We start from the raw sequence: 57,173 nt of genomic DNA on the forward strand, positions 1-57,173 counted from the left end.
TAACATCATTGCCTGTCCTGGATTGGGTACAGGAATAGGACGAGTGCCATATACCGAAGCTGCTAGACAGATGGCATTAGCTTACGATCATTTTCTCTATCCACCCAAGCATCTTAATTGCATAGTTGCAGCAGAAAGACAACTTCAGATATGGGAAGGAGGAAATTTTAGGTAAAGTTTAAAAAACGCCCTAGCGTATTATATTGCTGGGGCGATCGCTACTCCAACTAGATGACAGGTAAACACTTCTAGAGAAATCTTAAATCATTCGTAAAAAGCTAGTAAATAACTTAATTATCGAAGCTATTATTGTATCGCTGATGTCACTCTATATTTAAATCTTTGTAACTTGCGCTCCCATCGGAAAAACAAACTTTCCTCATCCACCTCATCTGTCTCTTCACTTTCATTAATGAGGTCTTGGTTTTTCTCCTCTAATTCGCGCATATACTTCCTGAGCATACCCCCAACAGCGATCGCTCTACTTTTATGTAGCTGACGGGTTAACTCTAAAAACCATTCTCTATCACTTACCAAATCTGACTCTTTCACCTGATACTTGAGAATTTCTGGAATAAGTCGTGATGGGTTATGATGTTTAGCGATCACACTAGTATGAATAATTGGCTGGTAATCAATTCGTAAGCACTGCTGCCACAATGCTACCCATTTGGCATGAGAAAGATAGCCATGACTGAAATACGAAGGCGGCACCATTGCCAAAATATGTAAATGCGGATGTGCTGAGACTCCATCTCTACCTTTAGTGACTTCTGTGGACTTCACCCAACCTTTCGCAGGCCATGCTTTCAATTCAGTGAATCGCTTAAAAGCTTTATTCATCGAATCTAAGTTTTCCCTGAGTTCCTCAATCTGGCAATTCCTTATAGTCAAAGTAACAAATAGCCAACGGTACTTGGGGTAATCAGTGACAACCTGTGGGAGAATTTTATAAGCTCTTGCTTTCCACATGAGCGATCGCCGCCACTGACAAACAGGACAGTGACGAACCCTACAGAATCGGGCATCTGATAGCTTTAACTTGAGAATACCTTCCGCTTCGTCTGGCACTAATTGAAACTTCAGCAACTCGGAACACATTCTTACTCGCCAAGCATACTGCTGAAAGCAATGTTCGTCTGCTTTAGCGTAATAATGGAAAACTTTATCAGTATTAGCTCTATGCTTGTCCCAGATTTTACCTATAGGCGAAACTTCGGATAAGCTTTGTACATTTTGATTTTGTTGGGACTTTAAGGCTTTAGCGAACACAGAATCACTGAGTCAGTTTGGTATCAACGTCCCAAATTAACGTAATTTATACGGTAAAACCTCAGTAAAAGTATTTAGGTAAATATGTAGGGCGATCGCAACTCTCAACTCTATGACTGGTAAACACTTTTATCACATTGGCTTTGGGCAAGATGATTTAGGTTCATCGCCTCCCAGCATTGCTCTATTATCTGGCGATCCAGAGCGATCGCGTCTCATTGCCCAAACTTATTTACAAGATGTACGCTTGTTGTCAGAAAATCGTGGACTCAATAGCTATGTGGGATACTTACTGAATGGTCGCAGCATCTTATCAGCTACAAGTGGTATGGGTGCGCCTTCATTAAGTATTGTAGTTAATGAGTTGGTACAAGTAGGAATCCGGCAAATTATTCGCATTGGAACTTGTGGATCAATTCAATCTTATATACCAGTCGGTAGCGTTGTTATTAGCAGTGCAGCATTATGTCGCCAAGGTGCAGCAAATGATATTGCACCTGTGGAATATCCAGCCGCAGCCGATCCTTTTCTGACAGTCGCTTTAGTTAAAGCTGCACGAGAATTAAAGGTTGAACATTACATGGGAATTACGGCATCAGTTGATACTTTTTACGAAGGACAAGAACGCACTGATTCAGCCAATCCAAATTTAATGCGATCGCTGCATGGCATTACAGAAGAATATCGGCGCTTGAATATCTTAAATTACGAGATGGAATGCGGCACACTGTTCAAAATGGCAGGAGTGTATAATTTTGCTGCTGCTGCTATTTGCGGTGTAGTTGCTTCGCGTACTGATAGTGAAAATATCATTATAGAACAAAGAGATGTCGCTGTTAAAAATGCGATCGCAACTGCTGTAAATGCAGCAGCAAGCTTTGAGTAAACTAACAAATCTCTCTTATCAACTTCTTAGTATGTCAGATTGAATTTGCTCTAAGTATTTTTATCGTGTCTTTACCTAATCTTTAATTTATTAATCAGTAATTATCGGTAAGATGTATTGAGTAAAATGCAATTTCATCTTGACTGAGATATATTATATAAAACTTTATTAGCTAACTTAAAACTACAAAAATTGGTTAAAAGTATCTTGTTTTCAACAGAGAGAATTTGAATTTTTATTTGTTAATTAAGAAAAACTCAGTTTTTATAGGTATTTTCAATCAGGTGAGGTACAAGTATGCGAATAGACCTAACCCCCTTCCCGAAGCGGGAAGGGGGAACAATTCAAAGCCTCTCTCCTTTTAGGAGAGAGGTTTGGAGAGAGGTCAAAATTGTACCTCACTGGGTTGAGAACCGCTATATATTAGAAAACTGTGCTTTTAATGTTTTACAGCCACCATGATGAGTTTAGCTATTAAGAGTAATCACAAAAATTGGAGAGCAGTATAACATGAAGAATGCTTGGAGGCGTTGGATTACGACCGTTAAACTAGCTGCAATTGCACTAATGCCGACGCTGATATTTTTAGCATTCTCTGATCGGGCAACAGCAGACGATCCAGGAGCGTGTTACATGATAACTTCCTCTGGTAAAACCGTTGGATTGGGAAGGATTTGTGGCAATATTATAGCCGCACCTTCAGACAACAGAGTTTTTCGAGTCTCAATCAAACGCCGTTTTGGTGGAACTCCTGTGATTGATGTCACCTTCAACGACGAAAAAACCTTTGAAATGATTGTAGATACAGGTGCTAGTGGAACCATTATCACTCAAGATATGGCGAATACACTTAAAGTACAGGCTACAGGTACAATGCAAGCCCAAATTGCTGATGGTAGCGAAGTAAAATTCTCAACCAGTAAGGTAAAATCTATTGCAGTAGGTGGAGTTATAGCCAATAATCTTCAAGTAGCGATCGCACCAAAAGCCAGCATCGGCTTATTAGGGCACGATTTCTTTGGTAACTATGATATTAAGATTCTGGAAACAGAAGTTGAATTTCATCACCGCTAAGTTATAATACCATCGAGACAAGTGTTTGCGATTTGTAAAGATTTTACTTGCAGTATAAAAGATTTACGCAAACAGCCGATATGACATTGTAGTTGGCCAAGTATTTTTACATACAAGGACAGACAACCTATGTCAGTTGAAGGTATTGACGTTTCTGATTACAGTGAAGATATCAATTGGGAAAAAGTGAAAAGTCAGGGTATTCACTTTGCTTATGCCAAAGTGAACTACGGAACCTATAAGCAAGATACTCGGTTTGTTTCTTACTGGCCTGCAATAAAGAAAGCTGGTATTATTCGTGGAGCTTATCTCTTCTTTCGTCCTTCTGAGGAGGTTGACCCACAGGTAAAAATGTTTGCTCAAGCCTTAGAGATAGAACCAGGCGATCTCCCGCCAGTCGTAGACATTGAACAAGACTATTACAATCATGGACAGAACGATCATTGGGATGACTTGAGTTCCACAGAAAAGCTTAACCTAATTACCAAGGTCTTAACTGCAGTGGAAGTTACTACAGGTTACAAACCGATCATCTACACTGGGCCTAGCTTTTGGGACGATAAGATCAAAACCTCACGCTTTGCTGACTATGACCTGTGGATTGCACATTTTGATACAGACACTCCTACTATTCCAGGTGGGTGGAAATTTCAGACTTTCCACCAATACAAAGGCGACCTGACTGGTTTTCCTGGTATATCAGGTGATGTAGATCGGAATAGATTCAACGGTGTTTTGAATCGTCTCCAGGCTTTAACCGTTCCTGCTGTTTCACTTCAGGAAGGTCGCATCGGTCCGAAGGTGAAGAAGTTGCAGCAGGCTTTAAAAAAAGTTGCTCAAGACTCAACTCACCCAGAATTCGATCCAGGAGCGCCAGATGGTATTTTTGGCCCAGCTACTAAAAAGGCTGTTATCGCTTATCAGCAAGCTAACAGTTTCACAGCTAATGGCATTGTTGCCCCTGGAGACAAATTAGCGATCGCTTAAGTTAAGCTTGATTGTCAAAAAAATCTTGATGGTTTGCACTAACGCGATTAATCATGTATCTAAGTTACGTTTAATGTGAATTAAGCTTTGAAACCCTTGTAATTTCATAGGTAATCCCAAAACTATGATTTTGAGCGAATCTAGAAACCTTTATAGAATAAGCGGCGTTTCTAATTCACATCAGACGTAAGTTATACGAACCCAAAAAAGGCATTTTTGACAACTAAATATTACTATTAAGTAACCGTCAATTAAATTATGGGAGTGGTTTGTGGTTACATTTCTACAAACCCTCCTCCAAATCAATCTTGACAGTCTACTATTCTCGGTTCACATACCCTAATTATCAGTAAGAGATTTCTTTGGCAACGATGACATCAAGATTCTGGAGAAAGAGGTCACATCGCTTCTCTACGAGACGCTGCGCGTAGCTTGCTTTCCCAAAGGGGTACGCTCCGAATTCAAAATTCTTGCATTATTGATCCCCATAAATAAATTTAGGGGCTTGTAAATGGACTTCGTATTTCTTGCGCTATGCCACTCGAAATACATTTTTTTGCTTCTCTATAAATAAATTTAGGGGCTTGTATCCTTTTCGTTTTCGGTCAAATTTGATTATCTTAATGCTTGCAGTTTGTAAATTCTTTAGGTTTTTATATTGAAATTATTTCAACCCGCCTATTTCTCTCTTAGTTACTCAGCACTCCTGAAGCAGCATAAGAGCGTTATAGAATAGAAATAAAACTTACATACATTACGCTGATTCAGCAGAATTGCCCATGACCACTTCTAAACGCCAATATCACATCACTACTTTCGGTTGTCAGATGAATAAAGCTGACTCAGAGCGCATGGCTGGCGTTTTGGAAGACATGGGCTTTGAGTGGTGCGAAGACCCGAATCATGCAGATGTGATTCTTTACAATACCTGTACAATTCGGGATAATGCTGAACAAAAGGTATATTCCTATCTTGGCAGACAAGCAAAGCGTAAACATGAGCAGCCTGATTTAACGCTCATTGTTGCTGGTTGTGTTGCCCAACAAGAAGGAGAAGCGCTGTTGCGGCGAGTGCCAGAATTAGATTTGGTAATGGGGCCACAACACGCCAACCGTCTGAAAGATTTGTTGGAGTCAGTATTTGAGGGTAATCAAGTCGTAGCAACCGAAGCAGTTCACATTATTGAAGATATCACCCAGCCGCGACGGGATAGTACAGTGACAGCTTGGGTGAATGTAATTTACGGCTGTAACGAACGCTGCACCTATTGCGTGGTTCCCAATGTGCGCGGTGTCGAACAATCTCGCACGCCGTCAGCTATCCAGGCGGAAATGGAAGAATTAGGACGGCAAGGTTACAAAGAAATTACTCTACTCGGTCAAAATATTGATGCTTACGGCAGAGATTTACCTGGAGTGACACCAGAAGGTCGGCATCTGCACAACTTTACAGATTTGCTTTATTACGTCCATGATGTGTCAGGGATTGAAAGGTTAAGATTTGCTACTAGTCACCCCCGTTATTTTACCGAGAGATTAATTCAAGCTTGTGCTGAGTTGCCTAAAGTGTGCGAACACTTCCACATTCCCTTTCAATCTGGGGATAATGAACTTTTAAAGGCGATGGCGCGGGGTTATACTCATGAGAAATATCGCCGGATTATCGATACCATTCGGCGGTATATGCCAGATGCCTCGATTAGTGCCGATGTAATTGTCGGTTTTCCTGGAGAGACAGAAGCGCAGTTTGAAAATACCTTGAAACTGGTGGAAGATATTGGCTTTGATATGTTGAATACAGCAGCATATTCGCCGCGTCCAGGGACACCAGCCGCTTTGTGGGATAATCAACTGAGTGAAGAAATTAAAAGCGATCGCCTGCAACGGCTTAATCATCTGGGAAACTTGAAAGTAGCAGAGCGATCGCAACGTTACTTTGGACGCATTGAAGAAGTTTTAGTAGAAGACCAAAATCCTAAAGATCCAACCCAGGTAATGGGACGCACTGGTGGTAATCGTTTGACCTTTTTTAACGGTAACATCAAAGAACTCAAAGGGCAGTTAGTGAAGGTAAAAATTACCGAAGTTCGCCCTTTTAGTTTGACGGGTGAACCAGTTGAAGTAAGGCAAACCATTTTGCAGTAAGAACTATTTGAAGATTATACCCCTGACTTATGATGAAGTTACCGCAAACGATTCCAGTTCTTCTTTTTGGGGCTAGCTTGGCTGTAATTTCTCCTCAAAGTGCTGCTTTCAGCGTTCAAGAGGTAGCTATTGTTGCCCAAGCATCAAGCGATTTGCCAATGGTCAAATCAGCTGGACTGTCCCCCGATATGGATGTGCCTTGGTCGAAAGCCGTAAAAATTGTTGACCCCTTTGAAGGGGAGTTTATTGGAGTTTTCGATCGCAATTCTTTAGGTGGCCGCTTGTACCGTGAGAGTTCAAAGCAAGTTATTAGTTTGTGGACTCCTTCGAGCATTCGAGTGCTCGTAACAGTAAATTCGGATGAAGCAAGGTCTTCTTTCTACACAGCAGGTCGTGTGTATCCCAGACCTGACTATTTTAGATTTTCCACGACTAAAAAAGTTGATAAGCTTTTGCTCAAGGTCAGAAAAAAAGTTTTTCAATTAGACGGTTCAACTGGCACATTTGCTGTCAGTAAAGAATTAGCCACTGCTTTGAAAAATGCTCCAGATGATAATTTAGATATCAGACTAGTCTTGGAAGGAGGTCAAACTGTTGATAGCGAAATTGGCAAAGGGACAGTAAAAGCTTGGCGAACTATTTATTAAGCAATTGCATTTTTTAGCCAAGTGTTTTCTATGTTTAATAAAGGAAAAATCTCTCCATTCTCATCATAAAATTTTGGTATAACTTGTTTATAGATCAATACGCTTGGGTTAAGGATAGCCGTAGGTTGGGTTGAACGAACGCGAACAGCGTCCTGGAGTTTAGACTAAACTCCAGTTGGATAGCAACATGAGTGTATCCTTCTAGCAGCATTTTGACTGCGAGTGCCCGTTGAATTTCTCGCTTGTCTTGGCTATTTTCGATAAACTCTGATAGCGATCGCATCCACATCGATATACCCTTATAATGGCTACTAATTATACTTTAAATTGCTTTTCCGTATTTTCTCACAAACCAGATAGGATTGCTATATATAACCCAGCAGTAATAGCACCCAAATAATTTATGGAGACTACAAAGCGAGTCATTAATACAAGTGAAAAATTCGGTAGCTGGATTGTACTAGACAAACAAGGAAAGCAAGTATTATGCGAGTGTGATTGTGGAACTCAAAAACTTGTCTACAGTCACACCCTCACTAATGGTCGATCAACTAACTGTGGTTGTAAAAAAAGAAAAGAATCCATCCCAGTTGCGGCAATTATCAAAGCTCATGCAAATGGTGAAGCCAATATGAATAAACTTGCTATACAGTATCAAATTAGCACAAAAGATGCAATAAATATTATCCTTCACCACGCTTAAATCGATGCGGTCTCGCTCGATAAAATTTGAGTGCGGGCGGACGAGCTAATGTTTGGGATATAAGCTAGGCGGAGTGTGAACTTTGCATTCAATGCTATTATTGCTTGGCATAGTTAGGAAGTGAGCTAAAATTGCTCAGGTAGGATTTAGAGCAAATATACTGTAAGTATGTAATTGATGTGTAAAAAAACATGAATACGAGTAAATATATTGAAGTACCTTCAGAATTTGATGGTGAAGGAAAAGCTATATTTTTTGCTGGTGGAATTACAGGTTGTCCAGATTGGCAATCACAGATAGTGGAATTATTAAAACCCTCACCTTGGATAATTTTAAATCCTCGACAAGCTAATTTTCCCATTCATGACTCAAGTGCTTCTCAACAGCAGATCACATGGGAGTTTAAGCATCTGCGACTTGCCACAGCAATTCTTTTTTGGTTTCCATGTGAAACTCTCTGTCCAATAGTTCTCTACGAACTGGGTGCTTGGTCAATGACAAATAAACCTTTATTCGTGGGAGTTCATCCTAACTACGCTAGAAGACAAGATGTAGAAATTCAAACTGGTTTGGTACGTCCTGATATTCAAATTGTTTATTCTTTAGATGAATTAGCTAATCAAGTTTATAAATTTTAGTCGTGTGCAGTTAAAATTGTTACTTTAATAATAGACCTCTTGCAAAAATATTTTATGGTATGATGTTGGGTTTTGTCGCTTGAATCAATCTACTTATGCGATACGAGCAAACAAAAAAGTTATCGAATCGGCAGTTCAAACGTTTGGTTGGGGTGCAACAACGCACGTTTGATGAAATGATTAAGGTATTAAAAGATGCAGCTAGTTTGAAGCAAACACTCTTGTTATCCAAACAAGTTAAACTTGGAAGACCAAGCTTTAGTTTGCTTACAATATTGGCGGGAATACCGAACTTACTTCCACATTGCTAGTGACTGGGAAATATCCTAAATCTTTGGTTTGCCGTATAGTACATTGGGTTGAAACTACATTAATCAGTTCTGGGAAGTTTCGTTTAGGAGGAAAAAAGTCCTTGTTGATCTCATCACAGAAACCGAAAACGGAATTCCAGAGCGTCCCGTAGGGAAGTGAAACCCGACAAACCACCGAAAATGTTGGGTTTTATTCCTCAAACACCACTTGCTAAGAAAGTGGGAGCAAGTGCGTAGTGGCTCTCAAACTTACATAGTTTAAAGTTTTTGGCGCTAACCCAAGCTATTGCTTTATAGATTTAATAATAACGAACATTGTTAGAAGAAAGACTGATTAATTCTTCTACATTGTTTGAGATTGTGTTACAAATAGTATTTAAAGGTAAGTCATTCGGATCAAATCCAAAAGGTTCTTCAATTTCTGAGCCAATTTGTTCAATACTTAATAATGTAAAACTTACAAAAGCCATTACTATACCAGTCCACCAATTTAAAAAGCTCACAATTTCTAAAGGTAATATAAGACAAAACATTAATAAAAGTTGTCTGAGCTTAATAGTATATATCAAAGGCAGCGGCGTTTTTAAAATGCGTTCACAACCGCCTAAAATATCTACTAAATCATCTACACAATTATGTAAAGTAGTCAGTTGATAAACATTTAGACAATTTCGATCATGCTGAGATTGCAAGTAATCTCCTATCCAATAAGCAATTTGTAGTGGAGGATGATTAGTCTCTTGGAGTTGTAAATATTGTTTTTCAGACATTAATGATGCTAACTGAGTGTCTAAAGGTACTGATCTTAGATGCAACTTCATTGCAACTGCAAAAGCAGTTACTAACCGAAGCATTGCTTCTTTTTCTAATTTATCTTGTGGTGTCTTCTCTTTAACTATTATCGAAATTCCCCGAGTTAAATTACGTGATGTATTTACTAAACCTCCCCATAGTTGACGACCTTCCCAAAACCTATCATGGGCTGTATTCGTCCGAAATACTAATAGTAATGTAAAACCGATATTAAAACTTAAAACAGCATTGGTAAGAATATTGCTGGAATCTGAAAATGCTATTGGTAATCCTAAATGATTTAAAAATGATATAAAAGTACCATATATAGTACAAAAAATTACCCAAGGAAGAATAATAGAGATAATTGACCTTTCAAGCCGAAGAGTTACTTGAAACCAGTTCAATTTTTCACCTTTGTAAAGATGATACTTTTCTCTTAAAGAGTTTTTAGAATTATTTTGAAAATAGTTAAGTTGTTTCATATTGTTAATACCAATTCTTTATAAAAATGCACCAAATTGTATAATAAATGAACTGCATAGACGCAAAGCGACTTCCCGCATAGGGCGCATTCGCGTAGCGTCTCGTCTCGTCAGAGAAGGACACAAAGGAAAAAAGAAAATTTGGCGCAGCCTCACAAAGAAATGGTATAAGGTTTGAGGATTACATCAATTAACAAACTAACTTTTTTAACTAAATATATTTTGCTTAAGCAAGATATATGTAAGATATAAGTTTCCATATAGTCACTGTAGTGGAACTATAATCAACACAAGTTATAGTTTTAACATTGAAATTTATTTATGTAAACTATCTTTAGGTAGGAAATTCAATTATTCACTATAAACCTGATTTTCTGCTTATATTGATTAAAGATTGTGGTATTTCAAATAAAAGCGATTTTACTGCCAATAAGGCTGATAGTGTTAAAACTAAACGCGATCGCATGAGCTATGCTAGGCAATCTTAACAGTGCAGAAAGAGACAGAGGACTATTTGACGCAATCAAATTATTTCAATCAATTATTGCTGGTTGTAGTCATGTTAATGGTGATAGATAAGTTTAATTTTTAAACTCTTCTTAACCAAGGAGTGGGTTAAAAAATTTATAGTTTCTGTCCTGCATAAATCGATCGCACTTCGCCATTACGTCGGACAACTGCTTCGCCATTACTGACATCTACTAGCGTCCAACCGCTGGAGCCGATACTTTCACCCATATTGATGCGGCGAGTCACGCCATCAATTTTAAACAAAGCAGCTGATTTGTTGCCCAACTCTAGCAATCCCTCTAAGGTATTACTCGGAGCTTCTGCGATCGCAGTTGGCGGATATACTTGTTCTTGGGTAATAGTTGGTTCTGACTCTGGGGCGAGGGCAGCACGCAATGGAACTATTGGTAATGCAGGCAGAGGCTTGGGTGTTTGCCGCACGCTAATGGGTGCTGTTTTGGCCGCCACAGGTTTGAGTTCGGCTCGGACAGCCGCAGCTAACATATTAACAGTCACAGGCTTGGCAGCTTGTCGCACTGTATTCAGGGCAGTTTTCACAACATTAGGTTGAGATATTCGTAACGCACTGGCAACTTGTGGTAAAAGTGTGGGAGTCCCCGGAATGGCTGGAAGGGCGTAGCGCATTGGCGACGGCGCTTGATAAACGGGGACATAGATGCGCTCAATAACGCTTCCAGAACGATTGGGGGCTGGTGGTGTATTGTTAGCTAGAAGTGGAAGTGCTGGTAGATTACCAGTTGGTTGCTGGCGACCAAGGGCTATTTGGTTAGTATTTGCCTGACTGGAGAATCCTGGATTGAAAGATTTTTGATTACTTTTTGCTCCTTGCTTATCTATAACAGCCAGTGCTTGGAGCATATAGTCAACTAACTCTGCCTCAATTTCTGTTTTTACGGGCAACCGTGACTGCGATTGTGGCAATAGAAGCGTTGAATCGGGCAATTTGGTATTTAAAAGATATACGACTCCAGACTGCACCAAGTAGATCATACTAGCGATCGCCACGCCTAAAGTTGTTCCTACAATCAGCAGTTTGCCCAAAACCGAACTAGTTTTCTGACGTTTTCTACTAACTGGTTTAACAGTAGCGGGATCAAATATAACGGTATTCAATTGCTTGTGATTATCTTGAGCAACTGAATGTACTGGTTGGTTCAGTGTGTTCGGTAAAATAATCTGTGGTATCGTAACTGTTTGCAGAGGCACGTATTCTGGAGGCGATTGGCGTTGAGCTTGGGCGGAAACTCCAGCAACAGAGTGGCTCGATCTGTTCTGACTACTGTGGCTAACAGTTTGAGAAGGCAGATTACCACTAGCATCCAGAATGTAGTCGATATCGGCAAAGAGTTCATCCATTAGGCCATCAGCATAGTTTTCTATCGACCAAGGCTCGTTGGTGATTAAGTCTTCTGATGGTTCTGGTACTATGAGACGGGTGCTGGCTTCTTGTAACATAGACGTTCTGGGTTGTTGCTTGGACGAGGAAACGCCACCCCTACTGCCTGGAAATTAGGATTATCAGAGGAGGCAGCAGGCAGAGAGCAGTTCTTACTAGAGGAAAGAAGTATGAATAAAAACTTCAGTCCTGAGTGATTACCCGGTTGAAAAAAAGAAATTGTATTGAAACGTGTTGAGCGAGATACAAAGCTTGGAGCCGCTCCGTCTCCGGTCTTGCTCCAATCCTATGCAGTTACGCGTGGGTTACTCCTGCCTCCTGCCTCCTGAATAATGAAACATCCAATCCCTCATCTTAATTGAGATAAGTTGATTGAGTGTTGGTATTAAACTCAACTTTCATCTGGGGATTGTTGATGATGCCACTACTAATATTTATGTCATCTATCATACCAATCTCTCTCTCTACTACTATACTCAGTCTTTATCAAGTTTTTATTAAGCTAACGCTGGAAACTCTGACTGGCTCTTGGTTCTACGCAATTCTAAATATAATAATAAGGCGTTAATATCCGCTGGGTTTACACCACCTATACGTGCAGCTTGACCAAGGGTAAGTGGTTTTACGTGAGTCAGCTTTTCCCGTGCCTCTTTAGAAAGAGTATCAATTGTTGTGTAGTCTAAATCCCCAGGTAACTGGCGGTGCGCTTGGCGGGCAATTTGGTCAATCTGATTTTGTTGCCTAGCGAGATAGCCAGAATACTTGATGTCAATTTCTGCGCCTTCTTTCTCGGCCTGGTTAAGGTTGGGGTTTCCCAGTCCAAACCTGTCGAGGTCAACGTAATGCAATCCTGGACGCCGCAACAAGTCATTGAGGGTAATTGAACCTTTAATTGCTTGTTGGGTATCAGATGTGATCGCTATTCCAATTTCATCATGTTCTTTAACTCGTGTGGCTTGCAATCTTTGTTTTTCTGTGGTAATATTGCCCTGTTTTTGGGTAAACATATCCCAGCGGCGATCGTCAATTAAACCAATCTCCCTTCCCAAGGGTGTCAGACGTTGGTCGGCATTGTCAGAACGCAATAGCAATCGGTACTCTGACCTACTGGTAAGCATCCGGTAAGGTTCTCGCAGGTCTTTTGTACACAGGTCATCAACTAGCGTCCCAATGTAACTTTGCTCGCGGGCGAACACAATCATTTCTTGAGAGCGAACAAATCGAGCGGCGTTAATTCCCGCCACCAGCCCTTGGGCTGCGGCTTCTTCATAACCTGTGGTGCCATTAATCTGCCCAGCACAAAACAGTCCGGCAATCTTTTTGGTCATTAGTGTGGGATAACACTGAGTTGCTGGTAAATAGTCATATTCCACTGCATAAGCGGGACGCAGCATCACACATTTTTCCAAACCGGGGAGAGTCCGCAACATTTGCAGTTGCAAATTTTCTGGCAACCCTGTAGAAAACCCTTGAATATAAAGTTCGGGTATATCCCTTCCTTCCGGCTCAATAAAGATTTGGTGGCTTTCCTTATCGGCAAAGCGGACAATCTTATCTTCAATACTGGGACAATAGCGCGGCCCTTTAGCTTCCACCCAACCGCCATAAACTGGCGACAGGTGCAAATTTTCTTGAATTAAGCGATGGGTTTCAGCGGTTGTACGGGTGATGTAGCAAGGCATCTGTTCCCGTTCTACCCACACATCTGGGTCAAAGCTAAACCAGCGTACATCTTCATCTCCTGGCTGGATGAGCATTTTACTATAATCTACCGATCGCTTGTCTACCCGTGCTGGAGTTCCCGTTTTAAGTCTGCCGGTTTCAAATCCCAGGTGATTTAGGGTTTGTGTCAATCCTTCAGCTGCAAATTCTCCAGCACGTCCAGCTGGCATTGATTTGTTACCAACCCAAATTTTGCCTCCCAGGAAAGTGCCGGTTGTCAAAATGACTGCTTTACATTGGAACCCTACACCAAAATAAGTTTCAACGCCGATGACTTCACCGTTAGCACCCAGCACCAAATCTGTTGCCATACTTTCGCGGATTGTCAAGTTTTCTTGGTTCTCAACAATATTTTTCATCACCGCTGCATATTCGCGCTTATCAGTCTGGGCGCGTAATGCCCAAACAGCAGGCCCCCGTGAAGAGTTGAGGATACGTTTTTGCAGGTAGGTGCGGTCTGCTACTTTACCAATTTCGCCGCCGAGTGCATCTACCTCATGAGTCAACTGGGATTTGGCTGGTCCACCTACTGCTGGGTTACAAGGTTGCCAAGCGATTTTATCCAAGTTGAGCGTCAATAGCAGGGTACGACAACCGAGGCGTGCAGAGGCGAGAGCTGCTTCGCAACCGGAGTGACCTGCACCGACGACTATGACATCAAAAGCGTCTTGGAATTCAACGGAATTGTGCATGGTCATACTTACAGGATCGGCAAGCTTAGAGTTCTTTTCAATTTTAACTGTTCCAGTGGTTTCATGGAGGTAACTTTCTAATAAAAAAGTTATCAAACTTACTAGTACTCAATTAAAGGCAAGGTTCGATTTTTTAACTTTAGTAGTAAGTGAAAAATATCATTTTTTTAAAATTTATGACAACGTTCCGGGTTGTCGATCGCAGCTATTGTTCATATCGTTAGTTCAGCACAAATTAATTTATAAATTTTATGTATTAAATATTTTCTTTAATATGGATAAAATTATAGTTCAATACTGCTTAATATCTGTATTCTTAAGTTATTAAAAATAAATGGTTCCCAAAATTTCTTAATTTTATTCTTGAATTAATAAGCAATTATTTAAAAATGAAACTTACCCTCAGAACTCAAAAAAATATTACTAGGTTTATTAGAAAGATAAGTTTCATCAGTATAGTTATCTTAATGATTTTTGTATTAGTAGCTAGCAATGAGATTACCCACCACAAAGTTGCTATAACTGCTCAACCATTACAAGAATGCTTGAGTAATGATTCATTACCTTGTATAGATACCTCTAAAAAGACAATATCAGAACCATTTGTTCCTGATCCCAAATTAAATGCTCAACAGCGTTTTTTATCTGCGATCGCTAGAAAATTACCCACAATTCCCCAGCCTGGTACTTATGAATATACTTTGTTGCGAAGCTATGGTGCAGTATTCGTAAATCCAGATATGAGGATTCAACTACCGCAAAAAGATATCTTTGCTAATGAACAAGAAACCCAAGAGTTTCAAGCTACTTTAACAATGGGTCATATTGATGGTACTAACGACTGTTTTTTACAAAAACCTGCGGCTGATGCTTTAAATAAAACACGAACTCAGCAACAGATACCACTAAAATCTGGTTATGGTTCTGGTGATTGTACTCGCACTTTCAACACTAATTTAAGATTTTGGCGCAAATATGCTAACAATCAAGTTTTAGCAAAAGTTAAACAAGGTAAAGAAACAAAAATTCTCGGTTTAGTTGCACCTCCCGGAACTTCACAACATCTCTGGGGATTAGCAATTGATTTACGCGTAGGTAGTAAAGAACAAAAAAAAGCTCTAAATCAAAATGGTTGGTTCCAAACTGTACAAAATGATGTTCCACATTGGACTTATGTGGGTTTACCTGAAGAGAATTTACCTGTGTTTGGTTTTAACAAACAAGTTGTCCAGGGCATTACTTATTGGATTACGCCACTTTAATTATTAATGTCATTTAACACACAATTAGACACGCTTACCCTGAGTATAGGACTCACATTTGATTTTTGAAAAGTCTGATCAAGTCAGGAAACCCGCCCATGCGGCAGGCTCTCCTAATATATACTTAGATTTTTACTTATATTTTTTTACGTAATCAAATCGGATTGCTATATAACCCCCTGTACTCATACATAAGCATCAATTTTTACAAGTAATTAAATAGATTGAATAAATTTCAAAATAAAAATCCAGTTAGTCTTGACAAAAAGTACAGGTAGTTTGGCAAATAAAACTTTTTTATCTTTAGATCCGTTCTTCAACTCTTATAAAAGTAGTTTTTACAAGAGTTGAAGAAAGAGCATCTTAACGACTGTTATTCATTAACAATCGTAAAGCCTTCATACTGAACAGGTGCTGTTGCCAAAGCATTTGGTAAAGTAACGTTACCAAGTAAGGTGGCGGTTGCAAAGCCAGCGCCATTAGTACCTGTGGCACTACCTAAACCTATACCTGATGCAGCAAGTTCATCTTTATAGCCTGTGATCTCATAGACAGCACCAGTTTCCAGCCAACCGATCAATCTTTGAGAACCTAAGTTAGTAAATGACAAATCAGAATCTGCGTTGACATTCAAAGGTTGACCTGAAGGAGTTCTCAGAGCAATCGGCGCAGATAACTGACCAGTGAGTAAATCGACTTTATAAAGATTGTTGCCATTTCCATCAGACGTATGAAAATCGCTAGCAAGAGCGCGAGTCCTACCAGGATTGAGATTGTCGATAGCTAATCCATCGGCAAATTTTCCAGGGTTGGTAGGTTGAGTTCCTTGTGTTTGTGCAGCAGTAGTAGGTGCACCAAAGGTGTCTACAAGGCTAATAGTTCCAGGGGTACCTGTAGTAATTTTATAAAGTGAGCTTCCTACTGGTTCTCCACCAAGATTAGCAGTTTTATTTCCTGAAATGTTGTACAGAGCATTTTGTTGTTTACTAAAGTCAGCACCTGACTCAAATCCAAAACGCACTAGGTTAGATGGTGTACGAGTTGGTGAGACCTGGGCTGGAGCAAAAGGCTGATCTACATTATTAACGACAATAACAGGACCTGGATTATTTGGAAGAGCAGTAGCCCGTGCTTCGTTAACTGCAATTACTCTTCCGGTAGTAGGGTTAGTTGCCAAACCTTCTAGATCTGCGTTAGTAACAGTACCTGCAATATTGACTGTACCTACTCGTGTGGGAGTAATAGTACCTCCAGGTGCAGAAGGGATCAAAAAGCGGTAAACGTCAAGTTGCTTGCCATTACTAGCGTTGCCGTCACGATCTTCTCCAATCGTATAGCCGTAAAGAGCCATGAGAATTTTCTCCTTATTGAAACCTGTTAAACTTTTGGGAACACTCCAAATATACAAACTGCTATCTGACTAAAAGCTTGTACGACACAAACAAAGCTAACCTTCCCAGGTTGAGATTTAAGATTAGTCCGCGTTATCTTACTTTGCTTATATAGCAGAGAAATTTACAAAACTGAAATACTGCTAAACTTTTGACTGTGAACAAGCTAAGGCAACTTAAACTCAAGATTGTTGTAATTACTATTTATTTGCTCAATTTCTGAAAGTAGAATATGTGAGAACTTGATATCGGAGGTAGAAATCTTAAAACTACATCAAGTTACACTTTCAGACATTTTTTGGAAACCCATTATTTCCAAACTAGATTACAATGAGCCGAGAGTTAAGCATCTTTAATTTGCCCATTAAAAGTCAAAATTTTAGGTTGTAAATTGTATTTGGAGTTATCTTAATAAGACTATATTTGACTAATGTTAAGGTTTAATAACATCTTGGTTAAGGTTTAGTAGTTGCTGAATGTTTTCACTCGCTGATATACTTCTTCCGTTGTTTCAACAAAAAAAGCACATCAGGGCAAAGTAATATAGAAGTAAGCTTTCTCCTTGTGAAACCGCTACCGATTACCTCTGAGGTTGCATAGAGTAATTTACTCAATCTTTTTGTCTTGCCAAGTCTGATTTTGTAGAGTTTCACAAAGAAAGAGAATTTTACTAGATAAAATACCACAGTTAATTAATACATTTGGCAAAGGTATTAGTACAGGTAGAAGTTAACTAATTTAATAGCTATTAAACAATTTATCTTCGCAGGCGATCGCTTTTAGCCTGTTCACTTCAAAATACCTTGGGCGAAAATAATTAAATAAGACTTAAAGGACAAAATTAAAAACAAAGTTTTATCTTTTTCCCTTTTCCCTTTAACCTGATTCTGCCAGAAAGTTGATAGCTTTTTATGGAGGGCTAAATCAGACTTTTGCTAAGTGGCTATTTTATCAGCAGCGTTAGCCCCTGGCTTAATTTTCCAGGCTGGCACTCACAGGGGTGAACAATGTCATCTTGGTGGGACGCTTGGAACCGCCTCTAACTTTGGCTTTATCAGTCTGGTTATTGAAAGAACGGGTAAATATTTGGGAATTTCTTGGTGCGATCGCAGCTTTTGTTGGCAGTAGCTTGATTTTAGTAGGCATATTCTTGAGCCAAGTTGGCAGCAGGCGTCAGAGTTCTAGCATTGCGTCTGGCAAGGTAAATTTTACTCCAGCACAGCAACAGATAGAAACTGGTATGGGATTCAAGAGGATGTAAAGGAGGTAAGAGGCAAGAAAGCTTATGTTTTAAACCTTTGCGTTATTTCTAACTGGACAGTTATTTTTGCCGTGCCGTACTAATGCAGCATGACGCAAGTAAACTACCCATTCAAATTAATGAAACGCTTGCGCTATAAGAATTACCAATTACAAACTACAAATTACAAATTCTGCACAGCGGTACTAGTATGTCAAAATAAAAATACCCGATACATCAAGGTGAGCGATCGCTCCCAAAGCTAGATTAAAGGATTGACCTGAGCAATGGCAGACCCAACCAATCACAATCAAGCGGGAGAAGTAGCTCCCAGCACTGTTGACCAGCAAGCTCCCAGTGTGGCTGAAGAACACGCTCCTAGTACAGACTCACCCGAAGCCACAGACATTCCTACTGCCAACGCGCCAGATCCTAAAGCCGCAAACCCTGAAGATAATCCCAATGCTGCTAAACCAGCTGCTGTACCACCCAAGCGAGAAAAACCCGCCGCAGCTAAAGCCGCAAAAGGAGAAAAACCCGCAGCTGAGGCAACGGAAGAAAAACCCGCCGCCGCAGCTAAAGCCGCAAAAGGAGAAAAACCTGCAGCTGAGGCAACGGAAGAAAAACCCGCCGCAGCTAAAGCCGCAAAAGGAGAAAAACCCGCAGCTGAGGCAACAGAAGAAAAACCTGCTGCAGCTAAAGCCGCTAAAAAGGAAAAAGCTCCAGCTGTTGAAAATAAGCCATTTGTAGAGTTCATTGAGCAAGACTACTTGCCAGCTTTACAAAAAGCGATCGCTCAAAAAGGCGTACAAGATTTACAGGTGTCTTTTGCCAAGCAGAAGATGCCAATCACTGGCTTTGAATCCGCCGAAGAATGCTGGCAAATTATCGGCAGTTGGTCAGAAATTGGTAAGCGTCAGTTTAACCTGTATTTCCCCGATGAAGATATTCAAGGAAAAAAGGGATTTTCTTGTAATGAAGGCAAAAAACCTAGCACTCTTGAGTCATTCTTAATCGATGAGCGCAAAATTACCCTCGATTTGTTGGTATATGGCTTAGTTCAGCGCTTGGATGGTCAAAAGTGGTTAGGTATAAATTAGTCATTAGTCATTAGTTTTTAACAAAGGACAAATGACCAATAACAATTAAAGCTCGTGGAAATGGTAGGTAACGGCTCCAGTGTTGGGGTCGTTATCAATTTTTACATAACCTGATTTGTACATCTCTTTGAGAGTCGTTTCCACTTCAGCAAAGCTGGCTCCTGTGAACTTTACGCCTTGAGTGACAGTTAAAATACCATCCTTGTTTTCCGCTGCTTCAATCAGTTTCATCATGAGTTGGTTGCCTGTTGGTTGGTGGACTTGAGAAGCAACCACTGCTTGATTCAACGGCACACCAAAGGGAGATACACCCGCTTTTAATCTCAGGTTGTATTCGTATTCGTCAACCATGTTGGGGATAAAGAACAAATCCACGAACTGCCCTATACCAAACACACCACCAGTCAACAGCCATAACAAACCAGTTCCGATCTTGCCATTGTAGAAACGCTGCAATCCTCCCACCCCGATAAATCCGACTGCACACAAGATATAAGAGACAAGAAGTCGGTCTTTCTGCTGCTGATTGTTTTCAAGATTCATCTTGTTTTCAACCTTTTGGATTTACTCTTGTTGTTTAAGATGAGTTTTTCAGACTATTTTTTATACCAAGTGCTAATAGCTAGACTTACATCTTGCATCAGTTGCTTTCTAGCAATTTTCGTAATAGACACTACTGTTCTGATTTGAAGTTGTGGGCATTGTCTAATCTCCAATTATTCACAAGAGTACAAAATATTACTAAATTACTTAAAGTTTTTCAGTAATTATGCTATTGATGAATTGTTAATTTTAAGCTGCCTAACGTATTAATAGAACCTGATAAATTTATTGTAGTAACAACCACAGAAAATTACTGAGATACTAATGCTTTGAGAATCAAGAGGTGAGTGCTATTCCACTTGAACGAGATAATGCTGCTTGCTGAACTATATTTAGTTGACTACCAATCCACGATTTTTGATTCCGCAAATCATTGAATGATTGTTGCAACTCTTAATGTTTTGCTTACAAATTTCTCACCCGCACCTTGGTAGACTGAACTTTATACAATTCGATTATTGTGGGCTGTTACGGTTTGCCAAAGCATTTCTGGTGAGGCAGTCCGGTCTTCTCCCAAAGGGAGAGGCTAGCGTCAACGGGGTTTCCACGCCAGTTGCTTCAAGTCGGCACAGCCGCCCAACGCACTGGCTCCCCATGAGGAACTGCCGTTACTGTGGCGGTAGAGACGTAGGAGCGTCACCCGAAAGGTCTACTTAAGATAATAAAGACGAAAGAGAAATCAAGACATGGTAGATTCCCTCAAAAAACCAGGCTTTGAAGAAATCCGGCCAGGGATTAAAGTCCCGGCAAAAGAAACCCTGTTAACACCTCGGTTTTATACTACCGATTTTGATGAAATGGCAGGGATGGATATCTCCGTCAACGAAGATGAGTTAAGAGCCATTCTCGAAGAGTTCCGTACTGACTACAACCGCCACCACTTTGTTCGAGATGCCGAGTTTGAACAATCCTGGGATCATATTGACGGGGAAACTCGCCGATTGTTCGTTGAATTTCTAGAACGTTCCTGTACGGCAGAGTTTTCCGGCTTTTTGCTGTATAAAGAACTTGGTCGTCGCTTGAAAGGCAAAAGTCCTGTTTTGGCAGAGTGTTTTAACCTGATGTCACGGGATGAAGCGCGTCACGCTGGCTTTTTGAATAAAGCTTTGTCGGACTTTAATATGTCCCTAGATTTAGGGTTTTTGACTAAGAGTCGCAGTTATACCTTCTTTAAACCGAAATTCATCTTTTACGCTACTTATCTTTCTGAGAAGATCGGTTATTGGCGCTACATCACCATTTATCGCCATTTAGAAGCACATCCCGAAGACCGGGTTTATCCAATCTTCCGGTTCTTTGAAAACTGGTGTCAAGATGAAAACCGTCACGGCGATTTCTTTGATGCGATCATGAAATCTCAGCCGCAAATATTGAATGATTGGAAAGCACGGCTGTGGAGTCGTTTCTTCCTGTTGTCGGTGTTTGCGACTATGTATCTCAATGACATCCAACGCAAGGACTTTTATGCCACCCTTGGATTGGATGCACGAGAATACGACATCCATGTTATTCAGAAGACTAACGAGAATGCAGGTAGGGTATTCCCACTGATGCTGGATGTAGAAAATCCAGAGTTTTATCAGCGATTGGATACTTGTATAAGCAATAATGAGAAGTTGGGTGCGATCGCTAACTCCAACACTCCCAAATTCCTGCAATTCTTTCAAAAACTGCCGCTTTACATCTCCAACGGCTGGCAGTTATTGCGGCTGTACCTGATGAAACCGATTGATACTATTTCTGCTCAAGGGGCAGTTCGTTAAGTTATAAAAGATTTGCGAAAGCTTTAGTGGTTCTGCAATCAGCAGAACCACTTTTTTTGTCCTTTTTCCAAGCCAATGATTACTGATATGTCAAGTAATTAGTACTGCGATCGCTAATTTGTTAGCAGGCAAAAATCGGAGATAGTTGGTTAGGTGTAGTTTGGTAGTAGATACCTTGAGTTAAGCTGATTTTTCCATTCTGATTACATCTGGAGTCAATGTTTGATGCTTGGCTGCTTCTGTCTCGTAACATCTGAGAATCAGTGATGTCAGCTTATCTAAATCACTGACAGAGGAAATAATTACTTTTGATGCGACATCCCCCAGAGAAGCTGTTACTTCCTGCACTTCAAAGTTTGAAGCTAGAGATTTTACTTCATCTACACTTAGTCGAGTAACAAAACTTTTTTTCTGCGAAGATAGATACAGCCGCAGAAACCACCAAGTACTTTTGCCAACAAGATTGATACCAAAGTATGAAACAGTATCTTTGTATTGGAGCTGATAATTGTAACTCGTTGAGGTTTGTGTAATTACTTTAATTTTTTCAAAAGCTTCGATTTCTTCAGCAGTTGTTACTATTTTCGATTCTTGAGATTCTTGTTGTTTCTCCTCTTCTTCAATCTCTTGTTCTACTTCTACTTCAACAGGCTGAGTTATTTCTTGACTAAGTGAGCGAGTCATTAACTCTACTAAACTTCCCTGAATCGACTTTTTAACAATTGGTTTGAATTTATCAATAATTTTACCAGTAATTCGACCTTTAATTTCATAACTAGGGGCAATTGTACCGAGTTCAGCTACTAAGAAGCGAACAAATTCTTCAGAAGGAGAACGTAAAAGATTTCCTAGAAGCTGAGTCATGCCTTTTACATAAACCATCTCTTCAGCATGACTGGTAATAGCCGTAACGTCAAAATTGTCACAGTGAAAGAATTTGAGATTATCAATATCTTTGGAATCATATTCCAGAATATTAAAAGCAAAAAATGGCTCCTTGTCCATGACATTTTTATCACGTAAGTCAGTAAAGAAACGGTATTCAATGCCGTTAGTGACAATAGCTACTTTTGTTGTCAAAAGTCCATTAAAATAGCGGCTCAGTTGCCCATCATGTGCTTCAGCTTTTTGACCACGGGCTTTTGCCTCTACGAGCATAACTATATTATTGTTAATAGCTAAGGCGTAATCTACCTTTTCAAACTGCCCTGCTTTTTTAATAGCAAAATCTGCCACGTATTCCGGCATTACTTCACTAGGGTCATAGACATCGTAGCCAATAGCACTCAAAAAAGGAACAATCAGTGCCATCTTAGTAGCTTCTTCGCCAACAACTTGGTCAGCCCGCTTACGGACTTGTTCAGACAGCTTGGTAATATCTTCAGTGAATCCCATCTTGCTTACTCCTGGTAAATCAGTGATTCTTGATACATCTTTTTTGTAAAATAGGAGTGATTGTAAGCTGATAGAGTAGATTTAAATTGAAAGTGTTAGCGCGATCGCCTTTTTTATCACTCCTATAAAAGTATTCCCAAACAAGTATCAGACGGTAACACTTATGACTTGTTCCCAGGTGCAATGGCATCAGTAATGAATAAAAATAAGTCAGAATGATTTTTTATGAAGCCTCAGCCTCTTTGTCACCCCGTCAGTGGGCAGACCAAAATATTGCTGAGTCAATGAATTTTACTTTTTACTCAGCATTAAATGGTGAGAAAGGTTTTCGTGAGTTTCTACGGATATAACAGAAGCCGACATTAGGATACACTGGCATTTGAATACACCGGAAGTTCATCTGCAACTTAGTTTGTCGCTTCTGGTGACTTCCTTCCTAGTATCCTATCGCTTTTGGCTGTATGAAACTTACTCCAATCTACGGTAAGTCTCCCTGAAGAAGATTTTTTAGCATCTAAAACGACTGCCACTCTTTTGAGGCTATAGCCTTAGAATATTTACAAGCTTTACTAACGAATTAGCTCTCTGTAGATAAAAGTACTGTTTTTACTGTGTAAGCTGACATTCTACCTGTTTCATCTAGATTTGTGTAGCTTATTAACAAATCAACGGATTCATTAATATTAAGCCTGCTTTACTATTTAGTTTCTTACCCCGACCTATTAGACAGCTAGAGTGTTCATTTCACTTTGTTCAATAGCTTTTAGCCCTTATCACTCCCATGCTGACCCATCACCGCAAGCCCGTGTGCTTATCACTTATTTCCACTGACCTACCGATCTGGTCTGTTGTCGAAACTGCCGCGACATTGTATCAAAAAGATACTGATCGATTCCATTTACTGATGACTGCACCACCCTTAATTAGCTGTGAAGTAGAGAGTGTCATAAGTCCAGAAGACACACTTCCCCAAAGTAAGAGCAAAGCTTACGCCCCTAACAGTCCTAGAATCTTGTGGCTGGAGATTTCCCCTTACCGAGTCATCATGACTATGCAAGGTAACGCTCAAGTGAGTTACCGTCACTTTTGGGAACAGGGCGTTTATGGCATTAGTCGCTATTGGTTGCCAACTGAGTCATTGCAACCTAACGATCCCATTCGTTTACGAAATTTTACTCGTAGCCTAAGTCTCAATGGACATCCCTTGCCGGAGCATTTGCGGCTGGAATATGAATTGTGGGCAGAAAAAGTCCAATTAGGATGCTACATACTGAATTTGGAAATTAAACATTAATAGTCGTGGGCAGTAGGGAAAACAGGGGTAGAAAGAATAGACCTCTTGCACAAATGCAAAATTCGCCCTCATCCCCCAACCCCTTCTCCCAAAATTGGGAGAAGGGGAGCCAATTTCAAAGTCACTCTCCTAAGCTTGGGAGAGGGATTTAGGGTGAAAGCTCATTGATTCATGCAAGAAGTCTAATAACTAATACCCAATGCCCTAAGCCCAATGCCCAATCCTTCTTAACCAAAATAACTGGGTTGGTTTCCAGGTTTCCATTTAATATTGCAACCAACACTCGGCTTTTGCTCACTGATAACAGGTTTACCCGCTAGCACTGCTTCAATGGCTGCGCGTAAATCTGCACCTGTTACGGGTTTACCGTTACTAGGGCGGCTATCATCTAATTGTCCCCGATAAACAAGTTGGCGATCGCCATCAAATACAAAAAAATCTGGTGTGCAAGCTGCTGTGTAAGCCTTAGCCGTTTCCTGGCTCTCGTCGTAGCATAAGGTAAAATTTAACCCTTGTTCTGTGGAAAATGCTTGTAACGACTCTGGCGCATCATCTGGATAATTCTTTGCATCGTTAGCACTGATGGCAACGATCGCTAAATCACTTGTAAAATAATCTCTTCCTAACTGCACCAATTCTTTTTGGACGTGTTTTACAAACGGGCAATGCCGACAAATAAACATTACCAATAGTGCTTTTTTATCTGCAAAGGTAGAAAGTGAAGTTGCCTTTCCAGATACTACTTCCGGTAGATTAAAATCTGGCGCTTTAGTGCCTAGTGGCAACATAGTTGAAGTAGTTAAAGCCATAGTCCATCCAATATTTTTACGCTGATAACTAACGGCTTTTGCTATCAGTATATTTTCACTCTAGCACTAAGTTTTCCATAAATTAAGAGACGGTAAATTTACCGTCTCTTATATTTGTTGAGAGTTATGTTAAAGAAATTAGTTTTTACAGACTTGCCAAAACACCAACAATACCGTGTCCTGTGAATACTTCTAATGCTATCAGAGAGACAAAACCAATCATTGCTAAACGACCGTTGAGCATTTCTGCATAAGGAGTGAAACCAGTGCGATCGCCTTGCTCATCTATATAAACTTTTGGCTCAATCGCAAAGTTGTTCAGTTTGCCTTGGTCGTCAATAATAGCAGTGCTTGTACGCATGGATTTTCTCCTCTTTTTTGTTTATGTAAATAACTGTAACAAATATATTAATATTTGTAAAGTATCTTAATCTAATCGAGTAGAAGTCCAAGCCAGAGAAAAGATATGATGATGAATCGAGTTCAAAGCTATGTCTAAGCAACAGGCTCCACTCCTTGTTTGTAAGCATTTTCAATCACAAATCCATTCCCCAACAGCTAATGCATCGATTTCGAGTAGAGGTTATTGCCAAAACACCAAACCCGCAGCAGGTGATTTATGCCGCAATGCACCAGGACTATACTGATGGGTTTGTGTTTGATGAGCGCGACTCGTGGCCCTCGGAGTCACAAAGCGGCGAAGTTATTGTTAAGCGGCTTTTAGCGGGTGAAAGGGGACACTATGGGCCTTTAGAGCATCCCCAGATTGTTTTTAACTGTGGCTACTTTCCCCACAGTGTGATGCAGCAGGCCCGGACTCATCGTGTTTCCGTATCATTTGATGTACAATCTTTTAGGTACACAGGCAACCAATTTATTGATGTAGTAGAAGGTAAGAAAGATATAGAAGATGTTTTTTACCTACGTCCCGTTGGTTATTACACTGACAGACAAGGCAAAAAGTACCATTATTCACTTGAAGCTAGAGCAGCAGATTTGGAATGGTGTTTAGAAGCAGCTAAACGATATAAAGCTGATTTTGAGGCTGGAATGTCTGAAGAACACGCCAGAGGTAAAGTGCCTTTTGATTATCGCCAGCATTTTGTAGTTAGTTTCAATTTAAGGTCTTTCTTGCATTTTTGTGACCTGAGAAATAAGAAAGATGCTCAACTGGAAATTCAAAAGTTGTGTGAAATGATGTGGCCTCATTTTGAAGATTGGGCACCTGCGATCGCACAATGGTATGAAAAGCAGCGTCTACGTAAAGCCAGGTTAGCACCTTAGATAATGGCTTACCCTGCTCTCTATATACGAGAGTTGACATAATTTGCGGTAGGATAAAGCGACGCGACTATCCTCGGATCTATTGGATTTGATTTAAGGCGATCGCATCTATTTTTTTGATGAACAAAGCTGCCGATATTAGCACTAAAAAATTAATCAGCCTTGCACCAAATAATTGGGCAAAATGGGTGACAGGAATTCCCGACATTGTTACAGGCGAAATCTTAAATACAGAATTCCAATGGATTAGCCGACAAAGTGATGTTGTAATTCCGGCTGAAAGTCCCCAGTACGGAAAATTTCTCATCCTCAATGAGTTACAATTGCGCTACACATCAGAAATGCCGCGTCGGATGCGTGCTTATGCTGCTCTTGCGGAAGAGAAATATAAACTACAAACCTACCCTGTACTGATTAACATTCTCAAAATCAGCAACAGCGAAATACCTACAAGCTTTGCATCCAATTTTATCGGTTTAAGAGCAATTCAAGATTACTGCGTAATCAACCTTTGGGAGGTTGATGTAAATATTGCTTTTGAGACGCCGTTACCGTCGCTGCTCCCCTTTGTACCAATTCTCAAAGGCGGAGAAAACGAGTCTACAATTAGGGAAGCATTGCGAATGTTGCGTGCTGATGAGCAATTAAATCAACTTGAGACAGTTCTGGCATTTTTTGCAACCTTTGTATTAGAAAGTACTTTAGTTCAGGAAATCATGAGGTGGGATATGACAGTCTTAAAAGAGTCACCTTGGTATCAAGAAATTTTACGTGAGGGACAAGCACGAGGAGAAGCAGAAGGAGAAGCACGAGGAGAAGCACGAGGAGAAGTACGTGGAATAATCTCTAGCATCGAAACAAGTTTAGAGGCGAAATTTGGCAGCGATGGTTTGGAGTTGATGTCGCAAATTTCGCAAATTTCTGACTTAGAGCAATTAAAAGAGATTTTACGCAGGATTGTTGTAGCAAATACAATTCAAGAGTTACGGAATGTTTTGTAGGATAAAGCGATCGCTCTAAATCCTGCCTGAGAGCTAGAATGCGATCAAGTCTTAGACTATCTCTAAATATAGACATTTGCAGGACGATGGATATTCAAACAGTTCTACGCGATCGCCGAATTATTTCTTCTGATCCAGATATTATGGTGGTACTTCTGTATTTGTTGGAACGCGAGTTCCATTGCAGACTTTTTTTGACTATCTAGAAGGTGAAGCAGGTTTAACCGAATTCTTGAAAGATTTTCCACATTTGCAAACTCAGGTGTTGCAAGTTTTGGAGGTGATTGCAAAAGCAATGCTGAATCAAGAGCAAATTATTTATGCTCATTCTGCTTGATGAAAATCTCCTGAGCAAGAAGTTGAAGAAGCCGTTCATAGATGCAGGGCATATAGTAGAAAATGTAGAAGATATGAGCTGGCGTGGTGTCAAAGATAAGGAGCTTTTGGCTTTTCACTACTTTTTCGGCAAACCCCAAGTAAGTCAAAGTTAGTCCCTTGTTACTTGGATAGTCTGTATATATCTACTTTGTATTTTAAATTACTTAGACTTTAGCGAACGTTACAATCTCTAGCTGATCTTAATATTTACCCTGATGTGCTTCGTAACTCATAGCGCAGGATTTGCCTTCTAAAAATAGTAGTTGAAGCAGTTAAAGCCATAATTTACCTGATAACTTTACGCTGATAACTAACGGCTTTTGCTACCAGTATATTTTCACTCTAGCACTAAGTTTTCCATAAATTAAGAGAAGGTAAACTTCCAAAGCTTACCTTCTATGAACCTAGTACCAATTTAGATTTAGTGATATAGTACAAGATTGTTAATTTTTTAATTTTAGCCAATCATGACAGCAACGGGTAAGGCAACCCAATTCGAGTACAAAGCACTGCACAAGCCCAACCAGCTTATTTATGGTCTAGGTCAGACGGCAGTGATTACAGGATGGACAGTAAAGCAGGCGATCGCTAAACACTTACAACCGCAAGAGTATGCTGTAATTGGGCAACTATACTCGCCCACAAGGGGGATAAACTTACTGATTCGCAATTTGCTATTTAATCCCCACGTCCGCTTTTTGGTTGTTCTCAATGCCACAAGGGAAGATAATAACGCGGGTGCGTGTCAGTGCTTGCTGGACTTTTTCCGTAATGGCTTTAAAGAAGGTGTTTGTGATACTGGGTTGCGTTGCTGGGTAATTCGCTCCCCTATCCCTGGATATATTGATCTTGAAGTGAAAGCTAGTGATTTAGAACACCTGCGGCATTCTGTAGATTGCAAAGAAGTCAAATCAATTAGTGAAACCGTTAGTTTAGTTAAATCTTATGCCCAATTAGAAGCACTTTCTCCTTGGGGTTCGCGGTTAGAATTTCCCATGTCTATTGTTGAACCAAGTGTTTTACCAGGGCCACGCTACGGGCATCGAATAGAAGGTAAAACTATAGCCGAAACTTGGGTAAAAATCATTCATCGGATTAAGACAACAGGAACAATTAGACCAACTGGCTATGATGGGCAATGGCAAGAATTAATTGATTTAATGGCAATTGTTACTGATGAACCTCCTAAATTCTACTTTCCTGAGCCTAATTATTTGCCAGTTGACCCTCCCTTTCTTGAAGAATATACTTCACAGATTTTAGATGATGCACCCTATCGAGAAGGGTTGAAATATACGTATGGTCAACGTTTGCGTTCCTGGTTTAAGGATGATCAAATTGACCAGGTAATTAAGAAGTTAATTGGAGAAATTGATGCCGCTAGTGCAGTTATGAATTTATGGGATGTAAAAGACCATGAAAAAGGTGGTAGCCCTTGTCTAAATCATATTTGGTTGAGAGTGGTTGATAATGAATTATCCCTAACTGCAACTTTTAGAAGTAATGATATGTTTGCCGCCTGGCCTGCAAATGCAATGGGATTGAGGGCTTTGCAACAACATATTAGGGATGAAATTGCTCAACGTTCTGAGTATGACTTGAAAATGGGGCCACTCATAACTATTAGTCAGTCTGCTCATATATATGATGATACTTGGGACAATGCAGAGAGGCTAATTGCAAATCAATACGCTGCAATTTTTAATCAGCGTAGCTATTATGACCCCTCCGGCAATTTCCTAATTGAGGTTGATGGCAAAGAGATATTCGTTACCCACACAACTCCTGGTAGTGGTGAGGTGATTAAGTCTTATCGTGGGAAAAAGCCCCTTAGCTTATTAAGAGAGATTTGTGCTACCTCTCCAGCAATTCAGCCTGAACATACTGGTTATTTAGGTATCGAACTGCAAAAGGCTAGTAACTGTATTAAAAGTGGCAATCCTTACATTCAGGATCAGTAAGCGAAAAAACTGTAATTCATATAAATAAACAACAATACTAGGGTGGATATCTCCGTGCTAAATATATAAAGTAATTTGCAACACACCGAAATATAAATTAAAACACGTGTAATCAAAGTAGCCTTTTCTTCAAGACAGTCAGAGCGTCCTATTTAGCTACTGACACGATCTGCTTGACTTTATAACTACATCGAATGTCTTTGTGGAAAATTGTGTTGGTTTGTGGAATTAGGGAGTATTTGTATGTCAGTCTTGAGCGATCGGGATATTATTAGGGAACTTGGTAGAGGTGTACTTTTTCATCCTCTTAAACCAGGTAGTATAAAAGCTTGTGATTTATGTCTAACTGCTAGCGAGTATGCTTATGCCATTGGACAGCAGCAACGTTTAATTATTGAAACGGAATCTAACCAAGACCAGCCAGGTAAGGAAAAGAAGTTTTTCTATATACCACCCAGAGATACAGCCCTAGTGTGGACTGATGAATCAGTTTGGCTCAGTAATCGATTTCGAGGTCCGCTTTCTTCTGTAGTTGAACCAGTATCAGAGGGTTTAGGACACATTGGAACCAGAGTCAATCCTTGTTGGTCAGCTGTTCTTTGTATAGCGCTTCATAATGTTTCAGATAAAGCAATCCGAATTAATGTAAGAGATGTTAAGCGACCAATTGCTTATTTAGCTATTGAAAAATTAAGTTCCAAGTCTTCAAGTAATGGCAATTCTGATAGTTCTGCAAGACTTGATCTTCTTCGTGGACGGCCTAATCGTCATGAAATTGATGATTTTTTCAATCAAAAAGAACTTCGTTGGATGAAAGGTGATACGGATTTACTAAAAAAACTTATGCTAGAGTCAGATGAGTATAAAAACCATAAAAGAGTTATTCAATACACATTATTAAATCTTTTAGATCCAGATGAACAGGTTAGATGGACAGCAATAAACGCAATTATAGCTGCATTAGCACTAATTTTTGCAGGCATTGCGTTGTTTAAACCTTCCCCTTCATTTACCCCAAGTCCGACTAAGACTCCTACTCCTCAGATACAAGCAAGCCCGAATAAAACAGTAAATCCAACCTTAAATAAGTAAGAAATCTTTTGGATTGGAAGAGATATTTGTATCTATAGCTAATGTCTTTTATGAGAAAATGAATTGTTGGAGTATTCAACATTTAAATAAATCTAGATTCTAGCTTAAGATGGCTATTAAAAATGTCCAATATATATATCTCTGGTGCATTAACTGATGTAAGAAATCCGGTAGAATGCAAAGCGCTTTATGAAAAAATTGGCTTGCTTTGCGAAGAAATTGGTTTTCAAGCCTATGTGCCACACAAACAAACTGATCCAGTAAATAATCCTGAGATTAGTCCGCGTGAAGTTTTTGACCAAGATAAGTATCAAGTAAGCAATTCAGACTTAGTTATTGCTTACCTTGGTTCACTATCTTTTGGTGTTGGAATGGAGTTAGCTTTCGCAGAGACAAACAATATTCCTATTATTCTTCTATACGAAACAGGTAAAAAAATATCAAGATTTCCACGCGGCATTCCCACTGTTTTTGCTGAAATACAGTTTCACGATCATGAAGATGCTTTGAATCAGCTTAAAAATATTTTGGATAAGTGGAACCCAGAACATCCATAGTTTCCGTTCTCAGCAAGGCAGTAGAATAAAGTTTGAAATTGATAGATTATGCAAGATATTTCCCTAAACGATGAGCCTCATCAAAGACCAACATGGGATGAATACTTTTTGATGTTGGCTAAACTTGCAGCAACTCGCTCAACGTGTTTAGCCTTTCCAGTGGGTGCTGTGATTGTAAAAAACAAGCAGGTCGTAGCAACAGGTTACAATGGCTCACCATCGGGTTCGGCCCATTGTACAGCTCAAGGATACTGCTATCCGGGATTAAGTAGCTGTGATGCTAGTAAAATTTTACCATCAAGGGCTGTACACGCGGAAGCAAATGCGATCGCACAAGCAGCAAAGCATGGGACTTCTACAGATGGTGCAAGTATTTACGTTACTCTAGAACCTTGTCTGTCTTGTTTGAAATTAATTATCTCCGCAGGAATTAAGGAAGTGTTTTATGAAACTTCTTTCAATAGCGGCGAGAAAGCCTTGGTGAGAGATTCCTTTGTGAATGAAGGTCTAGTTACCTTTAAACAGATTCAGTTATCTCAAGTAACGGCACACCAAGCTGCTCAATTTCTCCTCAATCCGACATCTGTAGCTAGAACAGTAAGGTGTGTTCACGAACTTTAACACACCTCTGATTGAAGATTATTAAATCCAAAATCTCAAATTCTGAGATTGTTTAAGGTCGATAACTCCGACGGATTTCTGTAATTTGATCTGCTACATCCAAGAGAGATTTCGGCATTTCTGGCCCCGTGAGAATGATATCGACGTGGGGAGGGCGTTTTGCCAAAAACGCTAAAACTTCCGTTTCAGGAATTAAACCAAAGTTAATCGCTAAACTTAACTCATCTAACACCACGAGAGAATACTTACTATCACACACTACTTGTTGTGTATACTGCCACAGCTTTTGTAAGGCTTGGTTTTCTGTATCATCTAAATGTGGTGTATCAATACAACGAGGTAAATCACAGCGAATCCAATCTAAATTTTGTCCTAATTGTATAGGTCGATCGTGTCCTTGACGAATACCTCCTTTGAGGAACTGTACTATTAATACTGGTGTTCCTTGTCCAGCTATTCTCAGTGATTGAGCCATCACACTCGTAAAAAAGTTGCGATGGGAACTAGTGAAAACTTGCACTAGTCCTTCAACTGGATATGGTAGGGTTAGGGTTGAATTGATACTTTGAGTTTCTAGCTGGGCAACCATAAATTTAAGTTAAAAACAATACAATAAGTCAAAGGTTATTACTGGCGGTGAAACTGACAAATTTGCCTGTATAATCAATCTGTTTTCATAGGTGTGGTGGATTTGGCAAATTGCATTCTTAGTCAAACACTACGTTTGTATTGAAGTCAAGAGTTATTTTGATTTACAGCAGATTTCAGGTAAATGAAGTACATAGACAAAACCCGAAAGCCTGTAGAGACTTTGCATGTAACGTCTCTAGATGTAGTTTATAAAACCGTTAACTGCCGTAAAATACCGTCTTTTATCTGAAATGAGTTGTAAAAATGAAAACATCAGAGTTACAGTTCCAATTATTTAAAAAAGCTAGGCAGAATGCCTAAAAATCGCTAAATGTTAGATTTGTCGGTTGTTTGCGCAAAAGAGACTTAGCAAGTAGTGAATTTGACAGGATGAGGAGTAAATTGTTGTGAGATTGGTGATTCTGGGAGGTTCAGGATCGGGAAAAAGCACTCAAGCACGAAGGCTTTGCACATACTTTGATATTCCTCTAATTTCCACAGGTGAGATTTTACGGTCAGCAATATCTGGCAATCAGCCCCTGCCGGAATTTCGATGCTTGGAAGCCGATCCCCGGACTTCTCTTTCGGTTTATGCTAGCTTGAGTGAACTAGGCTACCACGCACGACCCTATATGCAAAAAGGGGAGTTAGTTCCAGACGAAATGATCGTTGAATTGATCCGAATACGCCTCAGACAACCAGATATTAACTGCGATTGGGTGTTAGAAGGCTATCCCCGTACTGCCTTCCAAGCGGAAGAATTAGATTTTTTATTGGATGATTTAGGGCAAAAGCTAGATTGGGCAATTTATCTCCAAGTCCCGGAAGCAGTGATGGTTAGTCGATCCTTGGGGCGATCGCTACCAGATGACCAACCAGAAATCGTGCAGCGCCGTGTAGAATTATTCTATGATCGCACCATTCCCATCCTAGAATATTACGACCGTCGTCGCTGCTTGTTGACCATCAACGGCGACCAATCACCAGAAATGGTGCAGCAAAATATTTTGACTCTGCTTTCAGTTCCTTGAAGAGTGCTGAGTGTTGAGTTAGGAGTTAGGAAGAATTCTTGCCAATGCCCAATGCCCAATGCCCAATAACACTAAGGTAATCTTAAGGCAGTATTGTAAAACTTGAGGCAATTCCAATGGCTTGGCAGCGTCCTGACGGTCGGATTCCCTACGAACTACGTCCGATTAGCTTTCACCCCAGTTTCACCCGCTTTGCCCCCGGTTCTGTTCTTGCAAGATGCGGTGATACTCAAGTACTTTGTACTGTTAGCGTTAATAAGGGAGTTCCAAAGTTTCTCGAAGGAAGTGGTAAAGGCTGGTTAACTGCTGAGTACCGAATGCTACCATCTGCTACCCAAAAACGCCAAGAAAGGGAATTATTGAAATTATCTGGACGGACGCAAGAAATTCAACGTTTAATTGGACGTAGCTTACGCGCAGCAGTGGATTTTGAGGCACTGGGAGAACACACACTGACTGTAGATGCTGATGTGTTGCAAGCAGATGCCGGAACTCGGACAACAGCCATTACAGGCTCGTTTGTGGCGTTGGCTCATGCAATTTCTAAATTGTTGCAAGAGGGCGTATTGGAGCGATCGCCTTTGTGTGGACAGGTAGCAGCAGTTTCTGTAGGATTACTGAAGGGAGAGCCATTTTTGGATCTAAATTATATCGAAGATATGGCTGCAACAGTAGATTTTAATGTGGTGATGAATCAACACCTGGGAATCATTGAAGTCCAAGGAACAGCCGAAGAAGGCAGCTTTAGCCGCACTCAGTTGGATCAACTGCTAGATGTCGCCCAAAAAGGAATTCAGGAATTGTTAATTGCCCAACGTGAAGCGATCCCAGACTGGGAGGCGTTGTTTCTGATTAATTAGTTTTATTAATTTTTAATAAGAATTAATAAACGTATCCTTTGTGGCGTTAATCAACAAAGTATCAAGTAACTGGATGTAAATAAAAATAATCATCAGAGTGGTTAGTAGTTAGTACGACTCACTACTGACAACTTACCGATAAAGGTGATAAAAAGGGTCTACATTTTTCAAGCTTACTTAATCCACGATGTTAAATGTTTCAAAAGTTAAAAAGGGAGATTGTAATAAATTCGGTATTGTATTGCCAGAAGCCAGCAATATGATGATGAAGCCATGAACAAAATTATTGAAGTTCTACCGGATCAGCCGGCGCTGGTTGCACGAGCGCTAGAATTAATCCTGTCTAAGTTAGAAACTGCCATTGAGCAGCAGGGGCGGTTTACCATCGCCTTATCTGGTGGCAGTACACCTAAACCGTTATACGAAGCGATTGCTACTCAAAAACTGCCTTGGGATAAAATTCATATATTCTGGGGGGATGAGCGTTACGTACCACCAGATCACCCTGATAGCAATGAACTGATGACGCGTCGTGCGTGGCTAGATCGCGTTGATATCCCAGCGGCTAACATTCACCCCGTACCAACTTTAGAAGCCAATCCAGAACTGGCTGCTGACAAGTATGAACAACATCTCAAAGAATTTTTCAATTCTTCTGGTGTCGAGTTTCCCCCGTTGGATGTAGTATTACTAGGAATGGGTGATGATGCACATACCGCATCTTTGTTTCCCCACACAGAGGCCCTTAAAGTACGCGATCGCCTCGTCACTGTGGGTAACAAAGACGGAAACCCCAGGATAAGTTTCACATATCCCTTCATCAACTCTGCTCGTAGCGTGATTTTTCTGGTTGCTGGTGCTAATAAACGACCAGCTTTAGCGCAAGTCTTTGCACCCGTGGCCGATGACTTTACTTACCCATCTCGCTTAATTCAGCCCCAAGGAGAACTTTGGTGGCTGCTGGATGCGGCAGCAGGTTTGGAACTTCAACGTTGAACAATCGGGCATTGGGCATTGGTTCTTCTTCCCCTGCCCCTCTGCCCCCCTTCCCCGTGTAAGAGTATCCAATTCATCGTTCCATTAGCAGTAATTGCTAGAATCTAAAGCTAGGGCCGCCCTCTGCTTGCCAGTCCTACCTATATTTATGATGATCTTGAACAAAGGCTAAATATCGATGATCGTCTGCCCTAATTGCAATCATCCCAACCCTGACGGTGCTGTCCAATGTGAAGCTTGTTATACACCATTACCTGCGACTACTAATTGTCCCAGTTGTGGGACAACTGTGCAGGCAGATGCTGCTTTCTGTGGTCAGTGTGGCTATAACCTTCACTCTGCAGGTGTTCCACACGTTCATACCACAGTAGCTACAACAGTTACTCCCGATATTGCCGTGGAAGTACCAGCGTTAGTTCCACCCGATCCACTGTTAGAACTTTTACAACCAGATGCCTTGGGAATAAGCGGTTCTACTAACTCCCATCCTCCCGAATCATCTTTACCACCAACAGAGATGGCAGTTCCGCCAGACCCAACGCCACAGGTACCTGTTACAGTAAGCAGCCCCCCAGAGCCAGCGTCAACCGTTGTAGCTCAACCCGTAGTCTCTGGACAAAGTAGTATTCCGACTCCACCACCTGTGGAACCAGCACCAGCCTCTGAAGCCGAAGTACTCCCACCACCAGCACCAACTGCTGCCAGAACGCAATTACAGCAGGTTACAGCGCGGTTAATCCATATTCAAAGCGATCGCTTAATTGAATTACCGCAAAATTTTTCTGTGATTCATATCGGTAAGCCCAATGACCGGATTCCTCCAGATATAGATGTTTCAGGATTTCCCAATTCTGAAATTGTCTCGCGGATTCATGCAGATATTCGCGTCGAGGGAGATGCTCATTATGTAGAGGATGTGGGAAGTTCTAATGGCACTTACATCAATAATTTGCCACTTTTACCAGGGAACCGTCATCGCTTGCGACCAGGCGATCGCATCAGCTTGGGTAAAGGAGACTTGATGACATTCCTCTTTCAACTTGCTTAACTGATTCTCGATCGATTGTGACATCAGTCTAAGTATTTTCTGCCCATCCTCTGGCATCGCTTTTGGAGGAGAAACAAATGAACTGCATCAGACAAACGACGGATAACTATGTTGTTCAATGGAGTTTGCCTGCTATCGCCAGTCCTAGCATCTTGAAGTAGCTTTATTTAGGGACACAGTTAGGCTGTGTCCCTTTCAATTACCATTAGGTAGAACCAACTTCACAGATGGCATTGCTACTATTCCCGAAACAGCCTATTCGGTAAACTGAATTCGACACTCAGGAGTTTTTTGTGCCTACTTTGAGAACGCTGCAACCTGGAGATGAAGTATCGCTGGAAACATTTCTCTTGCAACATACGGATACTTCTATGTTTTTGCGCTCTAATTGGCGAGTTGCGGGACTACTTGACCAAGGTGCAAGATTTCAAGGAACTTACATAGCGGCTTACGTAGATGAAAATATAGTGGCAGTTGCAGCCCACTTTTGGAATGGGATGCTTGTAATCCAAGCCCCTGTCTATCTGACAGAGGTGGTGCAAGCAGTTGTGGCCCAATCTGGACGTGCTATCTCTGGAATTAGTGGTCCAGCAGCACAAGTTGAAGCGACAAAAAGCATTTTGGAACTTAGCAAGCGACCAACTCAGCTTGATCAGCCTGAGATATTGTTTTCTTTAGCACTGCGAGACTTGCAAATACCTCAAGCTTTAGCATCAGTAAAGGTGCAGTGTCGTTTGCCACATCCAGAGGAGTTAGAGTTACTCACTGAATGGTGTGCTGCTTATAGTGGGGAAACTTTAGGACAAAGAGATACTCCCAGTTTAACAACAGCTAGCCGTCTCGTAATTGAAGCACGTCAAGCTACGGCTATGCATCGGGTTTTGGTAGAAGGAGATACCCCAGTTTCCTACTCTGCTTTCAATGCCAGCCTACCTGATATTGTGCAAATTGGTGGAGTGTGGACACCGCCAGCGCTGCGAGGTAAAGGCTACGCTAAAAGTGTGGTAGCAGGCTCGTTGTTAGATGCGCGCTCGCAGGGAGTAAAACGTGCCATCCTGTTTACAGGTAATAATAACCAAGCAGCCCAAGCAGTTTATCGAGGAATTGGCTTTTTGCCTACTGGCGAGAAGTATGGCTTAGTTTTATTTGAAGAGACTCAGGCTTGATAAATATTGGGTTAAACGTTAGAAGTGCAACACCTTACGCTCTTGCTACCCATTTATAATTTTCCTTTTTCTGGATTTGCTGAAATTGATTTTGTAGTTTTTACTGAATTGATCGTAATACTTGAACTATGAGCCAGTATCGTTTCAAACAGTCATTCTCTGATGATCCCAGTTTAAGCGATAAGCTTTTTGACTTGATGGAAGTCACATTTCCCGGACTCAGCAGTTTAGCAGAATGTGCAAGAAAACTAGGTGCATCTTGGGAAACAGCTTCAACTCCATTTATTCGCTTTCATGATGATATAGCTATTACTCATGTGGGAGTGTTAGAAATTCCCATGCAAATTATGGGACAAAAGCTCACTGTCGGAGGAATTCATGGAATAGCTACCCGTGCAGAATTTCGTAAGAGAGGGTATTACCGTGAAGTGATGGAGGAAGTGCTAGGGTATTGCGTTGGCGTAGCCCGTCGTAGACATCGCCTTTACGAAACCTTAGTACTGACGACACCACAACCAGAGTTTTACTTACCTTTTGGCTTTCGTGTTGTCGAAGAACACATCTTCAAGGTTAAGTGTAACTTCACAGGTAGCACTGATAGCTTCAGAATACTGGATTTTACAGATACCAAAGATTACACATTGTTACACAGACTTTTGGAAACACGCGCCCCTGTCTCTAATATAGTTGGCGTAGTCAAGGAAAAACCTGTGTTCTGCGTCAATGAAGGAAGTCGTCCCTTATACTATGCAGAAGATTTAGATTTAATTGCCTGCATGGAGATAGAAGATACCCGACTTCATCTTTTTGATCTAGTTACAACGCAGATATGCTCTTTGAAAAATATTATTGCTAAGATTCCTCAACTCATTGAAGAAGTAGTGATTTACTTTAGTCCAGAACTTCTGGATGTCAAAAATGTGCAAGCATTCGCCCATACTTTTGATGAAACTGTGCTGATGGTTCGCGGCAAATTTGCGGCGGAGAGCGAGAAATTTATGCTACCCCGTTCTGCAAGGTGTTGAGTTACTCAAAAACAATTCAATCATAATAGAACTGAGAGTTTCATCATCAGGACTGCCAAAATATGTATCAAACTGACCCGCCGCGATCGCCAAAAGATGTATTGCCGACCATGTATGATCTTCCCAGTGAAGACCCAGAGGAGCCTGGTTTGCCTGATCAGTTTCATTTATTGCAACCTCGTCTGTTAGACGAAACCTTTCGTCCACCAAATTATCCTAGTGATCAGATATTTGTTGCTAGCGATCTGAATCTTTATTATGACCCGCGCTATCCACTGTGGTATAAGCGACCAGATTGGTTTGCCGTTTTAGGTGTTTCCCGTCTCTATGAACAACGGGATTTACGCTTAAGTTATGTCGTTTGGCAAGAGGGAGTTCATCCTTTTATTGTGGTTGAATTACTGTCTCCTGGTACTGAAAAGGAAGACCTGGGGCAGACATTGCGAGATATCAAGCAACCACCAGGAAAATGGGAAGTGTATGAGCAAATTCTACGTGTTCCTTATTATGTAGTATTCGATCGGTACAAATATGAGTTCAGAGTGTTTAAGTTAGATGGTGGTCGTTATGCTGAGATAGTACTGTCAGAGTCGCGCTTTTGGATACCAGAACTAGAATTAGGCTTGGGTGTGTGGCGGGGACGCTATCAAGATGTAGAACAGCCCTGGTTACGTTGGTATGATTGGACAGGCTGCTGGGTATTGACTTCTACAGAACAAGAAAGTCAACGAGCTGAACAAGAAAGTCAACGGGCTGAACAGGAAAGACAACGAGCTGAACGGTTGATTGCACAACTGCGATCGCTAGGCGTTGAACCCGATTTAGATTAGCTTTTTGCCTGCCTCATAACCCTGCAAACCACTCATAGCCCTGATCCTCCCAATAGCCTTTAATAGGCAACAAATTGCTGACGAATGTAATTTGAGTTACCCACTTGCTTTGCTTATAACCCAGTTTAATTGGGGATGCTAGGCGTATAGGCGCACCATTATCAACTGATAAGGGTTGTCCATTCTTTTGATAAGCCATGAGAGTTTGAGGATGTATAGCAGAAGCTAAATCCCAGCTTTCATAATAGCCATCAGCAGATTTGAAGTAGACATAACGGACGTTTGACTTAGGCTGTACCAGCGCTACTAAATCTCGTAATCGCACACCTCCCCATTGAATGATTGCAGCCCAGCCTTCAACACAGACATGGCGAATCACCATTGAAGTCAAGGGAAGTTTTTGAATATCTGCCATACTCAATTGCATCGCATTGTTGACCTCACCATCAATTATTAAGCGAAACTGTGCCGGATCAATTTGCGGAGTGAAGTCAAAGGTATTAATCAGCAATTTATCTGCTTCTATGGCACTGACAGGAAATTCAGGTATAGGTTTTTGAGTTAGCAGAAGTGCTTCAAGACTTTGGTTGAGTGGCTCAGATATTTGCCGCAGATTATCTGAGAACAAATTTGTCCCACAGCCACCTAAAAGAAAGCCTACCCCTGAAAGTCCAGATACTTGCAGTAACCGACGACGAGATAGGGTGTGTTTGGGAAGAATCAGACTCATATTACCTCTACAGAAACATAGATTTCACTAAACGGATGCTTCCTACCTTCAGGGCAACTAAGGAATGAGCAATTGTAAACAGTATGACAGTGGCAACAGTGATAAAGTGAACAGTCCGTAGAGTCTGCCAACTACCAAATAGCCCGGAAATCGAATGCAGTTGGGCAGGTTTGTACATCGCCAGACCACTCAAGATTGCCAGCAGCAGCACTGAAATGATAGCAGTCTAAACTAGCCGATGCCATGCGTAGTTCTTGCGCTTGGGGTTCTGGCTGACTTGCAATGCTTTTAAGTCACCGCGATGTTTCCAGATAAACTACTATCTGCAATGCGCTATAGTTTTGTGGACATCTTGAAGAACATGCGGAGATTTTATCATGACAGCTGCCACCACGCCCCAGGTTCCTGTTGAAGCCTCAATCCGTCCGGCAGAACCCTGTGCGATCATTATCTTTGGAGCAGCAGGAGATTTAACCAAGCGTCTGCTGCTTCCTGCCCTCTACAACCTCAAACAAAGCAATTTGCTACCGCAGGAATTTGCGATCGTTGGAGTCGCACACACTTCAATGAGTCAGGACGATTTTCGTAGCAAACTCGCCCAAGACATTCATGAGTTCGCAACGGTTCCCGTAGACGATGAGCTTTGGCAACCGCTTGAGCAGCGACTGTACTATCTTGCCGGTGAGTTTCAGGAGCCTGACACTTACCATCAGTTGCAAGACTTACTCACTCAAATCGATCGAGACTGTGGCACTCAGGGAAACTATTTGTTTTATCTGGCAACTGGCTCTAACTTCTTTTGCGACATCATTACGCAGCTTGGTGCAGCCGGATTAGTGCGTGAAGACAGCGATCGCTGGCGGCGAGTTATCATCGAGAAACCGTTTGGGCACGACTTGGACTCGGCTCGTGCCCTGAATAAATCCATTGGTGCTGTCCTTGAGGAAAAACAGATTTACCGCATCGATCACTACCTGGGCAAAGAGACTGTACAAAACATTCTGGTATTTCGGTTTGGTAATGGCTTGTTTGAACCGATTTGGAATCGTGAACATATCGATCACGTGCAGATTACTGTAGCCGAAACGGTTGGAGTCGAAGGCAGAGGCAACTTCTATGAAGGCACAGGCGCAGTGCGTGACATGGTGCAAAACCATCTGTTTCAACTGCTAGCAATGACGGCGATGGAACCGCCAGTCTCGTTTTCAGCCGATGAGGTGCGTGATGAAAAGTCAAAACTATTGAAGTCGATCGTGCCGCTCTCTGCTGAAACTGTGCAAACTGATAGTGTACGGGGACAGTATGGTGCAGGAACAGTGAAGGATACCCAAATGCCTGCTTATCGCTCAGAGCCACGAGTTGCGTCAGACTCTAACACTGAAACTTATGCTGCCTTAAAGCTGAACATCGACAACTGGCGCTGGGCAGGGGTGCCGTTTTATCTACGAACAGGCAAACGTTTGGCTAAACGTGTGACTGAAATTGCAATTCAGTTTAAGCAAGTACCTTCACTATTATTTCGCCAAACCTCCATTGAGCGTCTCACGCCTAATTTCTTGACCATCCGCATCCAACCAGAGGAAGGAATTCACCTCCAATTTGGTGCAAAGGTGCCTGGCCCCGCGATGGCAATGGATGCAGTGGAAATGGACTTTTGCTACACTGACTACTTTGGCAAGATCCAGAGTACTGGCTATGAAACCTTGCTATACGACTGCATGATCGGTGATGCGACTTTGTTTCAGCGATCGGACAACGTAGAGCTGGGCTGGAGCGTCGTCACCCCCATTCTGGAGGCTTGGGCAACCACGACGTCACCTAAAAACTTTCCCAACTACGCACCAGGCTCATGGGGACCATCGGCAGCAGATGATTTATTGGTGCGCGATGGTCGGCAGTGGCAGAGGATTGACCTATAGTCTAAACATACACTTATGTGCTAAATCTCTTAACATCAAGTTTTCACACAATTGAGGTGACATCAGATGCCAGATATTATAGATACTGCAATTAATGCAGGTTCTTTCAACACCTTGGTAACAGCTATTACTACCGCTGGTCTTGATACTGCACTTAAGGGAGATGGGCCATTTACTGTCTTTGCCCCAACAGACGAAGCCTTTTCCAAGCTTCCATCAGGAGCCGTAGAAGAACTACTACAGGATGTGATTAAGTTAAGAAAGGTTTTAGAGTACCATGTGGTTTCTGGCAAGATTAATGCGGCTGATTTAGTTCAGTCGCAAAAGCTAACAACAACCCAGGGAAAAGATATCAAAGTTAATGCTGAGAATAATATTAAGGTGAATGATGCTTACATTGTGACTTCGGATGTGGAAGCTGACAATGGTGTCATCCATGTTATTGATAATGTATTATTCCCTGAATAACTTTGTTCAGATACTTGCTTTCATTGAAATTTGTAATTCAGATCAAATGAGCATTTGATTTTTTGCCTTTGTTGGCAATCAAAATCACCCAAACCAAATATGCTTATTCAGATTGAGTAGTTAATGTTGTATATTTGTTGCTGATAATTGGATTTAAATAGTTAAATATTTCCAATGAATCGTCAATAGATATACAACATCTGCGGTTAAACACAAGTCAATTGCGATCGCAGCGTCGCCATCTCAAACCTTGACGATTCACTCCACTTTGTTGCGATCGCTCCCTGTTAGTGAAGGAAGCGCACAATCTGAGCTAGTGGCTCGATTTGCATATCGTCCCAAAGACCGAGATTGCCAATGCTCCCGTCCCAGGATTTATTTCGGTGAAAAAAGTGTGGAACTTTTTATTCAGTAATATTTCGCCAACGGTATCCTCAATCAACTTTTGTTAAGTTTCCGAAAATCTCTGATTTTTTTAAAGAGTATAAGCAGTTGCGGACAGATCATTACAACTATCTACTAACTGTAGTAACAACCATTTCCTTAACCAAAGGAGTAAAACATGAAAATTTTTGACATAAATCCCCTTTTTGTAGAGCTTTCCTTTGAAGAAGCTAGTACCATTCAGGGTGGAGCTCAAGTATTACTTCGTCAAGACATCAATTATGGTGGTAAGGGATTCAGTGCAACCCGAAGCCGTCCATACGTTGGGAGTGATTTTAACGATGAAACTTCCTCAATTATTATTACAGGAGGAACGTGGCGTTTCTATGCAGATGCAAATTACAGAGGTTCTTACAAAGATTTAGGACCAGGCTCCTATCCTTGGGTTGAAAACTTTGGGATAACCAATGACACAATCTCATCCTTGAAATTAATCGCATCTTAGAGTGCTTGATTCTGGGAAAATTGAAGCAGTACTCTATAATGCAAAACCCGCAGCCATCGATTGTAGTAATTCACGCTCGGTGTCATCGCCCTAATGCTAGAGAAGCTGCAAAAAAGCCTAAGTAGCGTTTCGCAAGTGCCGACATAAATAACTTTTAGAGTCGGCACTTGTCGTGCCCACTGGTTTAAATATCAACGATTTAGGCTTAGTTTTAACAAAGGAAAAATTTTAGATTGTTAAGCCTGGAAAGCTTATAGCAAGCACACCAGAAGACTAGCTCAGGAGTAAGCGACTTGCCAAAAATCCCCAGACGCGATCTCATCCTCACAGCCAAAGGTACACCATGACCAACAGTAACAGCAACCGAGACGACGAACTGGAGTTAATCAGGCTGCTCAGGTACAATTTCTGGCGCCAGTCTTTGAAAACAAAGACAAAGTTATATTTGATGATTTTCATACTAGAGAAGTACTTCAACTTCAATGGAAGTATAAAATCGCTGATGAGATGAAAGGTTGGGTAGAGAGAATAAAAGAGTTAGGAACTTATTTTTTAGAGTAAATAAGGGTTAAAAGTTAAGTAACTGCTGTGAATATTTGTGCAAATCTGATTATCATATCAACGCTAACTAGCGATTAGGGTGGGCAACTGTTACCCACCCTTATACTCTAACTTGCTACCGCCTCAGCAGGAGCTGCCTCAGCAGCGGCTACAGGTGAATAAACACTAACTTTTTTACGAGTTTTGCCCTTTCTCTCAAACGTCACAACACCGTCGATTAAGGCAAACAATGTGTCATCGCTACCAATACCGACGTTGTTACCAGGGTGGAATTTAGTACCACGTTGACGCACGAGAATGTTTCCTGCACGTACAACTTGACCACCATAACGCTTAACACCCAGACGTTGGGCATTAGAATCACGACCGTTGCGTGTACTACCTGTTCCTTTCTTATGAGCCATGATTTCCTCTTGTGTATCTACTTCTTTTATTATTCAGCAGCGGTTTCAACTTCTTCAGCAGGAGTCTCATCTATAACAGGGGTTTCCTTCTCCGCTTCTCCTTGGGCAGCAAACACTGCACCGTTAAGGGTGATGGAGTCAATCATAAGTCTGGTAATTTCCTGACGATGCCCCCGCTTTTTGCGGGTTTTCTTTTTTGGCTTCATTTTGTATACCAGGACTTTACGACCTCTGTAATGTCGCAGTATAGTCCCTTCTACAGTTGCACCTGTTACTAATGGCTGTCCAATGGTGACTTCGCCATCGTGCTGCACGAGTAATACGGAATCTATTGTAACTTTTTCATCTGGTTCGATCGCAAGCAGTTCAATGTCGTAAAACCGCCCTGGCTCTACTCGTATTTGTTTGCCACCAGTTTCAATAATCGCGTAGGTCATGGAATTGTCCTTGAGGTTGCCGTACAGGTAGCTGGTTTTTATCTCCTATAGAGATGCTTTTGCCAGCCTTTGTAATATGTCTACCTGATCCGAGCAGGAATTAGACAGACAATCTAACATACTATTTTATTGATAGGCGTCAAGTCAAGCTCTAACAGGATTTTCAGGTTTGGCATTGCTGTCTGGTCAGCCTGAAAATGAAAAATCAGCTAATTACTCTGTGCGATCGCTCATTTTTTAACAGTGGGGAGGAATTAGTCAACAGTTGTCATGGGCGACGCCGAATAGCCTGTCGTAGATATCACCCACCCGCACTAATGTAAATTGCATTTACAATAAGTCAAAACCAATACTTTTTAGATAGAAATTGCTACTATCTTAGGGCTGAATTTTACAAAAAAGTAACATTACATTAGTATTAGCTTAAAAGTTATATTTTTTTATCAAAATCAACATATTTTTCTTCTTTGTTTTAAGATCAAATATTAAGATGCCTAATTTAGAAATTCTTTGCAAAAGTTAGTGAATCCTCAGAAGTTAAATTAGTACATTCAAACCTGATATTTCAAACAGGAGATTGATTGTCATGACACAGCAAAATGCTGCCCGACTTTTTCAAGCGATAAAACAAGATCAAGCGTTACAGGAAAGACTCAAAGCAACAGCTGATCCAGAAGCCTTCATCAAAATTGCTCAAGAGCGTGGCTATGATTTCACTACCAGTGAACTAGACAGTGAGATCAGCAAATTATCTGAAGAAGATTTAGCCGCCATTCTCAATCCAGGATGGGGGAATAGACGCCACATTTATCCTAGATAATTCCTGTTATAGGAAACCGAAAGTATAGGAATAACTGAATTGACAAGTTTTGCTCCTCAAGGGGATACCGTTGCATCATCTCCTTTAAGGGCATTCCTGTTAAACCAAGGCTTAGATCCCTGATTTCTTAGAGAAGTCGGGGATTTTATTGTTTGCGAATAATTAAGTAGGGCTGTTATGTATTGCTCGTTAGCTTTATTTATGCTGTGACAGTATCTATGCAATATTTGAAGATAGTTAAAAACCCTTTCTCTACTCTCCATCTCGCCACCTGCTTAACTCATGAGTTAGGATGACTATATTTTAATCAGGTGATATGAAAAGAATAGAAGTTGAGCAAAGAACTATTTTAATTGGTTTGGCTGGTAGCCACGGTTATGGTTTAAATCGTCCTGATTCCGACTTTGATTACCGGGGAGTATTTATCGCACCCAAAAGGTACTACTTGGGATTTGATCGGATAGAACAAAAAGATACTGGTTGGGATGAACCAGGAATATTTCCATTCGTTGATGGTAACAAAGACACAGTTATATATGAATTAAGAAAAATCCTCCAGTTATTAGCGGGTGCAAATCCCAATGTTTTAGAATTGCTCTGGTTAAATAACTATCCTTTTTTAAGTGCAGTCGGACAGAATTTAATTGATTATAAACAGTTATTTTTGAGCAAGAAGGTAAAACATACTTACACTGGTTATGCCTTTGCCCAAATCAAAAAGATGGAAACTCATCGAAAGTGGTTGTTAAAGCCACCGCAAAAAAAACCAATACCATCTGACTTCGCCATAGAAGACGAAACACCCCTCAGCAAAGATGAGCTAAATGCTTTTCTAGAATATCTTTATAACTTAATCAGAGGACGGATTGAGTTTTTGGAAGAAGCGGAACAATTATATCAATTGCTGACAGCAGATATTGATTTTAAAGGAGTGTTAAAACAATATACTTTACCCGATGAAACTTTGGAATATACCCAAAAGTTAACCAATAGCCATAAAGATTTTATTCGTCTGCTTCAGAAAAGCCAAAGCTATCAAATAGCTTTAAGAGAATGGAAGGCTTACTTATCTTGGCAAGAGAATAGAAATCCAGCTAGGGCAGAAATGGAAAGAAAGTCGGGTTTTGACCTCAAACATGGGATGCACTGCATTAGATTGTTACGCAGCGGAGTAGAAATATTGCAGCGAGGTGAAGTAATTGTAGATAGGAGAATAGCTGGTGATGTTGAGGATTTAAAAGCTATTTTAAAAGGTGAGTATTCTTATGAAAAAGTGATGAAAATGGCAGAAGATTTGGTCGCCGAAATGGAAATTGTTTGCGAACAATCTGCCCTACCTCATAAACCTGATTTGGAGCAAATTAATGAGTTGTGTATGGAATTGGTGGAAATGCAAAAATGGAATCATTAGTCATTGGTGCTTACAACTAACAAAGGACAAATGACTAATTTTAAAGAGTGTACATTAAGTCAGCAAAGCCATAGAGGCTGATGATCAGTAATAGGGATGCTGTTAATTGAGTAATTCGTCTTTGGGGTGAGGGGGCGATCGCTTCCCGCACTAAGATAGAAATAGATGCCCCCACTACTAAGCTCAAGCCTAAGATTAAATAGGGCATGTCGGGGAAAATACTGGCTATTGCCAGCATCGCGATCGCTAATAAGAGCATCAATAATTCTACAAACCTGGGCGGGTTGTATTGGCTAGATAGAACAAAGCTGTTGAACCAAAAAGACCAAATTCTCATAGTTAGTGTTGAATTTTGAATGAGGAATTAAAGTTGTTAGTTGTGAGTTAGATACTTAGTGCTAAGTGCTGAATGAGGAATTAAAGTTGTTAGTTATGAAGCAGCTTTTCATTCAAAACTTTTAACTCTTAACTCTTCACCAGAGGCGGAGCGTTTCCGGCTCCGCTCTTAACTTTTAAGCCCTGGCCCCTAATTTTTGACCTGTGCCGTTTTTTTGTGCAGTATCACTTTCTAGTAGTTCGATGCCAAAGACGCGGCTAAAAACTTTGGCGACTTTATAGCCAGAATCAATCGATTCTAAAGGGTCTTTCCGCAGTCTGTGACGCAAGCATAGCGTAATTACGCGATGGATATCATCAACTGTAACTTCAGTGCGTCCTTCATAAGCTGTTAAGGCTTTGGCGGCGCGGTTACTAACAATGTCACCCCGCAAACCATCCACATCCAATTCTGAACAGACTTCAGAAATTTTCACCCGCAAATCGTAGTCAATTTTCACTTCTGGCAAAAGCTGTTGAGCATTGACAATTTGCTCTTGCAATGCTTCTTGCTGGGGTTTGTAGTTTTCGAGAAATACTGGCGGATTTTGGTCAAAATCCGCCCGTTGTTCCACGATTTGCACCCGCAAGGCTGGTTCTTTGACTGTGTGAATTTCAGCGTGCATCCCAAAGCGATCGAGTAGTTGGGGGCGTAGTTCGCCTTCTTCGGGGTTCCCAGAACCCACAAGCACGAAACGCGCTGGGTGACGGATAGAAATACCTTCCCGTTCTACAGTGTTCCATCCACTGGCAGCGGAGTCGAGTAACACGTCTACAAGGTGGTCATCTAGTAAGTTGACTTCATCCACGTAGAGAATGCCTCGGTTAGCCTTTGCCAGCAGTCCCGGTTCAAAAGCTTTGACACCTTCAGATAAAGCTTTCTCGATGTCGATTGTGCCACAAACTCGGTCTTCTGTAGCTCCTAGCGGCAGGTCTACCATTTGGACTTTTTTGTGAGCTACGGGAATTTCCGCCCCTTGTTCTAACAGTTGGCGGACTTCATCGCTCATCAAGTCGGGGTCGCTAGGATCGCTACTGAAGGGGTCATTAGCAACCACAGAAATTTCTGGTAGCAGATCCGCCAGCGCCCGGATAGTTGTGGATTTACCGGTGCCGCGATCGCCCATAATCATTACACCCCCGATTTTGGGGTCAATCACGTTCAATAGCAGCGCCAGTTTCATTTCTTCCTGGCCCACAATTGCCGTAAAAGGAAATACTACGCGACGCGCACTTGCCGTGGATTGAGCAGTTGGACTCACTAAATTACCTTAACAATATTTTTCTTATTACAGTTCTTTATTGTGACACAGGTGGGGCGTGGGGGAATGTGAAGATCGGGGGCAGAGGAGCAGAGGAGAAGTTTTTTTCCCTCCGCACCTTTGCACCTCTGCCTCTTGTACCCAATACCCCATACCAATATCTATTGGGCACAAATGCTTATTAGCTGCGTCAACTATCTTAATTTGTCTGCTTTAGTTTTTCTGGTGCAAAAGTTCCATAAGCAGGGAACGAACAACTACCAACTAATCAATCCTGTAGTAAGCATAAATACTTGTAAACTATATGGTTAGTAGATTCAATTATAAAAACTAGCAATGGCATGTGTGGGTAGTTAATGCATCATTCAAATTTATGAAATCATCTTTTATTGTTCAAAGTTGGCGGCGACTACTCAAGTCTCTTTTTCCGATTCTTATTTTAATATCGTTTGTTACTATATTGTTGGTGGACAGTTTCACCCCTGCCATCGCACAGTTACCCCGTCAGGAAATTCGCGGGGTTTGGATGACCACTAATGATTTTGACACCCTCAAGAATCGAGATAAAGTACAGGATGCGGTGAGTCAATTACGACGGATGAACTTCAACACAATCTATCCTGTGGTGTGGAATTCTGGCTATGTGATGTATCCTAGTGCCCTAGCACAACGTGCAGGTATTCAACCTTTTGTCTACAAAGGTTCAGATGGACATGATATTTTCGCAGACCTGATTACTCAAGCTCATCACCAAGGATTGCTGGTGATTCCCTGGTTTGAGTTTGGTTTCATGGCTCCCCCAACGTCAGAACTAGCAATGAATTACCCAGATTGGTTCACACAAAAGCGGGATGGTAGCCAAACTTCAAACAGTGCAGCTGGTGAGGTGATGTGGCTCAATCCGTTCCTTCCACAGGTGCAACAGTTCATCACCAATCTTGTGCTGGAAACTGTTACCCAATATGATGCCGATGGCATTCAGTTTGACGATCACATGAGTTTGCCCCACGAGTTTGGCTACGACCAATATACAGTTGCTTTGTACACCAAAGAAACAAAGAATCCTCCCCCAAATAATCCCCAAGATGCGGCATGGGTAAAGTGGCGGGCAGATAAAATTACAGCGTTCATGGTAAAACTTAACCAAGCTGTCAAGCAGAGAAAACCCCAGGCGATTTTCTCTGTTTCTCCTAATTACTATGATTTTGCTTACAAGTTTCACTTGCAAGATTGGCTGAGTTGGATACGGCAAAATATTGTGGACGAGTTAATTGTGCAAAATTATCGTCCCGATCTAAAAGGTTTTGTGGCAAATATTTCCCGCGCAGAAATTCAAGAAGCACAACAAAAAATTCCAACTGGAGTTGGCATTATGACAGGGTTACGAAATAACCCAGTTCCTATGCAGCAAATTAAGTCTCAGGTGCGGGCTGCCCAAGAACGCGGTCTAGGCGTAACCTTCTTTTATTATGAAAGTCTTTGGAACGATGCTCTAGAATCTTTAACTGAGCGACAAGCTGGATTTGAAAATCTTTTTCCATCTCCTGCACTCCGCGCCAGAGTTGAATGATATTTCTGTTTAAGATGATGTTAATGAGTTCGTAGTAAGGACTTTAGTCCTTATTTGTTAAGCACTAAAGTGCTTATTACAAACTCTTCATTACTAGCTTGATATAACTTCCTACTTCCCATTCCCTACTCCTAACTCAGCATGGCAATCTTCTACCGAAGTGCGTTGTCGCATGGCACTAACTAAAGTCTCGTAGCTAGACCAATTTTCTTGCAGTAGAGTTTTTGCCTGGAGAGCATGAAACCGCAGTTTCTGCTGATAAACTGATTCAGAAAAGCCTAACATTGTCAAGACTCCTATCAGCTTGCTTTTATCATCAGTTCCACCCTCAGCATTATTAAAAACTAGGGTTTCAGCAGCAATACCCGCCATCCAAACAGTGGAGTAGCGGTCTAGCATTTGGGCGCTGATTTTACCCACTTCTAATTGAGATGCTAATTCGCCATCATCAAAGCTAACGCCGCCTTGGCCAGGTTGCCCCTGTTTCCAGGCTTCCCAAGCGCTGAGTGTGTAGCCGGTAACAGGAATACCCAACAGGTAAGCAACCAAAAAATGCCCTGCTTCATGGTGGACGATGCGATCGCGGTGTTCTTTTGAAAAACCAGCAATCCAATCTACAAAGATAGTACCACCCTTGCCTTGCAGGCTGAAGCTATCTAATGTCGCTATGCCTAAGATGGTAAAGGTAGCAAGTGCTGGTACTGCCGGTGATAAGTTGAAGAATGGCCCTAGCAGTACCGATAGGGTTATGAGAAAGATAGATATTGCAACTAAATTTAGGCTAGTTTGGCTCATTGAGAGTTTTTTGAATGCAGCTTAATCTTTCTACATTATGAGGCGAGCGCACAGCTTTTGTATCAAACTAGTTGTAGCGATCGCCTAATTTTTTCATCTTACACCTAATTAAATTACTGGCTTAATAACGGATGTTTTCTCTATCACTAGAATGATGGCTGCTTTTCAAGTCGCAGACATAATGTGACCTTAGTAGGTATAAAATATCAAACAGGAGATGAATGTGGCTGAACAATTTAAAAAAGGCGATCGCGTTGAATGGAACACTTCACAAGGCAAGACAACTGGCAAAGTAATAAAGAAGCTCACTTCACCTACAGATATTAAAGAACACCATATTGCTGCAAGTGAAGATAACCCTGAGTACTTAGTTGAAAGTGATCAGACAGGAAAACAAGCTGCTCACAAGCCTGATGCTCTTAAGAAAGTAGAGGAGTAATGCTTAGTCATGAGTAAAGATGTTAAAGCGGTGATTAACGAGTTTCATCAAGTTGTCAATATGACACCTAAGGAACTAGAGTCTTGGCTAGATACGGATGAGTCACAAACTGTCGGGCAAAAGGATGGCGACGATGAGTCAATCGGCCATAAATCTGGACGGCGTATCATCCAGCTATTGCAGAGTAAGGATGATTATACCAACGATGACTTTTTGCACATGAAGAAAGTTATTAGTTACGTCCATCGTCATATTGCACAAAAGCCATCGGGTGATTTGGAACACACACGCTGGTGCTATTCTTTGAAAAATTGGGGACACGATCCATTCAAGTAAAGTACCTTATAGCCCGCCATTTAGGTGGGCAAATTCCTGCGATCGCCCTAAGTACAGTTTTGCGTAAAAGCATAGCATTTTTAATGTAGGGGGATGCATTAGCATTGCAGAGGGATGCATTAGCATTGCAGAGGGATGCATTGGCATTGCAGAGGGATGCATTGGCATTGGAGGGGGACGCATTAACATTACAGGGGGATGCATTGGCATTGCAACGTATTGCCTTTCATTAATTCGCTACGAATTAATGAAATGCTGTACTAAGTGTTTACGCCGCAGAAACCACACAAAAACAGGTTTTTACAGCCGGATTTTAACTCCATATAGCAAAACCAGCCGATCCTGCCAAACTGGTAGCTGCGATCGTAGACTCACAAAAAATCAAGAGGTTAACACTCGCTCGCGTGGTGCGCGGAACGCAGCACCAGCGTGAAAAGAAAATTATTCTTGCAGACGAGCAATTACACAGTGCATAACTTTAATTTCATTAACAATTCGCTCCAGTTCTGTGGAGAGCGGAGTTTGTTCTTGAACGGCTTGTAATGTGGGAGTTAAAGTGTTGGAATTAGTAGCAATTTCTGATAACCGAGCAGTATGTAGCTGTTGGATTTGGTTGTGAATTGCTTCGAGATAGCTATCTAGCGCTGGTAATGGTTGGGGTGGCTGTCCCTGCCCAAGGGCATCTGCTAAGTTTTCCAAAACTTGGACAATGGTATCGGCAAGTCGCTTAAGTTCAGTAAATTGGTACTCGCCGCTAAATTCCCACAGATGTTCTGCCAAAGTTGTTACCGAACTGAAAAAGCCACGAATATATGTCATCAGCGTCATTACAGGTTCAATTTCTCCCTGAATGTGACGAGGTTCGCTGAACAATCGTTGAGCTGCAGCGTTAGCGTTGACGTTTTCTAGTGCTGCTTGGTGGCGTAGCATATTGATAGAATCAGCAAACGCATTATGTTCTGGATGGAGATAGTTAGCTATTACCTGTTGAAAGTAAGCAAGATTAGCTCGAATTGTCTTTTCCAGTTGTGCAGGAAGTTGCTGTCGTTCCCAACGAGGGAAAAGCAAATAGCTACCAAGCAGTGCTAAGGCACCCCCAGCAAAGCTATCGAAGATCCGCAATACTCCAACCTGCCAGCCACCTGCACTAATAATGTTGAGTAGCAATATGATGGCGGGAGTGAGTAGTATTGTGAATATACTGTAGCTTAACGGTCGCACTGACATCGCAACAAACACAAGCACCAAGAAACAAACTGCGATCGCCAATTGATTCTTAACTAGTAAAATCAGAGCAATACCGATAATTCCACCTAAAATAGTACCGATGACTCTTTGGACTGTTGTCTGTGACGTTCCGCCAAAGTTAGGTTTAAGTGCAACTAAAGCTGTGAGCGTTATCCAGTAGCCTCTAGGTAGTTGGAATAGCGAGGCAAGTAATTCCGCAAACGTTGTTATTAGTGCCAGACGCAACGCATGACGAAAGAGGACTGAATCAAAAGTGAAATTATTTCGCAGCGTATCAATAATTGTAGAAGACTCTGGTTGGGCTGGGGGGGAAATATCTCGCTGGGCAATGCTGTTACGCAGTTTTCCTTGGCTTAAATCTGTAACAATCTCTGCATCAGTATGAATTTGCTCTGCCAGCTTTGTCAGACTGGCTGTAATCTTCCCAAGGTTAACTAGATCGGAATATTCATCTGTCTGAGCAGTGATGGTTTGATTGAGGACTTGAGAGCGCAGAACTTGTCTTTGGTGTTCTAATGCTTCAATACTTCGATCCAGATCCCCTAAGTGAGGTGAGCTTTTTCCTTTAGCGATCGCTTCTGATAACATTTGCAGAGCAATTGCCAACTGTTGCATAACTTGCTGAATTTCTGGCTGTAACCGAGAAAATAATTGATGTTCGGATGCGATCGCTAACAGTTCGTTCAGTGCGACAACAGAATTGACAATTTGATTTATATCCTCAATTAATACGAGTAACTGATTTCCCCGCAGGTTAGCTCCTCTTTGCCTAGTCCAGATAGTTGTCCAGACGCTACGGGCAGATGTCAAGTTCTGAATAACTGTATCCTGAGCTTGCAAAAATCGCTGTTCCCACTCCTGACGATCCTTTGGATTTAATGCTCTGTGACCTGCCAAGTCTACAAAATTGCTTAATGAGAAATAACAGTTAGCGACTATCTGCATTGCAGGTACATAAGGACGCACTACCCACAGTCCTAATGACAGGACAGTTGTCCATGTTCCACCAGCCAGACATAGCCCACAGTGTTGAATCAGAGTAGGCAAATTAGAAAATGAAGCGAATCTAGCCAGCGCAATCACAAACATAATCGAAGTAATCAAGCTGACAGATGCAGCCACGTTGCCATAGAGATTTGCTAAACCTGTGATAAATATTACCAAGAATGTCGTCGGGACAGCTAACCAGAGATGACTGCTAACCAGACTTGCGATTAGGAACATCACAGTTACTCCAATCGTAGCTGCGATCATCGCAATCGCTCGCTGACGGTAGGCTCCGTCAACATTTACCATCCCAACGAACCAAGCTGCCATAGTGGCGATCGCACTTTCAGCAGCATGACCTGTAATGATTCCAATTCCAATTGGAACACCCAGTATAAAAAGGCTACGCAATCCAGAGGAGAGGGCGGGTTTACCTGGCTGGAGTTGAAACTGCTGTAACAACCAACCCAGAGGACGTTTATCTGTAAATGACATTATGAGACTGGCGACTATAACAAAGCGCGATCGCTTCTTACAGCATTTTAGCCAGATATAACAGCGTGGAGGATGTCTATAATATGTCTTTTCAAGTCATTGAGTTGCTTAATTTTTGCTATTGCTGGTACATTTACTGTGAATGACTTCCAACCCATTCTGTACTTGCTCAAGTTCTTGGCACTTTTGGTAAATCCACATCTTTTGTGCCTCACGTTGTTCCAGAGTTTCGTTGTGAGCTTTTTCCTGCTGTTCAAGAAGATTTTCGTAAAGTGCGATTGCTTGTGCGATTACAGCAGAAAACGATTAAATTTTGCTTTCAAAAATTGAACTAATATATTAGTTTATTTGCTCTGTTATTTTATCTTGTGATTCTGCAAATTTTGCTAACCCTGCTTTTTCTTTAATGTTTTTTGGGTGAGTGTATCATCTTCATCAATTCACCATCGTCAGGAGCAAGCTGAGAGAACCGCTTTCTACTGAGCAATAGATTAAGGCTTCAACGAACAATCTTCATCGTGTGCACCCCGCGCGTGACCGGAACGGAGTAATTTGTCTTGACCAGTTCGACGCGCTGCGGCTCGGTGCGGCTTTCAACGAGCCGCCAAAAATCTATCGAACCACCCTTTTGCTGTTGGTCGAAATCGGTGAAGTTAGTGACGGCAAGATAGCGACTGGAGTTGTCGAACACTGGTGTTTCTGGCAATACGCCGTCGAACGCGAAATCGCCGATGCGGTTTAAGAAACCGTTTTCGGAATCGAGCCGCAGCAGCGTCAGCGACGAGAAGAATTCTTGACGCGGATCGTTTGGGGCAAACGTGCTGTTTTCAAGATTGGTCGTCACGATCCATCGTCCGTCGGGACTGATGTTTAAGCCTTCAGGGATAAAACCCGTGCTGGCTCGCGCAATCATCCGGTGAATAGGCGCACCGTCCGCCGCTGTATCCGCCGCGAGTCGGATGCTCTGCACCGAGCCGCGCGGCGAAAAGAAATACGAGCCAGGACCGGTGATGGCAGCTCCAGTGTAAGCCGAGTTGATGATGGCGCAGCGTCCGTTCGGAGTAAAACGCATCTGAAACGGATTGAATTCTATCTGAATCGTATTGCCCCAAGGCGCGAGCGTGATGCCGCTTCCGTTATCGCTTACTCGAACGAATGAGAGAGTCGGCTTTGTCTCGTTGACCAGCGCGAGAATGTTCTCTGTCGGGTGAAACTCGACGTGCGATAGCGAATCGCCCGCCGTCCAGCCAGGAATCTGCGGCACGAGCGGCGCACTCAGTTTGCCATTTTGGAAACGGTAAACGGCGAGCGGTGTCATTTTGCCGTCGCCACCCGGTCTGTATGAAACGGCGACGAGCGTACCGTTGTAGTTGATCGCCACCGCTATCAGCTGCCGAAAGCCTTCGATTTGCTGACTGACGCGCGGACGGTCGGGGTTGGACAAGTCAACGACTGTGATTGTGCGCCCTAAAGGAAGGTCTTTGAGCTTTTGATCTGACCTGCCTGCCGTGCGCTGTCCGAGTGTTTCGATGACGACGGCGTATTTGCCGTTGGGCGTGACAGCGAGAGCCGAGGGAGGACCCGTGACCGAATTGCTGGCAGGAATTTCGATCGCTTTGAGTTCGCGCACCGGTCTGTCCAGGCGAATGACCGAAAGCGCGTCCGCCCCGTCCACCGCACCGAGATTGCCGTCAATATACGCCGAAGGAACCATATCTGCGTCCGACACCGAGACGAGCAGGCGACCTTTAAAATCGAATCCCGGATCGGCGGCGCTTTCCTGACCGACAACTACAAAGGTCGCGGCAAAGAGCAGCCAAGCAGCGCAATTTATCAAATTCACCAGTTTCATATTTTCCTCACCGTCTAATCTCATCCTACAAAAGCTGCGCCGAAATTTTCGCGAGATTTTTCAGTGTAGCAGAACCGCCAGAACAATTACTATATGAGAGTTTAGCCGAAAAATCTCATTTCTATTCGCTTCGTGACCAGTTGTTATTTCTATTTGAGTTGAGCTACGTCGAGAGTACGAATTTTATATTAGTGAACAAGCTGTAATTACTAGTTATAAAACATTAGTTACATCCAATTTACAACAGGCATCAGACCTAACTGTTGGTAATCTTTATTACTATTTTAAGGTGAGAGAAAAATCTAAAAATGAAACAGAGTTAGTTTTAGCCAACTAAAACACTTAAGTAGAACGGCGTAAATATTTGTAGTATTGTATATTAGGGGTCTAAACACATTGTTTATCTATTTCTAACCTAGTTCCAAACTTGTCACAGCAAAGACGCGATTAATAGGTAAACTAGGAATTTCTTTAGTGTACATCCGAGCAGTTTGAGAGACTGGCTGCAATTGGTAACGTTGAACTAAGTTAATCGCTTGTACATTTGCATCCGGCACA

60 protein-coding genes and 2 pseudogenes (2 of these 62 running past the window's edge) are annotated in these 57,173 nt (G+C 41.5%); 40 read left to right on the forward strand and 22 right to left on the reverse strand.

Going from position 1 to position 57,173, the window contains the following annotated elements; genetic code table 11:
- On the forward strand, positions 1–175 hold the 3' portion of the coding sequence (locus V7K60_RS05865) for a macro domain-containing protein (protein ID WP_334923719.1). The gene continues 425 nt to the left of window position 1, outside the view; 175 of the gene's 600 nt are visible here — the last part of the coding sequence; its start codon lies off the left edge, out of view; its stop codon occupies positions 173–175.
- 131 nt (positions 176–306) lie between these two features.
- Here the strand turns inward: V7K60_RS05865 and V7K60_RS05870 are convergent, their stop codons facing one another.
- The gene (locus V7K60_RS05870; RefSeq protein ID WP_334923721.1) at positions 307–1,272 is read right to left on the reverse strand and encodes a protein rep; all 966 of its coding nucleotides are present in this window, start codon (positions 1,270–1,272) and stop codon (positions 307–309) included.
- A 112-nt stretch (positions 1,273–1,384) separates the two neighbouring features.
- Between V7K60_RS05870 and V7K60_RS05875 the strand changes: the two genes are divergently transcribed.
- From V7K60_RS05875 to V7K60_RS05900, 6 genes are all read left to right on the forward strand, one after another.
- A complete protein-coding gene (locus V7K60_RS05875) occupies positions 1,385–2,158 on the forward strand; it encodes a nucleoside phosphorylase (protein ID WP_334923723.1) in 774 nt (257 codons plus the stop codon).
- 297 nt (positions 2,159–2,455) lie between these two features.
- Positions 2,456–2,620 carry a hypothetical protein gene (locus V7K60_RS05880; RefSeq protein WP_334923725.1) on the forward strand — a complete coding sequence of 55 codons (165 nt, stop codon included), beginning with the start codon at positions 2,456–2,458 and terminating at the stop codon, positions 2,618–2,620.
- Positions 2,621–2,668: 48 nt separating this feature from the next.
- Positions 2,669–3,232 (forward strand): retropepsin-like aspartic protease family protein, encoded by a 564-nt coding sequence (locus tag V7K60_RS05885; RefSeq protein WP_334923727.1) that lies wholly within the window; start codon positions 2,669–2,671, stop codon positions 3,230–3,232.
- 129 nt (positions 3,233–3,361) lie between these two features.
- Positions 3,362–4,219 (forward strand): GH25 family lysozyme, encoded by an 858-nt coding sequence (locus V7K60_RS05890; protein ID WP_334923729.1) that lies wholly within the window; start codon positions 3,362–3,364, stop codon positions 4,217–4,219.
- 779 nt (positions 4,220–4,998) lie between these two features.
- A complete protein-coding gene (miaB, locus tag V7K60_RS05895) occupies positions 4,999–6,363 on the forward strand; it encodes a tRNA (N6-isopentenyl adenosine(37)-C2)-methylthiotransferase MiaB (protein WP_334923730.1) in 1,365 nt (454 codons plus the stop codon).
- A gap of 29 nt (positions 6,364–6,392) precedes the next feature.
- Complete coding sequence (locus V7K60_RS05900; RefSeq protein ID WP_334923731.1) at positions 6,393–7,010, forward strand: hypothetical protein; 618 nt, start codon at positions 6,393–6,395, stop codon at positions 7,008–7,010.
- 154 nt (positions 7,011–7,164) lie between these two features.
- Here V7K60_RS05900 and V7K60_RS05905 read toward each other — a convergent pair.
- Positions 7,165–7,293: pseudogene (locus V7K60_RS05905) on the reverse strand (IS630 family transposase); the annotation flags it as partial.
- A 120-nt stretch (positions 7,294–7,413) separates the two neighbouring features.
- Here V7K60_RS05905 and V7K60_RS05910 point away from each other — a divergent pair.
- The 3 genes from V7K60_RS05910 to V7K60_RS35120 all read left to right on the forward strand — a co-directional run bounded on the left by V7K60_RS05910 (position 7,414) and on the right by V7K60_RS35120 (position 8,681).
- Positions 7,414–7,713 (forward strand): hypothetical protein, encoded by a 300-nt coding sequence (locus tag V7K60_RS05910; RefSeq protein ID WP_334923732.1) that lies wholly within the window; start codon positions 7,414–7,416, stop codon positions 7,711–7,713.
- A gap of 191 nt (positions 7,714–7,904) precedes the next feature.
- Positions 7,905–8,351, forward strand: a complete 447-nt coding sequence (locus V7K60_RS05915; RefSeq protein WP_334923734.1) for a nucleoside 2-deoxyribosyltransferase domain-containing protein — start codon at positions 7,905–7,907, stop codon at positions 8,349–8,351.
- A gap of 243 nt (positions 8,352–8,594) precedes the next feature.
- Complete coding sequence (locus V7K60_RS35120) at positions 8,595–8,681, forward strand: transposase family protein (protein WP_442944345.1); 87 nt, start codon at positions 8,595–8,597, stop codon at positions 8,679–8,681.
- A 280-nt stretch (positions 8,682–8,961) separates the two neighbouring features.
- Here V7K60_RS35120 and V7K60_RS05920 read toward each other — a convergent pair whose 3' ends face one another.
- The 3 genes from V7K60_RS05920 to mnmG all read right to left on the reverse strand — a co-directional run bounded on the left by V7K60_RS05920 (position 8,962) and on the right by mnmG (position 14,286).
- Positions 8,962–9,939 (reverse strand): bestrophin family protein, encoded by a 978-nt coding sequence (locus tag V7K60_RS05920; protein ID WP_334923736.1) that lies wholly within the window; start codon positions 9,937–9,939, stop codon positions 8,962–8,964.
- A 624-nt stretch (positions 9,940–10,563) separates the two neighbouring features.
- Complete coding sequence (locus V7K60_RS05925; RefSeq protein WP_334923737.1) at positions 10,564–11,925, reverse strand: hypothetical protein; 1,362 nt, start codon at positions 11,923–11,925, stop codon at positions 10,564–10,566.
- 438 nt (positions 11,926–12,363) lie between these two features.
- Entirely contained in the window at positions 12,364–14,286 is a 1,923-nt protein-coding gene (mnmG, locus tag V7K60_RS05930) for a tRNA uridine-5-carboxymethylaminomethyl(34) synthesis enzyme MnmG (protein ID WP_334923933.1), read from the reverse strand.
- A gap of 383 nt (positions 14,287–14,669) precedes the next feature.
- Between mnmG and V7K60_RS05935 the strand changes: the two genes are divergently transcribed.
- Entirely contained in the window at positions 14,670–15,542 is an 873-nt protein-coding gene (locus V7K60_RS05935; RefSeq protein ID WP_334923738.1) for a D-alanyl-D-alanine carboxypeptidase family protein, read from the forward strand.
- A gap of 373 nt (positions 15,543–15,915) precedes the next feature.
- Here V7K60_RS05935 and V7K60_RS05940 read toward each other — a convergent pair whose 3' ends face one another.
- On the reverse strand, positions 15,916–16,893 hold the full coding sequence (locus V7K60_RS05940; protein WP_334923739.1) for a water stress protein WSP1: 978 nt from the start codon (positions 16,891–16,893) through the stop codon (positions 15,916–15,918).
- Between the two features lie 979 nt (positions 16,894–17,872).
- Between V7K60_RS05940 and V7K60_RS05945 the strand changes: the two are divergent.
- Positions 17,873–18,074 (forward strand): annotated as a pseudogene (locus V7K60_RS05945) (EamA family transporter); the annotation flags it as partial.
- A 386-nt stretch (positions 18,075–18,460) separates the two neighbouring features.
- The gene (locus V7K60_RS05950; RefSeq protein WP_334923740.1) at positions 18,461–19,273 is read left to right on the forward strand and encodes a DUF2996 domain-containing protein; all 813 of its coding nucleotides are present in this window, start codon (positions 18,461–18,463) and stop codon (positions 19,271–19,273) included.
- 45 nt (positions 19,274–19,318) lie between these two features.
- Here the strand turns inward: V7K60_RS05950 and V7K60_RS05955 are convergent, their stop codons facing one another.
- Together V7K60_RS05955 and V7K60_RS05960 are read right to left on the reverse strand one after the other, a co-directional pair.
- Entirely contained in the window at positions 19,319–19,816 is a 498-nt protein-coding gene (locus V7K60_RS05955; RefSeq protein ID WP_334923742.1) for a TM2 domain-containing protein, read from the reverse strand.
- 515 nt (positions 19,817–20,331) lie between these two features.
- Positions 20,332–20,472 (reverse strand): hypothetical protein, encoded by a 141-nt coding sequence (locus V7K60_RS05960; protein ID WP_334923744.1) that lies wholly within the window; start codon positions 20,470–20,472, stop codon positions 20,332–20,334.
- Positions 20,473–20,562: 90 nt separating this feature from the next.
- Between V7K60_RS05960 and acsF the strand changes: the two genes are divergently transcribed.
- Positions 20,563–21,639, forward strand: coding sequence for a magnesium-protoporphyrin IX monomethyl ester (oxidative) cyclase (acsF, locus tag V7K60_RS05965; protein ID WP_334923746.1), 1,077 nt, complete (start codon positions 20,563–20,565; stop codon positions 21,637–21,639).
- Between the two features lie 180 nt (positions 21,640–21,819).
- Here acsF and V7K60_RS05970 read toward each other — a convergent pair whose 3' ends face one another.
- Entirely contained in the window at positions 21,820–23,034 is a 1,215-nt protein-coding gene (locus V7K60_RS05970; RefSeq protein WP_334923747.1) for a type I restriction endonuclease, read from the reverse strand.
- 781 nt (positions 23,035–23,815) lie between these two features.
- On the opposite strand from V7K60_RS05970, the gene V7K60_RS05975 reads away from it, so the two are divergent.
- Positions 23,816–24,328, forward strand: coding sequence for a hypothetical protein (locus V7K60_RS05975; RefSeq protein ID WP_334923749.1), 513 nt, complete (start codon positions 23,816–23,818; stop codon positions 24,326–24,328).
- A 227-nt stretch (positions 24,329–24,555) separates the two neighbouring features.
- Here V7K60_RS05975 and V7K60_RS05980 read toward each other — a convergent pair whose 3' ends face one another.
- On the reverse strand, positions 24,556–25,137 hold the full coding sequence (locus tag V7K60_RS05980; RefSeq protein WP_334923751.1) for a thioredoxin family protein: 582 nt from the start codon (positions 25,135–25,137) through the stop codon (positions 24,556–24,558).
- 145 nt (positions 25,138–25,282) lie between these two features.
- Positions 25,283–25,498: a chlorophyll a/b-binding protein gene (locus V7K60_RS05985; protein ID WP_094348273.1), complete on the reverse strand. Its 216-nt coding sequence runs from the start codon at positions 25,496–25,498 to the stop codon at positions 25,283–25,285.
- A 200-nt stretch (positions 25,499–25,698) separates the two neighbouring features.
- Between V7K60_RS05985 and thyX the strand changes: the two genes are divergently transcribed.
- The 8 genes from thyX to V7K60_RS06030 all read left to right on the forward strand — a co-directional run bounded on the left by thyX (position 25,699) and on the right by V7K60_RS06030 (position 32,031).
- The gene (gene thyX, locus V7K60_RS05990; RefSeq protein WP_334923753.1) at positions 25,699–26,421 is read left to right on the forward strand and encodes an FAD-dependent thymidylate synthase; all 723 of its coding nucleotides are present in this window, start codon (positions 25,699–25,701) and stop codon (positions 26,419–26,421) included.
- A gap of 119 nt (positions 26,422–26,540) precedes the next feature.
- Positions 26,541–27,422 (forward strand): Rpn family recombination-promoting nuclease/putative transposase, encoded by an 882-nt coding sequence (locus V7K60_RS05995; RefSeq protein ID WP_334923755.1) that lies wholly within the window; start codon positions 26,541–26,543, stop codon positions 27,420–27,422.
- 181 nt (positions 27,423–27,603) lie between these two features.
- Positions 27,604–27,759 (forward strand): hypothetical protein, encoded by a 156-nt coding sequence (locus V7K60_RS06000; RefSeq protein ID WP_334923757.1) that lies wholly within the window; start codon positions 27,604–27,606, stop codon positions 27,757–27,759.
- The gene (locus V7K60_RS06005; protein ID WP_334923759.1) at positions 27,743–27,913 is read left to right on the forward strand and encodes a hypothetical protein; all 171 of its coding nucleotides are present in this window, start codon (positions 27,743–27,745) and stop codon (positions 27,911–27,913) included. Before V7K60_RS06000 ends, V7K60_RS06005 begins: the two co-directional genes overlap by 17 nt.
- A gap of 354 nt (positions 27,914–28,267) precedes the next feature.
- Complete coding sequence (locus V7K60_RS06015) at positions 28,268–29,761, forward strand: thymidylate synthase (RefSeq protein ID WP_334923761.1); 1,494 nt, start codon at positions 28,268–28,270, stop codon at positions 29,759–29,761.
- Between the two features lie 243 nt (positions 29,762–30,004).
- Complete coding sequence (locus tag V7K60_RS06020; protein ID WP_334923763.1) at positions 30,005–30,853, forward strand: hypothetical protein; 849 nt, start codon at positions 30,005–30,007, stop codon at positions 30,851–30,853.
- A 122-nt stretch (positions 30,854–30,975) separates the two neighbouring features.
- On the forward strand, positions 30,976–31,410 hold the full coding sequence (locus V7K60_RS06025) for a nucleoside 2-deoxyribosyltransferase (protein ID WP_334923765.1): 435 nt from the start codon (positions 30,976–30,978) through the stop codon (positions 31,408–31,410).
- A 48-nt stretch (positions 31,411–31,458) separates the two neighbouring features.
- On the forward strand, positions 31,459–32,031 hold the full coding sequence (locus tag V7K60_RS06030; RefSeq protein ID WP_334923767.1) for a deoxycytidylate deaminase: 573 nt from the start codon (positions 31,459–31,461) through the stop codon (positions 32,029–32,031).
- 52 nt (positions 32,032–32,083) lie between these two features.
- Here the strand turns inward: V7K60_RS06030 and V7K60_RS06035 are convergent, their stop codons facing one another.
- Positions 32,084–32,620 carry a P-loop NTPase family protein gene (locus V7K60_RS06035; protein ID WP_334923769.1) on the reverse strand — a complete coding sequence of 179 codons (537 nt, stop codon included), beginning with the start codon at positions 32,618–32,620 and terminating at the stop codon, positions 32,084–32,086.
- A 448-nt stretch (positions 32,621–33,068) separates the two neighbouring features.
- On the opposite strand from V7K60_RS06035, the gene V7K60_RS06040 reads away from it, so the two are divergent.
- The 7 genes from V7K60_RS06040 to V7K60_RS06070 all read left to right on the forward strand — a co-directional run bounded on the left by V7K60_RS06040 (position 33,069) and on the right by V7K60_RS06070 (position 39,617).
- Complete coding sequence (locus V7K60_RS06040; protein ID WP_334923771.1) at positions 33,069–33,692, forward strand: adenylate kinase family protein; 624 nt, start codon at positions 33,069–33,071, stop codon at positions 33,690–33,692.
- 116 nt (positions 33,693–33,808) lie between these two features.
- Positions 33,809–34,552 carry a ribonuclease PH gene (rph, locus tag V7K60_RS06045; protein WP_334923773.1) on the forward strand — a complete coding sequence of 248 codons (744 nt, stop codon included), beginning with the start codon at positions 33,809–33,811 and terminating at the stop codon, positions 34,550–34,552.
- A gap of 273 nt (positions 34,553–34,825) precedes the next feature.
- Entirely contained in the window at positions 34,826–35,548 is a 723-nt protein-coding gene (pgl, locus tag V7K60_RS06050) for a 6-phosphogluconolactonase (protein ID WP_334923775.1), read from the forward strand.
- A gap of 178 nt (positions 35,549–35,726) precedes the next feature.
- The gene (locus tag V7K60_RS06055) at positions 35,727–36,596 is read left to right on the forward strand and encodes an FHA domain-containing protein (RefSeq protein ID WP_334923777.1); all 870 of its coding nucleotides are present in this window, start codon (positions 35,727–35,729) and stop codon (positions 36,594–36,596) included.
- Between the two features lie 293 nt (positions 36,597–36,889).
- Positions 36,890–37,762, forward strand: a complete 873-nt coding sequence (locus V7K60_RS06060; RefSeq protein WP_334923778.1) for a GNAT family N-acetyltransferase — start codon at positions 36,890–36,892, stop codon at positions 37,760–37,762.
- A gap of 128 nt (positions 37,763–37,890) precedes the next feature.
- Entirely contained in the window at positions 37,891–38,787 is an 897-nt protein-coding gene (locus tag V7K60_RS06065) for a GNAT family N-acetyltransferase (protein ID WP_334923779.1), read from the forward strand.
- 62 nt (positions 38,788–38,849) lie between these two features.
- The gene (locus V7K60_RS06070; protein WP_334923780.1) at positions 38,850–39,617 is read left to right on the forward strand and encodes a Uma2 family endonuclease; all 768 of its coding nucleotides are present in this window, start codon (positions 38,850–38,852) and stop codon (positions 39,615–39,617) included.
- Between the two features lie 13 nt (positions 39,618–39,630).
- Here V7K60_RS06070 and V7K60_RS06075 read toward each other — a convergent pair whose 3' ends face one another.
- Complete coding sequence (locus V7K60_RS06075; RefSeq protein ID WP_334923782.1) at positions 39,631–40,347, reverse strand: molybdopterin-dependent oxidoreductase; 717 nt, start codon at positions 40,345–40,347, stop codon at positions 39,631–39,633.
- 7 nt (positions 40,348–40,354) lie between these two features.
- A complete protein-coding gene (locus tag V7K60_RS06080; protein WP_334923784.1) occupies positions 40,355–40,525 on the reverse strand; it encodes a hypothetical protein in 171 nt (56 codons plus the stop codon).
- Between the two features lie 199 nt (positions 40,526–40,724).
- Here V7K60_RS06080 and zwf point away from each other — a divergent pair, with 199 nt between their 5' ends.
- The 4 genes from zwf to V7K60_RS06100 all read left to right on the forward strand — a co-directional run bounded on the left by zwf (position 40,725) and on the right by V7K60_RS06100 (position 43,623).
- Positions 40,725–42,266, forward strand: coding sequence for a glucose-6-phosphate dehydrogenase (zwf, locus tag V7K60_RS06085; protein ID WP_334923786.1), 1,542 nt, complete (start codon positions 40,725–40,727; stop codon positions 42,264–42,266).
- Between the two features lie 66 nt (positions 42,267–42,332).
- Positions 42,333–42,734, forward strand: a complete 402-nt coding sequence (locus tag V7K60_RS06090) for a fasciclin domain-containing protein (protein WP_334923788.1) — start codon at positions 42,333–42,335, stop codon at positions 42,732–42,734.
- Positions 42,735–42,984: 250 nt separating this feature from the next.
- Complete coding sequence (locus tag V7K60_RS06095) at positions 42,985–43,149, forward strand: hypothetical protein (protein WP_334923789.1); 165 nt, start codon at positions 42,985–42,987, stop codon at positions 43,147–43,149.
- A gap of 147 nt (positions 43,150–43,296) precedes the next feature.
- The gene (locus V7K60_RS06100) at positions 43,297–43,623 is read left to right on the forward strand and encodes a beta/gamma crystallin-related protein (RefSeq protein WP_334821895.1); all 327 of its coding nucleotides are present in this window, start codon (positions 43,297–43,299) and stop codon (positions 43,621–43,623) included.
- A 668-nt stretch (positions 43,624–44,291) separates the two neighbouring features.
- Here the strand turns inward: V7K60_RS06100 and rpmA are convergent.
- Positions 44,292–44,588: a 50S ribosomal protein L27 gene (rpmA, locus tag V7K60_RS06105; protein WP_104906219.1), complete on the reverse strand. Its 297-nt coding sequence runs from the start codon at positions 44,586–44,588 to the stop codon at positions 44,292–44,294.
- 29 nt (positions 44,589–44,617) lie between these two features.
- On the reverse strand, positions 44,618–45,025 hold the full coding sequence (gene rplU, locus V7K60_RS06110) for a 50S ribosomal protein L21 (RefSeq protein ID WP_334923791.1): 408 nt from the start codon (positions 45,023–45,025) through the stop codon (positions 44,618–44,620).
- Between the two features lie 197 nt (positions 45,026–45,222).
- On the opposite strand from rplU, the gene V7K60_RS06115 reads away from it, so the two are divergent.
- From V7K60_RS06115 to V7K60_RS06125, 3 genes are all read left to right on the forward strand, one after another.
- Positions 45,223–45,348: a hypothetical protein gene (locus tag V7K60_RS06115; protein WP_334923793.1), complete on the forward strand. Its 126-nt coding sequence runs from the start codon at positions 45,223–45,225 to the stop codon at positions 45,346–45,348.
- Between the two features lie 263 nt (positions 45,349–45,611).
- Complete coding sequence (locus V7K60_RS06120; protein WP_334923794.1) at positions 45,612–45,845, forward strand: Nif11-like leader peptide family natural product precursor; 234 nt, start codon at positions 45,612–45,614, stop codon at positions 45,843–45,845.
- A 316-nt stretch (positions 45,846–46,161) separates the two neighbouring features.
- Positions 46,162–47,256: a nucleotidyltransferase domain-containing protein gene (locus tag V7K60_RS06125; RefSeq protein WP_334923795.1), complete on the forward strand. Its 1,095-nt coding sequence runs from the start codon at positions 46,162–46,164 to the stop codon at positions 47,254–47,256.
- A 40-nt stretch (positions 47,257–47,296) separates the two neighbouring features.
- Here the strand turns inward: V7K60_RS06125 and V7K60_RS06130 are convergent, their stop codons facing one another.
- Positions 47,297–47,593 carry a hypothetical protein gene (locus tag V7K60_RS06130; RefSeq protein WP_334923797.1) on the reverse strand — a complete coding sequence of 99 codons (297 nt, stop codon included), beginning with the start codon at positions 47,591–47,593 and terminating at the stop codon, positions 47,297–47,299.
- Between the two features lie 175 nt (positions 47,594–47,768).
- Positions 47,769–48,893 (reverse strand): magnesium chelatase ATPase subunit I, encoded by a 1,125-nt coding sequence (bchI, locus tag V7K60_RS06135; RefSeq protein ID WP_334923799.1) that lies wholly within the window; start codon positions 48,891–48,893, stop codon positions 47,769–47,771.
- A 373-nt stretch (positions 48,894–49,266) separates the two neighbouring features.
- Here bchI and V7K60_RS06140 point away from each other — a divergent pair, with 373 nt between their 5' ends.
- Positions 49,267–50,463, forward strand: coding sequence for a glycoside hydrolase family 10 protein (locus V7K60_RS06140; RefSeq protein WP_334923800.1), 1,197 nt, complete (start codon positions 49,267–49,269; stop codon positions 50,461–50,463).
- A 111-nt stretch (positions 50,464–50,574) separates the two neighbouring features.
- Here V7K60_RS06140 and V7K60_RS06145 read toward each other — a convergent pair whose 3' ends face one another.
- Positions 50,575–51,258, reverse strand: coding sequence for an ATP-dependent Zn protease (locus V7K60_RS06145; RefSeq protein WP_334923801.1), 684 nt, complete (start codon positions 51,256–51,258; stop codon positions 50,575–50,577).
- 223 nt (positions 51,259–51,481) lie between these two features.
- Between V7K60_RS06145 and V7K60_RS06150 the strand changes: the two genes are divergently transcribed.
- Positions 51,482–51,697, forward strand: a complete 216-nt coding sequence (locus V7K60_RS06150) for a DUF2945 domain-containing protein (RefSeq protein WP_334923802.1) — start codon at positions 51,482–51,484, stop codon at positions 51,695–51,697.
- A 9-nt stretch (positions 51,698–51,706) separates the two neighbouring features.
- A complete protein-coding gene (locus V7K60_RS06155) occupies positions 51,707–52,033 on the forward strand; it encodes a DUF3140 domain-containing protein (RefSeq protein WP_334923804.1) in 327 nt (108 codons plus the stop codon).
- A 441-nt stretch (positions 52,034–52,474) separates the two neighbouring features.
- On the opposite strand, the gene V7K60_RS06160 is transcribed toward V7K60_RS06155, so the two are convergent.
- From V7K60_RS06160 to V7K60_RS06170, 3 genes are all read right to left on the reverse strand, one after another.
- Positions 52,475–54,763: an FUSC family protein gene (locus V7K60_RS06160; protein ID WP_334923806.1), complete on the reverse strand. Its 2,289-nt coding sequence runs from the start codon at positions 54,761–54,763 to the stop codon at positions 52,475–52,477.
- 499 nt (positions 54,764–55,262) lie between these two features.
- On the reverse strand, positions 55,263–56,615 hold the full coding sequence (locus V7K60_RS06165) for a hypothetical protein (RefSeq protein WP_334923808.1): 1,353 nt from the start codon (positions 56,613–56,615) through the stop codon (positions 55,263–55,265).
- A gap of 410 nt (positions 56,616–57,025) precedes the next feature.
- Positions 57,026–57,173, reverse strand: partial view of a GNAT family N-acetyltransferase gene (locus tag V7K60_RS06170; RefSeq protein ID WP_334923810.1) — the final stretch only. Its footprint extends 698 nt past the window's final position; 148 of the gene's 846 nt are visible here — the last part of the coding sequence; its start codon lies beyond the right edge, outside the window — the gene reads right to left on this strand; the stop codon is at positions 57,026–57,028.

Origin of the sequence: Nostoc sp., assembly GCF_036917555.1 — a bacterium.
GTDB lineage: Bacteria > Cyanobacteriota > Cyanobacteriia > Cyanobacteriales > Nostocaceae > Nostoc.

Bases quoted from the DNA above. Each gene is read 5' to 3' on its own strand.
- V7K60_RS05875 (WP_334923723.1), top strand. From the start codon at position 1,385: ATGACTGGTAAACACTTTTATCACATTGGCTTTGGGCAAGATGATTTA.
- V7K60_RS05880 (WP_334923725.1), top strand. From the start codon at position 2,456: ATGCGAATAGACCTAACCCCCTTCCCGAAGCGGGAAGGGGGAACAATT.
- V7K60_RS05885 (WP_334923727.1), top strand. From the start codon at position 2,669: ATGAAGAATGCTTGGAGGCGTTGGATTACGACCGTTAAACTAGCTGCA.
- V7K60_RS05890 (WP_334923729.1), top strand. From the start codon at position 3,362: ATGTCAGTTGAAGGTATTGACGTTTCTGATTACAGTGAAGATATCAAT.
- miaB (WP_334923730.1), top strand. From the start codon at position 4,999: ATGACCACTTCTAAACGCCAATATCACATCACTACTTTCGGTTGTCAG.
- V7K60_RS05900 (WP_334923731.1), top strand. From the start codon at position 6,393: ATGATGAAGTTACCGCAAACGATTCCAGTTCTTCTTTTTGGGGCTAGC.
- V7K60_RS05910 (WP_334923732.1), top strand. From the start codon at position 7,414: ATGGAGACTACAAAGCGAGTCATTAATACAAGTGAAAAATTCGGTAGC.
- V7K60_RS05915 (WP_334923734.1), top strand. From the start codon at position 7,905: ATGAATACGAGTAAATATATTGAAGTACCTTCAGAATTTGATGGTGAA.
- V7K60_RS05920 (WP_334923736.1), bottom strand. From the start codon at position 9,939: ATGAAACAACTTAACTATTTTCAAAATAATTCTAAAAACTCTTTAAGA.
- V7K60_RS05925 (WP_334923737.1), bottom strand. From the start codon at position 11,925: ATGTTACAAGAAGCCAGCACCCGTCTCATAGTACCAGAACCATCAGAA.
- mnmG (WP_334923933.1), bottom strand. From the start codon at position 14,286: ATGACCATGCACAATTCCGTTGAATTCCAAGACGCTTTTGATGTCATA.
- V7K60_RS05935 (WP_334923738.1), top strand. From the start codon at position 14,670: ATGAAACTTACCCTCAGAACTCAAAAAAATATTACTAGGTTTATTAGA.
- V7K60_RS05940 (WP_334923739.1), bottom strand. From the start codon at position 16,893: ATGGCTCTTTACGGCTATACGATTGGAGAAGATCGTGACGGCAACGCT.
- V7K60_RS05950 (WP_334923740.1), top strand. From the start codon at position 18,461: ATGGCAGACCCAACCAATCACAATCAAGCGGGAGAAGTAGCTCCCAGC.
- V7K60_RS05955 (WP_334923742.1), bottom strand. From the start codon at position 19,816: ATGAATCTTGAAAACAATCAGCAGCAGAAAGACCGACTTCTTGTCTCT.
- V7K60_RS05960 (WP_334923744.1), bottom strand. From the start codon at position 20,472: ATGGGGAGCCAGTGCGTTGGGCGGCTGTGCCGACTTGAAGCAACTGGC.
- acsF (WP_334923746.1), top strand. From the start codon at position 20,563: ATGGTAGATTCCCTCAAAAAACCAGGCTTTGAAGAAATCCGGCCAGGG.
- V7K60_RS05970 (WP_334923747.1), bottom strand. From the start codon at position 23,034: ATGGGATTCACTGAAGATATTACCAAGCTGTCTGAACAAGTCCGTAAG.
- V7K60_RS05975 (WP_334923749.1), top strand. From the start codon at position 23,816: ATGCTGACCCATCACCGCAAGCCCGTGTGCTTATCACTTATTTCCACT.
- V7K60_RS05980 (WP_334923751.1), bottom strand. From the start codon at position 25,137: ATGGCTTTAACTACTTCAACTATGTTGCCACTAGGCACTAAAGCGCCA.
- V7K60_RS05985 (WP_094348273.1), bottom strand. From the start codon at position 25,498: ATGCGTACAAGCACTGCTATTATTGACGACCAAGGCAAACTGAACAAC.
- thyX (WP_334923753.1), top strand. From the start codon at position 25,699: ATGCATCGATTTCGAGTAGAGGTTATTGCCAAAACACCAAACCCGCAG.
- V7K60_RS05995 (WP_334923755.1), top strand. From the start codon at position 26,541: ATGAACAAAGCTGCCGATATTAGCACTAAAAAATTAATCAGCCTTGCA.
- V7K60_RS06005 (WP_334923759.1), top strand. From the start codon at position 27,743: ATGCTCATTCTGCTTGATGAAAATCTCCTGAGCAAGAAGTTGAAGAAG.
- V7K60_RS06015 (WP_334923761.1), top strand. From the start codon at position 28,268: ATGACAGCAACGGGTAAGGCAACCCAATTCGAGTACAAAGCACTGCAC.
- V7K60_RS06020 (WP_334923763.1), top strand. From the start codon at position 30,005: ATGTCAGTCTTGAGCGATCGGGATATTATTAGGGAACTTGGTAGAGGT.
- V7K60_RS06025 (WP_334923765.1), top strand. From the start codon at position 30,976: ATGTCCAATATATATATCTCTGGTGCATTAACTGATGTAAGAAATCCG.
- V7K60_RS06030 (WP_334923767.1), top strand. From the start codon at position 31,459: ATGCAAGATATTTCCCTAAACGATGAGCCTCATCAAAGACCAACATGG.
- V7K60_RS06035 (WP_334923769.1), bottom strand. From the start codon at position 32,620: ATGGTTGCCCAGCTAGAAACTCAAAGTATCAATTCAACCCTAACCCTA.
- rph (WP_334923773.1), top strand. From the start codon at position 33,809: ATGGCTTGGCAGCGTCCTGACGGTCGGATTCCCTACGAACTACGTCCG.
- pgl (WP_334923775.1), top strand. From the start codon at position 34,826: ATGAACAAAATTATTGAAGTTCTACCGGATCAGCCGGCGCTGGTTGCA.
- V7K60_RS06055 (WP_334923777.1), top strand. From the start codon at position 35,727: ATGATCGTCTGCCCTAATTGCAATCATCCCAACCCTGACGGTGCTGTC.
- V7K60_RS06065 (WP_334923779.1), top strand. From the start codon at position 37,891: ATGAGCCAGTATCGTTTCAAACAGTCATTCTCTGATGATCCCAGTTTA.
- V7K60_RS06070 (WP_334923780.1), top strand. From the start codon at position 38,850: ATGTATCAAACTGACCCGCCGCGATCGCCAAAAGATGTATTGCCGACC.
- V7K60_RS06075 (WP_334923782.1), bottom strand. From the start codon at position 40,347: ATGAGTCTGATTCTTCCCAAACACACCCTATCTCGTCGTCGGTTACTG.
- V7K60_RS06080 (WP_334923784.1), bottom strand. From the start codon at position 40,525: ATGTACAAACCTGCCCAACTGCATTCGATTTCCGGGCTATTTGGTAGT.
- zwf (WP_334923786.1), top strand. From the start codon at position 40,725: ATGACAGCTGCCACCACGCCCCAGGTTCCTGTTGAAGCCTCAATCCGT.
- V7K60_RS06090 (WP_334923788.1), top strand. From the start codon at position 42,333: ATGCCAGATATTATAGATACTGCAATTAATGCAGGTTCTTTCAACACC.
- V7K60_RS06100 (WP_334821895.1), top strand. From the start codon at position 43,297: ATGAAAATTTTTGACATAAATCCCCTTTTTGTAGAGCTTTCCTTTGAA.
- rpmA (WP_104906219.1), bottom strand. From the start codon at position 44,588: ATGGCTCATAAGAAAGGAACAGGTAGTACACGCAACGGTCGTGATTCT.
- rplU (WP_334923791.1), bottom strand. From the start codon at position 45,025: ATGACCTACGCGATTATTGAAACTGGTGGCAAACAAATACGAGTAGAG.
- V7K60_RS06115 (WP_334923793.1), top strand. From the start codon at position 45,223: ATGAAAAATCAGCTAATTACTCTGTGCGATCGCTCATTTTTTAACAGT.
- V7K60_RS06120 (WP_334923794.1), top strand. From the start codon at position 45,612: ATGACACAGCAAAATGCTGCCCGACTTTTTCAAGCGATAAAACAAGAT.
- V7K60_RS06125 (WP_334923795.1), top strand. From the start codon at position 46,162: ATGAAAAGAATAGAAGTTGAGCAAAGAACTATTTTAATTGGTTTGGCT.
- V7K60_RS06130 (WP_334923797.1), bottom strand. From the start codon at position 47,593: ATGAGAATTTGGTCTTTTTGGTTCAACAGCTTTGTTCTATCTAGCCAA.
- V7K60_RS06140 (WP_334923800.1), top strand. From the start codon at position 49,267: ATGAAATCATCTTTTATTGTTCAAAGTTGGCGGCGACTACTCAAGTCT.
- V7K60_RS06145 (WP_334923801.1), bottom strand. From the start codon at position 51,258: ATGAGCCAAACTAGCCTAAATTTAGTTGCAATATCTATCTTTCTCATA.
- V7K60_RS06155 (WP_334923804.1), top strand. From the start codon at position 51,707: ATGAGTAAAGATGTTAAAGCGGTGATTAACGAGTTTCATCAAGTTGTC.
- V7K60_RS06160 (WP_334923806.1), bottom strand. From the start codon at position 54,763: ATGTCATTTACAGATAAACGTCCTCTGGGTTGGTTGTTACAGCAGTTT.
- V7K60_RS06165 (WP_334923808.1), bottom strand. From the start codon at position 56,615: ATGAAACTGGTGAATTTGATAAATTGCGCTGCTTGGCTGCTCTTTGCC.